The 55,218-nt window shown below is 59.8% G+C and carries 61 protein-coding genes (1 of these 61 cut by a window edge); 12 read left to right on the plus strand and 49 right to left on the minus strand.

Annotation, left to right across the window (positions count from 1 at the left end; translation table 11 throughout):
- Nucleotides 1–855: 855 nt before the first annotated feature.
- Nucleotides 856–1,530, plus strand: coding sequence for a bifunctional 2-polyprenyl-6-hydroxyphenol methylase/3-demethylubiquinol 3-O-methyltransferase UbiG (locus KYT87_RS21755; RefSeq protein ID WP_238874830.1), 675 nt, complete (start codon nt 856–858; stop codon nt 1,528–1,530).
- A gap of 35 nt (nt 1,531–1,565) precedes the next feature.
- Here the strand turns inward: KYT87_RS21755 and KYT87_RS21760 are convergent, their stop codons facing one another.
- Genes KYT87_RS21760 through KYT87_RS21775 form a run of 4 tightly spaced genes read right to left on the minus strand, consistent with a single transcriptional unit; the run spans nt 1,566 to nt 5,116 of the window.
- Nucleotides 1,566–2,759, minus strand: a complete 1,194-nt coding sequence (locus KYT87_RS21760; RefSeq protein WP_238874828.1) for a tyrosine-type recombinase/integrase — start codon at nt 2,757–2,759, stop codon at nt 1,566–1,568.
- Nucleotides 2,756–3,490: a hypothetical protein gene (locus KYT87_RS21765; RefSeq protein ID WP_175154770.1), complete on the minus strand. Its 735-nt coding sequence runs from the start codon at nt 3,488–3,490 to the stop codon at nt 2,756–2,758. Before KYT87_RS21765 ends, KYT87_RS21760 begins: the two co-directional genes overlap by 4 nt.
- Before the next feature lie 4 nt (nt 3,491–3,494).
- Nucleotides 3,495–4,097: a hypothetical protein gene (locus KYT87_RS21770; RefSeq protein ID WP_219990830.1), complete on the minus strand. Its 603-nt coding sequence runs from the start codon at nt 4,095–4,097 to the stop codon at nt 3,495–3,497.
- Between the two features lie 2 nt (nt 4,098–4,099).
- Entirely contained in the window at nt 4,100–5,116 is a 1,017-nt protein-coding gene (locus KYT87_RS21775; protein ID WP_175154772.1) for a ParM/StbA family protein, read from the minus strand.
- 286 nt (nt 5,117–5,402) lie between these two features.
- Between KYT87_RS21775 and KYT87_RS21780 the strand changes: the two genes are divergently transcribed.
- Nucleotides 5,403–6,188, plus strand: coding sequence for a DUF4942 domain-containing protein (locus KYT87_RS21780; RefSeq protein WP_219990831.1), 786 nt, complete (start codon nt 5,403–5,405; stop codon nt 6,186–6,188).
- An 87-nt stretch (nt 6,189–6,275) separates the two neighbouring features.
- On the opposite strand, the gene KYT87_RS21785 is transcribed toward KYT87_RS21780, so the two are convergent.
- The 6 genes from KYT87_RS21785 to traW form a co-directional block, all read right to left on the minus strand.
- Nucleotides 6,276–6,860: a hypothetical protein gene (locus KYT87_RS21785; RefSeq protein WP_063589222.1), complete on the minus strand. Its 585-nt coding sequence runs from the start codon at nt 6,858–6,860 to the stop codon at nt 6,276–6,278.
- A gap of 85 nt (nt 6,861–6,945) precedes the next feature.
- Nucleotides 6,946–8,688 (minus strand): conjugal transfer protein TraN, encoded by a 1,743-nt coding sequence (gene traN, locus KYT87_RS21790; protein WP_175155040.1) that lies wholly within the window; start codon nt 8,686–8,688, stop codon nt 6,946–6,948.
- Between the two features lie 7 nt (nt 8,689–8,695).
- Nucleotides 8,696–9,829, minus strand: a complete 1,134-nt coding sequence (locus KYT87_RS21795; RefSeq protein WP_219990832.1) for a hypothetical protein — start codon at nt 9,827–9,829, stop codon at nt 8,696–8,698.
- Nucleotides 9,830–10,247: 418 nt separating this feature from the next.
- A complete protein-coding gene (trbC, locus tag KYT87_RS21800) occupies nt 10,248–11,000 on the minus strand; it encodes a type-F conjugative transfer system pilin assembly protein TrbC (protein WP_082886934.1) in 753 nt (250 codons plus the stop codon).
- Between the two features lie 152 nt (nt 11,001–11,152).
- Nucleotides 11,153–12,139, minus strand: a complete 987-nt coding sequence (locus tag KYT87_RS21805; RefSeq protein ID WP_238874824.1) for a TraU family protein — start codon at nt 12,137–12,139, stop codon at nt 11,153–11,155.
- A gap of 62 nt (nt 12,140–12,201) precedes the next feature.
- Nucleotides 12,202–12,903: a type-F conjugative transfer system protein TraW gene (traW, locus tag KYT87_RS21810; protein ID WP_238874823.1), complete on the minus strand. Its 702-nt coding sequence runs from the start codon at nt 12,901–12,903 to the stop codon at nt 12,202–12,204.
- Nucleotides 12,904–13,116: 213 nt separating this feature from the next.
- On the opposite strand from traW, the gene KYT87_RS21815 reads away from it, so the two are divergent.
- On the plus strand, nt 13,117–13,638 hold the full coding sequence (locus KYT87_RS21815) for a hypothetical protein (RefSeq protein WP_063589215.1): 522 nt from the start codon (nt 13,117–13,119) through the stop codon (nt 13,636–13,638).
- Nucleotides 13,639–14,886: 1,248 nt separating this feature from the next.
- Here the strand turns inward: KYT87_RS21815 and KYT87_RS21820 are convergent.
- From KYT87_RS21820 to KYT87_RS21845, 6 genes are all read right to left on the minus strand, one after another.
- Nucleotides 14,887–15,384 (minus strand): phage antirepressor KilAC domain-containing protein, encoded by a 498-nt coding sequence (locus KYT87_RS21820; protein WP_172802444.1) that lies wholly within the window; start codon nt 15,382–15,384, stop codon nt 14,887–14,889.
- On the minus strand, nt 15,366–15,899 hold the full coding sequence (locus tag KYT87_RS30075; RefSeq protein WP_156517930.1) for an NERD domain-containing protein: 534 nt from the start codon (nt 15,897–15,899) through the stop codon (nt 15,366–15,368). Before KYT87_RS30075 ends, KYT87_RS21820 begins: the two co-directional genes overlap by 19 nt.
- The gene (locus KYT87_RS30080) at nt 15,892–16,179 is read right to left on the minus strand and encodes a DUF3717 domain-containing protein (protein ID WP_370638725.1); all 288 of its coding nucleotides are present in this window, start codon (nt 16,177–16,179) and stop codon (nt 15,892–15,894) included. The genes KYT87_RS30075 and KYT87_RS30080 overlap by 8 nt, the downstream gene beginning before the upstream one ends.
- On the minus strand, nt 16,143–16,574 hold the full coding sequence (locus KYT87_RS21835) for a hypothetical protein (RefSeq protein ID WP_063589211.1): 432 nt from the start codon (nt 16,572–16,574) through the stop codon (nt 16,143–16,145). The genes KYT87_RS30080 and KYT87_RS21835 overlap by 37 nt, the downstream gene beginning before the upstream one ends.
- A 1,238-nt stretch (nt 16,575–17,812) precedes the next feature.
- Nucleotides 17,813–18,040 (minus strand): hypothetical protein, encoded by a 228-nt coding sequence (locus KYT87_RS21840; RefSeq protein WP_063589064.1) that lies wholly within the window; start codon nt 18,038–18,040, stop codon nt 17,813–17,815.
- 75 nt (nt 18,041–18,115) lie between these two features.
- Complete coding sequence (locus KYT87_RS21845; RefSeq protein WP_063589063.1) at nt 18,116–18,865, minus strand: DsbC family protein; 750 nt, start codon at nt 18,863–18,865, stop codon at nt 18,116–18,118.
- A gap of 161 nt (nt 18,866–19,026) precedes the next feature.
- Here KYT87_RS21845 and KYT87_RS21850 point away from each other — a divergent pair, with 161 nt between their 5' ends.
- On the plus strand, nt 19,027–20,160 hold the full coding sequence (locus tag KYT87_RS21850) for a toprim domain-containing protein (protein ID WP_175154767.1): 1,134 nt from the start codon (nt 19,027–19,029) through the stop codon (nt 20,158–20,160).
- 598 nt (nt 20,161–20,758) lie between these two features.
- On the opposite strand, the gene KYT87_RS21855 is transcribed toward KYT87_RS21850, so the two are convergent.
- Genes KYT87_RS21855 through KYT87_RS21870 form a run of 4 tightly spaced genes read right to left on the minus strand, consistent with a single transcriptional unit; the run spans nt 20,759 to nt 26,022 of the window.
- Entirely contained in the window at nt 20,759–21,247 is a 489-nt protein-coding gene (locus KYT87_RS21855) for a hypothetical protein (RefSeq protein ID WP_063589061.1), read from the minus strand.
- Complete coding sequence (locus KYT87_RS21860) at nt 21,244–23,214, minus strand: DEAD/DEAH box helicase (RefSeq protein WP_063589060.1); 1,971 nt, start codon at nt 23,212–23,214, stop codon at nt 21,244–21,246. Before KYT87_RS21860 ends, KYT87_RS21855 begins: the two co-directional genes overlap by 4 nt.
- Nucleotides 23,211–25,124: a hypothetical protein gene (locus tag KYT87_RS21865; RefSeq protein WP_219990834.1), complete on the minus strand. Its 1,914-nt coding sequence runs from the start codon at nt 25,122–25,124 to the stop codon at nt 23,211–23,213. The genes KYT87_RS21860 and KYT87_RS21865 overlap by 4 nt, the downstream gene beginning before the upstream one ends.
- A gap of 4 nt (nt 25,125–25,128) precedes the next feature.
- Entirely contained in the window at nt 25,129–26,022 is an 894-nt protein-coding gene (locus KYT87_RS21870) for a tetratricopeptide repeat protein (RefSeq protein WP_219990835.1), read from the minus strand.
- Between the two features lie 163 nt (nt 26,023–26,185).
- Between KYT87_RS21870 and KYT87_RS21875 the strand changes: the two genes are divergently transcribed.
- Nucleotides 26,186–27,178: a hypothetical protein gene (locus tag KYT87_RS21875; RefSeq protein ID WP_219990836.1), complete on the plus strand. Its 993-nt coding sequence runs from the start codon at nt 26,186–26,188 to the stop codon at nt 27,176–27,178.
- Here KYT87_RS21875 and KYT87_RS21880 read toward each other — a convergent pair.
- The 5 genes from KYT87_RS21880 to KYT87_RS21900 all read right to left on the minus strand — a co-directional run bounded on the left by KYT87_RS21880 (nt 27,175) and on the right by KYT87_RS21900 (nt 33,126).
- The gene (locus KYT87_RS21880; protein ID WP_175155046.1) at nt 27,175–27,927 is read right to left on the minus strand and encodes a hypothetical protein; all 753 of its coding nucleotides are present in this window, start codon (nt 27,925–27,927) and stop codon (nt 27,175–27,177) included. The genes KYT87_RS21875 and KYT87_RS21880 overlap by 4 nt on opposite strands.
- Before the next feature lie 40 nt (nt 27,928–27,967).
- Nucleotides 27,968–30,139, minus strand: coding sequence for a P-loop NTPase fold protein (locus tag KYT87_RS21885; protein ID WP_219990837.1), 2,172 nt, complete (start codon nt 30,137–30,139; stop codon nt 27,968–27,970).
- Nucleotides 30,140–30,378: 239 nt separating this feature from the next.
- Nucleotides 30,379–30,849, minus strand: a complete 471-nt coding sequence (ssb, locus tag KYT87_RS21890; RefSeq protein ID WP_063589053.1) for a single-stranded DNA-binding protein — start codon at nt 30,847–30,849, stop codon at nt 30,379–30,381.
- A gap of 112 nt (nt 30,850–30,961) precedes the next feature.
- Nucleotides 30,962–32,242, minus strand: a complete 1,281-nt coding sequence (locus KYT87_RS21895) for a hypothetical protein (protein WP_219990838.1) — start codon at nt 32,240–32,242, stop codon at nt 30,962–30,964.
- Nucleotides 32,239–33,126 carry a hypothetical protein gene (locus KYT87_RS21900; RefSeq protein WP_219990839.1) on the minus strand — a complete coding sequence of 296 codons (888 nt, stop codon included), beginning with the start codon at nt 33,124–33,126 and terminating at the stop codon, nt 32,239–32,241. The genes KYT87_RS21895 and KYT87_RS21900 overlap by 4 nt, the downstream gene beginning before the upstream one ends.
- Nucleotides 33,127–33,319: 193 nt before the next feature.
- On the opposite strand from KYT87_RS21900, the gene KYT87_RS21905 reads away from it, so the two are divergent.
- Entirely contained in the window at nt 33,320–33,961 is a 642-nt protein-coding gene (locus tag KYT87_RS21905) for a hypothetical protein (RefSeq protein WP_156517920.1), read from the plus strand.
- A 76-nt stretch (nt 33,962–34,037) separates the two neighbouring features.
- Here KYT87_RS21905 and KYT87_RS21910 read toward each other — a convergent pair whose 3' ends face one another.
- On the minus strand, nt 34,038–35,060 hold the full coding sequence (locus KYT87_RS21910; protein WP_063589050.1) for a hypothetical protein: 1,023 nt from the start codon (nt 35,058–35,060) through the stop codon (nt 34,038–34,040).
- Nucleotides 35,061–35,435: 375 nt separating this feature from the next.
- On the opposite strand from KYT87_RS21910, the gene KYT87_RS21915 reads away from it, so the two are divergent.
- The 3 genes from KYT87_RS21915 to KYT87_RS21925 are packed head-to-tail and all read left to right on the plus strand — an operon-like array spanning nt 35,436 to nt 37,450.
- Entirely contained in the window at nt 35,436–36,251 is an 816-nt protein-coding gene (locus KYT87_RS21915; RefSeq protein ID WP_175155049.1) for a SprT-like domain-containing protein, read from the plus strand.
- A gap of 57 nt (nt 36,252–36,308) precedes the next feature.
- Complete coding sequence (locus KYT87_RS21920) at nt 36,309–36,779, plus strand: hypothetical protein (protein ID WP_175155050.1); 471 nt, start codon at nt 36,309–36,311, stop codon at nt 36,777–36,779.
- Between the two features lie 44 nt (nt 36,780–36,823).
- Nucleotides 36,824–37,450 carry a hypothetical protein gene (locus KYT87_RS21925; protein WP_219990840.1) on the plus strand — a complete coding sequence of 209 codons (627 nt, stop codon included), beginning with the start codon at nt 36,824–36,826 and terminating at the stop codon, nt 37,448–37,450.
- A 135-nt stretch (nt 37,451–37,585) separates the two neighbouring features.
- Here the strand turns inward: KYT87_RS21925 and KYT87_RS29905 are convergent, their stop codons facing one another.
- From KYT87_RS29905 to KYT87_RS21935, 3 genes are all read right to left on the minus strand, one after another.
- Nucleotides 37,586–37,714 (minus strand): hypothetical protein, encoded by a 129-nt coding sequence (locus KYT87_RS29905; RefSeq protein ID WP_255593432.1) that lies wholly within the window; start codon nt 37,712–37,714, stop codon nt 37,586–37,588.
- A 1-nt stretch (nt 37,715) separates the two neighbouring features.
- The gene (locus KYT87_RS21930) at nt 37,716–38,060 is read right to left on the minus strand and encodes a hypothetical protein (RefSeq protein ID WP_054470961.1); all 345 of its coding nucleotides are present in this window, start codon (nt 38,058–38,060) and stop codon (nt 37,716–37,718) included.
- Nucleotides 38,061–38,212: 152 nt separating this feature from the next.
- Nucleotides 38,213–38,650 carry an antirestriction protein gene (locus KYT87_RS21935; protein WP_175155052.1) on the minus strand — a complete coding sequence of 146 codons (438 nt, stop codon included), beginning with the start codon at nt 38,648–38,650 and terminating at the stop codon, nt 38,213–38,215.
- A gap of 166 nt (nt 38,651–38,816) precedes the next feature.
- Here KYT87_RS21935 and KYT87_RS21940 point away from each other — a divergent pair, with 166 nt between their 5' ends.
- Nucleotides 38,817–39,173 (plus strand): hypothetical protein, encoded by a 357-nt coding sequence (locus KYT87_RS21940; RefSeq protein WP_054470960.1) that lies wholly within the window; start codon nt 38,817–38,819, stop codon nt 39,171–39,173.
- A gap of 53 nt (nt 39,174–39,226) precedes the next feature.
- Here KYT87_RS21940 and KYT87_RS21945 read toward each other — a convergent pair whose 3' ends face one another.
- The 19 genes from KYT87_RS21945 to KYT87_RS22035 form a co-directional block, all read right to left on the minus strand.
- Nucleotides 39,227–39,475, minus strand: coding sequence for a helix-turn-helix domain-containing protein (locus KYT87_RS21945; RefSeq protein ID WP_063589044.1), 249 nt, complete (start codon nt 39,473–39,475; stop codon nt 39,227–39,229).
- Between the two features lie 60 nt (nt 39,476–39,535).
- Complete coding sequence (locus tag KYT87_RS21950; RefSeq protein WP_175155053.1) at nt 39,536–40,444, minus strand: recombination-associated protein RdgC; 909 nt, start codon at nt 40,442–40,444, stop codon at nt 39,536–39,538.
- On the minus strand, nt 40,441–40,986 hold the full coding sequence (locus tag KYT87_RS21955; RefSeq protein WP_219990841.1) for a hypothetical protein: 546 nt from the start codon (nt 40,984–40,986) through the stop codon (nt 40,441–40,443). The genes KYT87_RS21950 and KYT87_RS21955 overlap by 4 nt, the downstream gene beginning before the upstream one ends.
- Before the next feature lie 157 nt (nt 40,987–41,143).
- A complete protein-coding gene (locus tag KYT87_RS21960) occupies nt 41,144–42,061 on the minus strand; it encodes a DNA cytosine methyltransferase (protein ID WP_175155055.1) in 918 nt (305 codons plus the stop codon).
- A 10-nt stretch (nt 42,062–42,071) separates the two neighbouring features.
- Nucleotides 42,072–42,476 carry a hypothetical protein gene (locus KYT87_RS21965; RefSeq protein ID WP_063589041.1) on the minus strand — a complete coding sequence of 135 codons (405 nt, stop codon included), beginning with the start codon at nt 42,474–42,476 and terminating at the stop codon, nt 42,072–42,074.
- Nucleotides 42,477–42,633: 157 nt separating this feature from the next.
- Nucleotides 42,634–42,879, minus strand: a complete 246-nt coding sequence (locus KYT87_RS21970) for a hypothetical protein (protein WP_175155056.1) — start codon at nt 42,877–42,879, stop codon at nt 42,634–42,636.
- Nucleotides 42,872–43,519, minus strand: a complete 648-nt coding sequence (locus KYT87_RS21975; protein WP_175154745.1) for a hypothetical protein — start codon at nt 43,517–43,519, stop codon at nt 42,872–42,874. The genes KYT87_RS21970 and KYT87_RS21975 overlap by 8 nt, the downstream gene beginning before the upstream one ends.
- Nucleotides 43,520–43,617: 98 nt before the next feature.
- Complete coding sequence (locus KYT87_RS21980; protein WP_175154742.1) at nt 43,618–44,085, minus strand: hypothetical protein; 468 nt, start codon at nt 44,083–44,085, stop codon at nt 43,618–43,620.
- Between the two features lie 16 nt (nt 44,086–44,101).
- The gene (locus tag KYT87_RS21985; RefSeq protein WP_219990842.1) at nt 44,102–44,368 is read right to left on the minus strand and encodes a hypothetical protein; all 267 of its coding nucleotides are present in this window, start codon (nt 44,366–44,368) and stop codon (nt 44,102–44,104) included.
- Nucleotides 44,369–44,378: 10 nt separating this feature from the next.
- A complete protein-coding gene (locus tag KYT87_RS21990; protein ID WP_175155008.1) occupies nt 44,379–44,609 on the minus strand; it encodes a hypothetical protein in 231 nt (76 codons plus the stop codon).
- A gap of 10 nt (nt 44,610–44,619) precedes the next feature.
- Nucleotides 44,620–45,087, minus strand: coding sequence for a hypothetical protein (locus KYT87_RS21995; RefSeq protein WP_219990843.1), 468 nt, complete (start codon nt 45,085–45,087; stop codon nt 44,620–44,622).
- Between the two features lie 64 nt (nt 45,088–45,151).
- Nucleotides 45,152–45,379 carry a hypothetical protein gene (locus KYT87_RS22000; RefSeq protein WP_175154739.1) on the minus strand — a complete coding sequence of 76 codons (228 nt, stop codon included), beginning with the start codon at nt 45,377–45,379 and terminating at the stop codon, nt 45,152–45,154.
- A 2-nt stretch (nt 45,380–45,381) separates the two neighbouring features.
- Nucleotides 45,382–45,696 carry a hypothetical protein gene (locus KYT87_RS22005; protein ID WP_175155059.1) on the minus strand — a complete coding sequence of 105 codons (315 nt, stop codon included), beginning with the start codon at nt 45,694–45,696 and terminating at the stop codon, nt 45,382–45,384.
- The gene (locus tag KYT87_RS22010; RefSeq protein ID WP_063589032.1) at nt 45,696–46,112 is read right to left on the minus strand and encodes a hypothetical protein; all 417 of its coding nucleotides are present in this window, start codon (nt 46,110–46,112) and stop codon (nt 45,696–45,698) included. The genes KYT87_RS22005 and KYT87_RS22010 overlap by 1 nt, the downstream gene beginning before the upstream one ends.
- A gap of 317 nt (nt 46,113–46,429) precedes the next feature.
- A complete protein-coding gene (locus tag KYT87_RS22015; protein ID WP_175155060.1) occupies nt 46,430–47,473 on the minus strand; it encodes a hypothetical protein in 1,044 nt (347 codons plus the stop codon).
- Nucleotides 47,474–47,633: 160 nt separating this feature from the next.
- Nucleotides 47,634–47,936 (minus strand): hypothetical protein, encoded by a 303-nt coding sequence (locus KYT87_RS22020; protein ID WP_156517918.1) that lies wholly within the window; start codon nt 47,934–47,936, stop codon nt 47,634–47,636.
- Nucleotides 47,911–48,234, minus strand: a complete 324-nt coding sequence (locus tag KYT87_RS22025; RefSeq protein WP_082886916.1) for a hypothetical protein — start codon at nt 48,232–48,234, stop codon at nt 47,911–47,913. The genes KYT87_RS22020 and KYT87_RS22025 overlap by 26 nt, the downstream gene beginning before the upstream one ends.
- A 380-nt stretch (nt 48,235–48,614) precedes the next feature.
- Entirely contained in the window at nt 48,615–50,822 is a 2,208-nt protein-coding gene (locus tag KYT87_RS22030; protein ID WP_219990844.1) for a UvrD-helicase domain-containing protein, read from the minus strand.
- Between the two features lie 1,871 nt (nt 50,823–52,693).
- Nucleotides 52,694–53,209: a hypothetical protein gene (locus KYT87_RS22035; protein WP_063589027.1), complete on the minus strand. Its 516-nt coding sequence runs from the start codon at nt 53,207–53,209 to the stop codon at nt 52,694–52,696.
- Between the two features lie 453 nt (nt 53,210–53,662).
- Between KYT87_RS22035 and KYT87_RS22040 the strand changes: the two genes are divergently transcribed.
- Complete coding sequence (locus KYT87_RS22040) at nt 53,663–54,547, plus strand: hypothetical protein (protein ID WP_219990845.1); 885 nt, start codon at nt 53,663–53,665, stop codon at nt 54,545–54,547.
- 77 nt (nt 54,548–54,624) lie between these two features.
- Here KYT87_RS22040 and KYT87_RS22045 read toward each other — a convergent pair whose 3' ends face one another.
- Nucleotides 54,625–54,921: a hypothetical protein gene (locus KYT87_RS22045; RefSeq protein ID WP_063589026.1), complete on the minus strand. Its 297-nt coding sequence runs from the start codon at nt 54,919–54,921 to the stop codon at nt 54,625–54,627.
- Between the two features lie 151 nt (nt 54,922–55,072).
- Between KYT87_RS22045 and KYT87_RS22050 the strand changes: the two genes are divergently transcribed.
- A protein-coding gene (locus KYT87_RS22050) for a hypothetical protein (protein ID WP_219990846.1) crosses the window boundary here: on the plus strand, nt 55,073–55,218 show its 5' portion. Its footprint extends 451 nt past the window's final position; 146 of the gene's 597 nt are visible here — the first part of the coding sequence; its start codon is at nt 55,073–55,075; its stop codon lies off the right edge, out of view.

Raw genomic sequence — 55,218 nt, forward strand, 5'->3', positions numbered from 1 at the left:
CGATCGTCGATCCTGAGTTGACCTGCGAAGCCAACTTACGACATGACCCGCAGCACGGTGAATTTTCACACAGCCTCGGCCGAAAGCGGCCCGCTGTAAACAATGGTATGTCGAGAGCAATCAACGTTGGGCTGCTGTTTCCGGCATGGATTGCCAATACCGAAACGGACGGACGTGGGGGTACCGACTAGGCGCCTCGCCAGCATCACGCAATAGTTGCGTTCGGAGCATGACGGCGCGTCCCCCTAAATTTGGCACAGAAATCGGACCTCCGAAGGCTAAATCCGGCTGGAGGCTGCAGCAGCACTTGTATATCGAAAAATCTCGATTCCGTAATTCGATAGCGCAAATCCCAAGTCAGATGAGTTTCGACACCTCCCTTGGTGCTGCCGAGTCCGGCGCAAAGCGAGGACAGCGGTACGACTGCGGGAATTTTCTTCGTGGATCAAAGACATAGGCGATCCCCCCCCGCAAGCCGCAGCTACGCCGCCATACCGTACCTACATGAAGGAATGTACGGTACGCGAATTCGAGCGGTACGGCCGTACCTCGCCGCAACGGGGTCCAGCGCGCACGGTGGCGGAAGAAGACCCTCTTCTAGCCGTTCGGCCTGCCTCCAGCGGCTTTGCGCCGCAACGCTTCCGTTTGCGCCATATCCGAGGCGCTACGGACGCAGCAACGGACGCTCCAAGCGGGAATGAGGACGACCTTACAAAATAAGGTGGCGTCCAAAAGGTTTATTTACACCCATCCACAAATGAGTTCGTGCTAGGGTTTCGTCTTCATGGACACAATGTGAGGACGACAACAGTGACAAAGCGCCTTCCCCATACCAAAAGGAAGCCATATCACCCCGTGGTGATCAATATCCTGAAGGAGCAATCGGCACGGGTCGTGCTTGACGCACCGTGCGGCCATGGCTGGCTGGGCAACGAACTACCCCGCGTGGAACCGGCCGCGCTAATCGATGGTCTTGGCCTTTGGGAGTATCCGGACGCTGTGCCTGCCTACAGGTGCGTCCAAGAGCACGATCTGGATGAGCCGCTGCCGACTGCGTTCCAGGGGTATGACGCCGTAGTCTGCGGCGAAGCAATACACCTGCTGAAAAGCCCCGGTACGGCCCTGGCCGGCTTCAGGGCGGCCCTGCGACCCGGCGGTACCCTTGTCGTCACCACGCCCAACACTTGGCACGCCCGATCGCGGGGCCAATTTTTTCTGCGAGGGTTCCACTCTGGCTTTAGCCCCATGTACGGAAAAAGGCGCGGCGAATACATCACCTATTTCCCCTTCTCGTTCCCACAACTGCACTTGATCCTGACTCAAAGCGGCTTCCGCAATGTACAACTGCATGACGTGGACGAGCCAAAGCCGAAACGACCGCTCGAACGGCTGCTAGGATGGCCAGGCGAAGTGTATTGCCGACGAAAGGCGGCGGCTGCCGATACCGCGGAGGAGCGCGATTACTGGACTCAGGCCGGCAGCAAGCAATCGCTCTATGGACGCTGGCTGGTTGTCACCGCGCAAAGATGACAACCGTGGCTGGCCAGCAGCGAGCCCAGCCACCCCTAAGAAGTTGAGCGCTCCGGAACCTCGACTGTTCCCGGCTCCAAGCCGCGGGCCATATCGAAGAAATCGAGCTCTGTGTAAATCATTGTGGATCTGATATCACGCTGGCGGAGCAGCTTCTGTACAAATCTCACGTCTCGGCCCGCCAGCAGTTGCGTCTTACCGAATGTATGGCGTAGCCAATGGGTGGACGCTCGCCGCAACAACTCGGCGTCGGCAGTGTTTCCTAAACCATCAAGATACTCTGCACACTCGGCGAACTCCTTCTTCACGATGTCCCAGAGCGTCGCTCGACGCCGTACCTCGCCCCACTGAAGCGCACCGCGACGCCCTCGGACCGATGGTCGAACACCATTATCCGACCGGCGCGTTCGCCCCGACAACACGAGCGCTGTCGCCTCGCCAGGTTGCGGTGCGGGCGGCAGTCCGAAGGCTTGCCTATACGCTCCAAGCTGCTCGATGAGAGCATAGGGCACCGGCACTCGGTCGACGTATCCTCCTTTGCCATGACGCACAAGAAGCGACCAGTACGTTTTCATGGTTCGAGGATCGGACATGAGCTCGAAGTCACCCATATTCGCCAGCACGACCTCCGAGGCACGCAAGCCGACCCCTTCGATAAGCTGGATCAAAAATCGGTTTCTGGCATAAGTTAGTCGTGCCACGAGGGTTACATAATCCCGCTTATCCATGAGCCCGATGACTGTGTCTATTAGGTCAGGCGGAACCGCGTGGCGTGTCGGGGCTGCACGCTGTGCACCGCCGCCCAATCCAGCCATCGGATTCTGCTTCACATGACCAGTCTGGAACCAGAACACGAAGAGCGCATGCAACACCTTCTGCGCATGCGACACCGACGTCGGCCCTAAAGGCTTTCGAAAGGGCGTCCATGCACTGTCGTGCTGAGGCAAGCGGCGACGGCAGATGTGCTGGGATGCACGAGTCCGAAGGAAATCGAGGTATGCCAGCACATCCTGAAGCGTCCAACGGCTCGGCTCAACCACCCTGAACTTCTCGCAGTACCATTTCAGCCGATCCATCTCGGAACGATAGGAGCTCAACGTACGGGGACTCACTGGCGGGTTGCGCGCTTTCAGAGTCGCGAGCCAGACCTCAGATGCCGCCCAGTCGTCGGTCACCAGACCCAGGACAGAGCGACCATCCGAACCCCCAACAACAATATCTGCGCTCATTCGGCAGCCCTCCCACTGCTGGCCGCACGACGATAGGCTTCAAGCATTTCGCGCTCCTTCACTCTTTTGGCCTGCACTGAATCCAGTGTTTCCTTCAGCAGGCGAGCCTCTCCTCTGGACTGCTCAATTGCGTAGAGCGCGAACAACCTGTTCCCTTCTGAGAATCGCGCGTTCTGGGCCAATGCCGCCCCAAGCTCGCCGTTCCTCATGAGCAGCTGATCGGCAATTTCCCTGACTGCGATCAGCGCTGCCTCGGCTGCGCGTCGCTCCTGGACTGCGATCGCCAACTCTGACCTCAACCGTGCGCAGTCCGTCTCCAGGTGCTGTATACGCGCTCGTTGGTGAGACAGTTGCACCGCGAGCGCGGATATCGCCGGATCTCGTGCATCGCCCGCATCGTGGCGTACAACACGAGCAGCATCAGGCCGCGTATCGGGTTGGCCTTCAGTGGCAACGAGGCCTGAGTATCCACTTGCGATCTCGCTTTCCACCTTCAGCTTGGCTGCGTGTACCGTCGATTGCGAGGGAGAAAACGGGGCACCGAATGCCTTTAGCATTGATCGGTAGGTGCCAGCGCCATGCAGGCGGCCAGTGGCGCTGTAGGCCAATCTTATGAATGCGACCAGGTAGGCTTCATTTCCCTGCACCTGCGCATCGGGCAGTTGCCCGAGGCCCGAGGTAATGGCGCGAACCTGTTCATCTGAAAGCAGCGACTCTCTCCGACCGGACATTTTTCTAGCCAAACATGTTGCCCATTTGCGCCAGCGCCGCACGCTCGGCGTCGGAAAGCACGTCGCCTTCGTTCGGGTCTATGCGCTCGGGCTCGCCAGCGCCTCCTTGTTCCGAGCCCACCGAGTCCTTCGCAGGCACCGCCGCCTCCGGTGCGACGGATACTGGGGGTGCAGCGATGGAGCGAGACTCCGGCACCGCTGGCGTCGGCCTAGCGGGCGGTTGCGTCTCGGCAGCGGAGAAAGAACCTGTCGCCGCCCCCTTCTCCGCCGGTGGGAAAGCGGCACCGACTTCCGTGCCCGACCGAAGCGCCTCGATGTCAAACGCCGGCGTTCCCAGGGCCTGCGGCGGTCGGGGTGCCGGCCGTCGCGTCTCAGCTTGCAGACCGCCAGGCCCGCTTAGGGCAGCCTGCACGGCGGCATCCAGCGTACCTTGTTCGAGATGGTGCAGGAACCATTGATACAACACCCCTCGAATGAGGGGCGTCTCCTGCCGGTAGGGCAACGCCGCCAGGAAGCGCAACATGCCCGGGCATTGCGTTTCCCTCACGATAAGCGGCATGCGCCGCTCAGTCTCGTCCGGATCGTAGATTTTCTGGTGACGCGGCATAGTCAAGCCGCCTTGACAGACGTCCGAGCCGCGCTTTGCTGCTTCAGCTGACCGACAGCAAATCGGCAGAAGCCGTTGGCAACAGCCATGCGAGGCTCCTCCAGCAGGATCGTGTGCGGCCATTTCTCGCTCAGCGTTTCCGCCAGGAATACGGCGCCGCCCCCCGCCAGCAACACCCCGTCCAGCGTGGATACCTCGCGCGACAGGAGCGTATCCGCTTCTGCAAGGATAAGCTGCGCAACAGGACGGACCGCCTCAGCCACATCCTTCGTGACGTCGACCTTCTGTCCGAAGTGTTTCACGGAGCCGGCGATCAACGCGGCATGGCATTCCCGGTCACCAACGCGAATTCCCCGGTCGGCCAGTATTGCCGCCAGCCGCTTGACCGACGATCCCATGCCATCGCAGCTGCCGAAAGCTCCCGCGATATGGCGGCCATTTCGAACGAGCAAAAAGTCCGTCGTGAAATGTCCGATCTCGATGACGGCCCAGGACAGCGGCTGACCGTCGTCGCCCGAGAAGCGCTCCTTCACAGGGACGCCGCTCTGATTGAGGACATGTTGGAAATAGGCGCCGGCGGGCTGGGGGATGACTTTGACGTCGGTGCCAGCGACCGATTTAGTGATCTCGGCCAGCTTGTCCTTCTGATGGTCAAACACGTTGGAGGGGGATCCGATCACGATGTAGGCGTCCTCCAGACCCTTCACGCCTCTGGCCTTCAGCCGGGCCAGGGCGGAGGCTACGAGTGCCTTGTAGCCAGGCTTCTCGATCCAATCGTCGTCCATTCCGATGTTCGTTCCGCGGCCGCCTTGAAGACGGGCAGTCTCGCCAGTGAAGTAGGTCCGTCCTTCGACAGCGACCGTCTCATTCGCGGCTTCGGCGGCCGTAGCCTCGTCGGCGATGTGGAATGCTTCGCACACATCAGACGGGAAGAGGAACCGATCAAACAGGCCGGAGGCGTGAGAAACAACTTTGACGGCGCTGCGGCCGATGTCCAATCCAATGCAAGTACGGTTCATGCGCAAAAATCCCTCAGGTGGCATTGATCAATGGGCAGTACACACTGCACCAATGAGCGAATCCTAGGGATCGAAGCAAGCGGCTACAAGAGCGCGCGCCAAAAAAGCGATTTGAGCGTCGGAATGGATTGCACAATCCAAAACGATGGCCGCCTCGCGAGGGCAGGCGGCGGCTCGCGTCGGTACCAATGACTTTGCGAATTGCGTCCTCCACCGCCTCATGATTACCACCCTTTCTCCACTTGGAAGCCGTCGCATTGCGACAAAACCTACTTTGGAGAGAGTTATGGACTTGGTGAAAAGCGTCAGCATTGGCAATCTATTGAACCAGCGAGAGGCAGTTCTGCAACGTCTGCGCTCAGCTCGCGATCTGATCGAAGAGGCACGCAAGATCGCGAGCGCTGCGCATCTTGGCTGCGTCGAGGACATGTTCTCGCCAGGCCGCTATGGTTTCGCGGGCAATTTCCTGACGGGTGACTTCGGGAATGTTGAACGATGGATCGATAAAGCAGGGTGGGAGTACCTGATGGCGGAAAGCGGAATCCGCACTTTTATGGACTCCGCAACCCGCCAGCGGTGGGCCGAGGCGATGAACAAAGAGGAGATCCCTCCTCTGACCGTGGATGTCATCGCCTCCACCTTCGGGCAGCTGTACGACAATCGGCAACAGATGTTCGAGAATGGCGTGGTCGAGATATTCCGGCGGCTGAGCTGGAACTACAAGACCAACGAGCCATTCAAGTTTGGGCGACGAATCGTCTTAAGCTACATCCTTCAGTCTGATCGGTGGGGTGGCGCATCTCCTCGGAACTGCGATCAACTCGATGACCTGGAACGTGCGCTCTATGTTTTGGACGGCAAGCCAGAGCCCGACCACCGGCAGTCGATCGGCACTATCGTTCGAAGCAAGATCTACGGAAAGGAATGGAGTGCGGAAACCGACTACTTCGCACTTCGCTGGTACAAGAAGGGATCGGCTCATGTCACTTTCAAGCGACCGGACTTGATTGGCAAGCTGAATTCAATTCTTGCGGCGCGCTATCCGAACGCCTTGGCGTCCGACACGCGCTGACACACCAACCCACGGCTTCGCCGTGGGTTTTTTTTGGCAAAAAAAAACCCGAACCGTGTGGTTCGGGCGTTTTATGCTTGCCTCCGGCTATCCCGCGCCGTTAGCCGCGGCCGAGCGCTTTCGTTCCTTCAGCGTGCTGCACGATGGCCGCAGGTCACTGCCACGGTGCAAGTCGGGGTCGGCGTTGTACACCTGGTACGGCGCCTGGCCAAACACTCCCGCCGGCATTTTTGCCACTACAACCTGGTCGCCGACATCGATGCAGTTAATGCGCAGCATCATTTCCAAATACTCTCCCGGGACCGGTACCTCAGCAACCGTCTTGCCAGCATCGGCCACCACAATCACGGGCGGCGCTCCACGTGTGGTTGCGGTGATCAGGTCGGCAATGATGCCTACTGCCCCCAGGGCCAGCGAACCCTGGCCCACTGACATTCCAGCATAGGCGGTCGCAGCTGCTCCAATACCGGCGTCACCGACCACGTCACCCGCAGCTCTCGCAAGGCTGGTGACAGTGCCATCCTTCTCGGTCACGCGAATGTCGACCATGGTTCCCTTGGCAACCACAGGCGCCCCGGCGACATACTCCTTGCCGTCCTTCACCTGCACGCTGGTGTTGGCGCATCCGACGAGTGTCAACCCCAGGAAAAACGAGAAAATAAACCGCTTCATAGCTCCTCCGAAAGTATGTCAAATCGTATCAAACTTTTCAGTACAGCAACCTATTGACATACGGTCGTTTACATTTGATGGTGGCTTAGGGAGCAACACCCAGGGCCTTCTTGCAGTCACCGTCTGGCATTCGGGTCCAATCTCCGCCGACCGCCTCCAGCGCTTTACGGCAACCGGCGGCGACCGCGTCTTCCGTCCACGTCCCGGACTTCGCCTTGTTCAGGTCGAACTGGGCGTATTGCGTTTCCACAGCGGCCATGACGTCCACCAAGAACTCGGACAGGTCGATCTGAGAAAAGTCGATTTTCTCCAGCTCGGCCGGCGTGAACCCATCGCAGGTCGGATCCTTCTCGTCGCCCCAGCCTTTTCCAAGCTGCGCCCGACCCTGTTCATTGATGATCCGAGCAAGTTTGGAGTTGTAGCAGCAATAAGACTGCTTGCGCGTCGCGCAGGCGCCCAGCACCTTTTTGGAGCACCAAGAACCAATTCGGTCAGTACAAAGCCCCGCGTCGCGTTTCAACGCCAGTTCCATTTCCTTCTGATCGCAGCTCATGACTTCCATGACGAACTGCATGGCGATGGCGAATGCAAGCGCATAGGGGTTGAAATACAACGCCGGGAAACCCGTGCCGGCGCCGCCGGCGAGCAGATAGCCCTGAGTGCCCAAGAATGCTCCTGTACCTCCGATGGACACCCCGTACATCCCAAAGCTGGGGCCACTGCCGAGCCAGTTGGCAATGCCCTCAGATGCGGCCTGGCTCGTATTGGTGACCATCGAGCCCATGCCGCTTGAGAGCCAGCCTACCGCGTCCGATGAGCCATACAACATGTCGAAAACATACTTCGAGCCCGATCGAAGCGCAGCGCCACCGGCGGCGGAGAACAATTCAGTGGCGAAAGCGTTGTTCGACTTTGCGCCGCCCTTCTTCGTACAACAATTCTTGAGACCGAACCCTCGCGCTGAGCGACACGACTCGCCCACGCCGCCGAAGATATCAAGGCCGTCGGGGTTATACACACCAATTTGGCGAGCGATTTCCATGTCAGCTACGACTTGAGCGAAATCGCCGTCCGGCTCCCACCCCGACTCGAAGCAGATGCCGCCAATGCAGATCGTGTTATCGCCACAGTATTCATACTCGCGCTGCTGCCCCCGCTTGACCAAGCACCGATACTCCATCTCGTACTCCACGCATCCGATGCCGGGTAAGTCCGTGACGCACTGCCGCGTGTATGCTGTGCATTCAGACCTGTCGCGCAATGGTTGGCACGTATCGGCAATGTTGTCGGTAATGCACGTGTAGTCCCGCTGCCATTTCCAGCATCCACCGACCTCGGCCAACGTCACCTCATAGCTGTTGATCACCTTGCTGGGTGAAGTGTCCACGCACACTCGTCGGTTGAGCTCGCAGCTCTTCACGCCAGTCTGGCCCGCTTCTTTGCTTGGATCGACACAAGCGTCGATCCAACCGTCGGGGCTGCATACCGATACGCCGTCCTTGGTCATGTAGCTGACGCACTGCCGCTCAGGAATGGTGTTACCTGGGCAAGAAGAAATCGGAGGGCTGGCGACCGCCGACGCAGCCATGGCAGTCGCCTTCGCCCGCGAGGCCATCGGATAACACGCCTCCACCATTCCATCGGCGGCACAAACCGTCTGACCCAGCTCGTTGGTCGTCGTTGCTTGACACCGCGACTCCCAGACTTCACCGACCTCGCATCTCAATGGGACCGTCGGGTGATCGAAGGGATGTTTGGCGGCCGTCGGGGCAGCCGGCAACAGCACCATGCATGCCGCGGCAATCCATACGGTCGAAATCAGACGCATAGAAGCCTCACTTCACCGCTGCGGCAAGGGCCGAGCAATTATTGTTCCACTGGACCGACACTCGGCGCTCAGGCACGCAAAAGTTGTACTGAGAGTAATCATGGATGTCGGGGTACCCCGCGCCGCCCCTGATGTGATAGTTGTTGAAGCGGAATGTGCACTGGTCAATGACCTGTGAATACACGACAAACCACTCGCCGCAATTGCCGTTCGCACCGCACCGATACCCCTGAGTCATCGCAGTCTGAGCGCCGTAGATCGAGATCCGCTCCGTCTTCGTTCCGAAATCGGTGACTTCGCACGGATAGTCCATACCGGCATCTCCTCCGCTGTTACACGTCTCCCAGCGCGTCCCAATTGGGACGTGGTACCCGGTCACTTCGGCCCATCCTTGCTTCGGGTTAACGGTGATCGTCCAGTCCGGCGCCTTCGAATTTGCGACCACCCGGACGTACTCTGCATCCGGCAGGACCTGGTCGTAATAGATCTGGACCGTCGGCTCCTCGGTGCATGACTTCTCGGCGATCACGTTGGCCTCGGTGCAGTTCTCTGTCGCGTACTCATCAGGCTCCGTCACCACGCGGGTTTCGCAACCCTTCCCGGTCGAGTCGTCCGAGATGGGAGGCGGCCCGAAGTTGCACACCGGATCCAATGGATCATTGCAGGGCTCGACAGTTACGCGTCCGCGATACTCGCCGGCGAGAAAGTTGATTCCCTCGCACTCTTGGTCAAAGACCTTCACCTGATCGGATACTGCTTTCTGTCGTTGCTCAGCGCTCATTCGGTCCCACTGGCCCGGAGCAAGATATGCCTTGGCACTCTCTACCGGATCGAACCCTTCCCGGTCGCATGTTCCCCCCGAATACGTCTTGCTCTGGGTGATGCGCCCGACGCCAATATTCATCATGTCGCCATATCCCCCCTGGTAGTCGCTCTGCTGCTTGACGTCCTTCTTCGTGAATGGCAGCTGCGAAGCGGTCTCCTCGCTAATCGACGACGTTCCCTCTTGTTGCCGCTGCGCTTTTCCGAACGCAACGCCTGCATCGTGAGCGGCTTGTCCAACCTGAGCATGCGCACCGCAACTGGCTGCGACCAAGCACACACCCAGCACAACTTTTCGCATAACGGCCTTTGCTTCCATCACTTCCCCCCGATCGACGAACTCATGAACGGGCCGCTCTCCATACCCCTGGGTCCATCGAGGGGAGGCTCGCCGTCAGCGCAGATGTTCAGTTGAATACTCGGCAATTGCACATCGACGAGAGTCCCGGCCAAGGTCGGGACGCCACCTTGCCGAATATCTACCTGGAGCCGTGCGCACCCCTCCTGCGCCAAAGGACGGACTACCCGAACTTGCACATTGACGGGCTGCGTTGAACGTGTCGCCGCCTTGATGGCAGCAGCGTGCGGGCCGCCGAGTTCGCCAAGTACCTCACCGCTTGGCGCCTTCAAGGCGGAAAGCAACAGTTCGGTATCGAGGCCCGGCAATACCTGCTGACTCAACACGGGCGCGTGTACAGCGACGAACGCGGACAACACGAAGGCTCGCGCACAAGTCTTCATCGCTGACCTCCCGGCACGGCCGCGGCTTCACGCTGCTTCAGGATCGCGGAGCGCCACGTCCTGGCCGCGTCCGCCACTGCCGGTGATGAGCTACGCCGTTGCATGACGTCGAGCGCTGCGACGATGGACAGATCGCCTTCCACCTTGCCGTACAGGCTCCGAGGTGAGCAGGAGGACGAAGCACCCTCCGGGCAACCCTCCTCCAGAGCGGAGCCTGCCCCAGTGAGCACGACAGTCGGCACGGCAGTCACACTAAACATGGAGAACAGATTGGGATTAATCTCCCATGTGGCACCCGCGCGATTCACGCTGGCCGCCGCCGTCTGCGTCGCGGAGAGTCGGCTTTCCTTCATGCCTCGCAGCACGAGTGTCGCTCCAGCTTCCTTTGCCTGGGCGGCCAGATTCTCCAAAACGCTTTCGGGCATCGAGAACGACACAAAGACAATGAGGGCATTCTCGGGTACAGCACCATGGCCGCCTCCACCTTGTGCCATCCCCATCGCCCTGCCTTGGGCCCGTTCGAAATCTGCGATAGCTTTGTCGAGGCCCTGCACTCGCGCCCGCGCCTCCTCGACATCGGATCGATAACGCTGACGTTCCGCTGCTGACGCAGGAGCATCGAAATTCTTCAAAGATGGCGCGATCTTGGTCCCTTCCTGTCGCAGTGCTTCTTGCGTAGCGCGACGGAAGCTTTCCGTTGTGGCATTCATATCCGCCGCACCCGGCATTTGAAGTTGAATCGCCGGCATGTCCTCTGGCACCGAGCCCAGAACCTGCGCTCCTGCGCCCACGTGCAGCAATAAGGCTATAGCCAGGCCGGCGCTCGGCGCGAATTTGTGTCCAATCACTTTTTCACTCGCTCAAGAGAAATCGAATAGGTATGACGGATCAGCCCTGCGCATCACGGCCAGGCGCCCGAGCAGCAGTCCCGTTTCCGAAAAATTCCATAACCGAAATCGCGATACTTCCCGCTCGGCACTTCGACCCCCTCCTCGGCGAGGAGCGTGGATCTCCCGATGGGGCCGCAGCAAGTGCCATCGATCTTTTTCGTTTGCGGCACAGGCCATAGTCTCTGGAACTTGTATTGGCGCTTATCCATGATTGGCTGCCAGTACCCGGCCTGCGAGCAGGAAGCGTCCTCGCCATAGTGCGCGGCCATGGATTTGAACTCGTGCTGCCACGCCAGCATCCTGGTGCTCAGCAGCCGCGACGTCGCGTCGTTGCTGACGTGCGGATACACCCAGCCGGTATAGGGATATATGCTGCCCCATGCGCCCGCAGTCCAAAAAAGCTCCGGTCTCGGAAAGTCCACCAGCGCGGCGACCGCATCAACTGTGCCAGCGGCTATACCCGCCATATTCGCTACAGCGAAGGAAATCGGATTCATCGTGGTCGAAAGCTCCCAGTCGTCATAGGCTGGGTCCACTTCAGCCGGCCACGCCGGGCTGATGCTTCCTTTGGTGAGGCACCCCGCGTCCAGTAGGACATCGAGGACGTACATCAGCGGGTTCGTGTAGCCATGCACCCAACGGAACGTCGAGCGCGACAACGGGCCGATTCCCGCGGTTTCCTTGTGGCTGGTCATACCAACTTTGTTGTCGTTGATGCCCGCGTTCAGTCTTACTCCTCCGAGCAGAGGAAAACACCAAGGAACGGTCGTGACGTCGGTCATGTAGACCATCTCCCAGAACGACGTGGGCACTCCCACCTGAGGCGGACTCTTGCAGAAGCAGAACGCGTTGTTGAAGCCCGTGTCGAAGTCCTCACCGCCGCGCTTAAGAAGGTCCTGCCCAAAGAGCCGAATCGGATACACGCATGACCAGCAGTAGGCGGTAATCGGATTTGGAAACTCCCCTTCGCAGGTCAGAGAGTCCGCGTTGGCGGACAAGGCGCTACAAGCGAGGGCTGCCGCGAAAACGGCACGCCTGGCCGCCCTTCGGAATTGGCTACTCATTTGCCCACCTCATCGGCCTCGGCAGGCGGCATTCCAATTTCGCGAATCTCCAGCACCTTTCCTTGCTGCGACACCAACGCGGGAACGCGGTCGATTCCAAACCGCGTCGTGACAGCGCCGCCCAGATCGAAATAGACGCGAGTGCCCCACTTGCGCATGAGCTCCATGTACGATCCCCCCACAAGAATCACCTTGTCAGCCGGCGCGGCCTCGCGGTGTATACGCGCTAGCTCCACTTGCCGGTCGTCACGTGCGTCTATAAAGAGAAGCCGCTTGGACCACGTCGCGAAGTCCAGCGGATTGACCGAGACCCCTGCCGGAACCATGATGGCCCCGTTTTCGTCGTAGACAGTTTCGGAGAATGTTTTCGTCGGATCGAACGTGCGCACTCGATCCTCGGCCGCCGTGGAGATACCCGGGATGGGAGCCGGATTCTCGATGCTGTCTATGTACTCGTCCCGGTACTGCTCTTGACGCCGTTTCAACTCACCAGTCCGCTCCATTTCGCGGAGCTTGTCCTTCATCTGCTCGACCCCGTCTTGCTCCTCGATCTCCCATGATCTGCCATAGTTCCCAAGGTCGTCGGCAAATGCACTGGAAGCGATCGATAGAGTGAGAAGAGCCGCAATTGCGTAGAGCGCCGTTGAGCGCCATCGCGGCATACCGATTGCGCATAGTGCTGCGCTTTTGTCATCCATAACGGTCAGCTGCCTGTTAAAGGTTTTGGCGCGCTTCGTCTTGAAGGCGGCCCACAGCTCTGCGTTATACCATTCTGTGTGTTTTTATTGCACCGTACGATGTCGCTTTTTTGCAGGACTCATGTTCGCATGATGACACCGCCGAATGAGTACCACCTGCCACTACTGGGTCGTATCGGGCGTACCTCGCCCACCCAGTACGGGAGAGTCGGCATGTCACAATCGAAATTGATTCACAACGCGGTAAAAGGTCTGTTCACGCAGGCGCTGCCCGGCTTGGTTCAACAGGCCAGCAGCGACCCGCATTTGATGGACGACGCGATAGAGCTCGCTTTAATGCAGCTCGGTTACGCGGACATGGTGTCTGTGTTCACCTACGCGACGGCGTACGTCAGGACGGAGGTCGAACCGTCCGACGTGTATCACCGCATCGCTGCGGAGTACCGAGACGAAGACGCTATGCGCGTCCTTGATCTCCACGTCAATCTGCTCCGGTTCGGAGATGCTCTTTCGTTTCAGGGTCGCCTGGTACACGTGCATGGAGACTGGGAGGCGGTTGAAGGAATTCCGCTTCAACCGCACCTGGGGGTTTGGCTGAACAGGGCCAAGAACCTGCTCCTTTCTTACTCTGAAGGACGCCTCCAGCTTTTGCTTGCCCCACTGTCGCCCTATCTGGACCTGGTGGTGGACACGTACAAGAGCCATCTTGTGGCCCAAGCAGAGACCCTGCAATGAGAGCGATAGATCTATTCCATCGCCCCACCAATCGTCCTCGCGAGGTGATCATCGACGATCGCGGCTTTGTTCTTCCGATCAGCCGCACTCGGCGTCTTGTCGCCCGAGAGCGTCCAGATTGGGTACACGTTATGCACTCCGAGGACGACGCGAATTACATCGACAGCCTCGCAAGGCTCATTCGCGAGAGTGCTTCAATCGCACGAGACTCTGCATCTTCGGGCACCGCTCAGTGCTCCGCGACGCAGTACGAGTTGGATCTCCATTGATCCCGCTAGTTGAGGCCTCTTCATTACGAAGAGGCCTCATTTTTTTTGTCCGGCAGGCGTAGGACTGGAGAGCCCGACAATCATTAACTCGATTGAGACTCCAATGCGGCGTCTCGATCATCGGCGGCCGCACCCTCGAAATCCGCAATGTATCGGACCACGAACTCGGCAGCGGAGGAAACCGTGGACAGCTCTGTCGCGACGACACGTTGCTCCACATCCCGCGGCACTTCCCCCTCCAAGTACCGGCGATCCACAGATACAACGATATAGGCACTGCCTAGCCATCGAATCTCCAGCCTCGACCGCCACTCTAGGACGCCAAGCGAACCGTCCAAGCGAAGCGTGTTCGCTTGCCATCTGGATCCGAACTCACGAGAAGTGAGGATCAGACCTCCGAGCTTTATGCGAGCTAGTCGAAAAGCGGCCAGGACCCATGCGCCGTTTTCGGTCGCGCACGGGCCGGTAATAGCCAGCCCGAGGCTACCACTGTCCCTTACCCTATGCGCATAGAAACCAAATCCTTGCCCTGGTGTCGATATCGGATTTACCGCAACTCTGCACGTGCGCCGCCACTCCGCTATTGCCTGCGTTTGTGCGATCGTCAATTTTGCGAGCGGCGCGTCCCCACTAAATAGCAGTTCACATTCTTCTTTCATCTTGAACTCGGATTCCGTTCGGACCTGTTTTGAATCAGTTAGCGCCTCTCGTCGGCATCACTTCGTCTGGCAGAGACCCATCAGACCATCCCAGCGTGTCTAACGTAGGCCACGCCAACTGGACACACACGCGCAGGTCGGCAATCCGCATGGCCTCATTCCGCGTCACAGGCCGACACAGCTCACCCATGATCTGTGCGTACGCCAGGATCAGCCGCATTGCTTTCTCCGAGTGAATCCTTCGGAGCCGGTTGATGATTTCCTCAGAATGACGCGTACTCTTGATTAGCCACGCCGAGTACAGGAAAACAGCGCGGTCTTCAGACAGTGGGTAGGCCATGCAGCAACTTCTGTCCCAGAGTCAACATCTCACGTCTTCCGACAGCCGTAATCATGGTCTGAAAAACCATTTTCCGTTCGGACTGCAAGTAACGCTCCACGCGCCAGAACCATCCGCGGTGAAAGCCCTCCTCGGTAGGCCTGTTGTGACGGTATGGATCGGCGGATTCCATGAGAAGGCCGTGCGCTCTTAGCGTTGCAAACAACGCAAGTTGCTTCATCTGAAGCTCCGCCGCCACTTCCGCCACGGCAAAGCAATCCCGCTGCTCTTTTGGGGTGCGATCTCGCCGTCGCTTCCATTCTGCGACGGCTGATTCGGTCCAGTAGCGCGTTCCCTTTGCTTGATGCGTCGGCGCCGGAAAAGTTTCGTCCCGAAGTGCGTCTCCAAGCTCTTTGGCTTGGAGACCTGTCGCCTCGCAGACTTCTTGTTTTGAAAGTAGACGCTCCATCTGAATCACCCTCAAGAGAACTGCCACCATGCGCAACCGCCAACCGCGCGCATAAGTTGTCGCGAGGAGCCCTGTACCACGATCACACCACTTCGCGTGATGAATGTGCGTCCTTTCGCGTAAGGCAACCAGAGAACCGGGCGCGCATGGCATGCGTCCGCGACCCCGACAACCTGCGCGATAGGATTTCGCTCAAAGAACCTACCCGACGCGCGACGCACCTCAGGCCTACCCAAAAGGCGTAGCAGCCATGACGTGCGCCGAATGCTCTCGTATGACTTCACTTCCACGACCCACCGTTGGCCATGCGCATCGGTAAGAAGAATATCTGCATCTCCGTGGCCCGGCACGGGGACGTTCTTTGTCAGCGTCCAGCCAAGTGGCAACCTGATGGTGAGCCTGCGCGCGGCTGCTCGTTCGATTCTGCGGCCTCGCCAGCTGTAGTACCTACGTCGCACCGCTCGTGCGATGACGACATAGCAGCAGACCAGAGCGGCAAAAGCCGCGAGAGCAGCCCAGGGGCCCGCCGGCAGGAGCTCAGTCATCGTGTTCCGCCATATTCCGCCGACCTCCAGCCGCTATCGGACCCCGCATTGCTGATCGGACCGAAGCGCTCAACCTGGTGGGGTCGATCACGGTCGCTCCATTGAATATGGCTGCCCCATAGATGTCCGCCAGAGTCCGGACTTCAGCCGACAGCGTAACGCCGTTCGATTCGTCGGCTTCCCGCCACGCATTGATCACCGCTTCCAGTTCACTGATTGCAATTGAGCGCATCATCGCCTCTGCTAGTGGAGCTTGGACCCACTTGAAATTCGTTCCCATGAAGGGGAAAAGATCGTCTTAACCTCCACCTCCTGAAGCTGGTACTTTTCCGCAATGGCGTCGATCGCAGCTTGGTGGCCTGCAAATACCCTTGCGCGCAGCCGAAACAACGCTTCGCGCGAAAGCAGCCCGGCCTTTTCTAGCGCGTCGGTGTAGCCCTCCAACTGATATGTCGAGCAAATCACCCCATGCACGTTCTCCTCCTTTCCCTGCTCCGCCTGAGCTTCGTAGGCGTTCAGCCACGACAAGGCAAGTGAGATCGCAGCTTTGCAGGTCTCCCCCAAGGGTTCCTGCGCGATTGGATAGAAAGCATCCTTGACGCGTCGAATCGCGGTAGCAAGGTCCGCCTCGGATGGTCCCATCACCGCTTCCGCACATATGCCAGTCTTGCTCATTTTTGGGCTTTCCCAGCCCGAATACGACATGCAAGAGAGGGATGAACAAACACTTCACGCGCTCGCTCGGCCGCAAACCTCACCTGCGCGGTAAGTTGCAAAGGCCGCGGCGACGACTCGATGAGCCGCCCAGGGGTCACGACAAGCTGAGCTCCCTCTTTTTGATCAGGCATCCTATTCTCCTTCTGTCCGTCAGCACGACTCGCCAGTTAACGTGAACTTCCACCAGCCAAGGCTTTTCTCTGCGCCGCCCAACCAATCCACGACTAGCCCCTCCCGACCGAGCGCACCTCGGTCCAACCGGCTCGCGGCGGTCTGCAACGGGTAAAGGCCAAGCTGTCGGGAAGCAGTGGCACTGAGATCCTGATCGTCCACATGCCAACAGAAGCCCTCCGCATTGGCGAGCACGATGGCCTGCGCTGCATCATCACTCGAAATGGGAAGCAGCTGTTCACTGCATGCAGGCCAGAGCCTGCGAAGAAGGTCACGGGAGACGATTGGGAGCAGCGAGCCGCTTCGAGCCACGAGTCTCATTGTCCGGAGCCTCCAGTCAGTGCCCGCAAGCGACGAAGCTCCGAACTCAGCACCGCAAGAGCCGCATACTTATCTGGCACCGACTGGGGAACCAAGAAAGTGGTCGCCACCAGTTCATCGGCGGCAAACTCCGCCATCGCGACTTCGCTCCGCGCGAAGGCACCTTTCTGGATGTTCGCAGCCACCGGGGAATTTTCGAGCGCCCGAACCTCCCGGGCTAGTATCGTAAGGGCGCGGTACTTTTCGCCTCCGCCGCCGAGTGCGCCGGTCCCGCCACCGACGGGGGGAAGTTGCTCCGCAAGCTCAAGCGCGCGCTCAACCGACATTCCAAGCAAGTGACAAACGAGGTTGGTCCCTGCTTTCGAAGCCCTCGGGGTGAACACTCGGCGAGGGCTAAGCACTTCCGGGCTCCCCAATCGGAACGCAGAATCCAGCCGCTTCGGCTTGAGCAGCGTGAGCACGCAAAATGGCCACTTCCACCGTCCCCCCCTTCCCGTAGGCGGGATATTGGTTGTTGTCTCCAGCCAGATTGACCGGCCGAACCTCCCACTCTCCGCTCTCTGTAGGCGCAAGAGTGACCCCACCCTGGAACCCGGCAAGAAAGGCGAGTGCCGCCAACACCTCGCAATCGGAAGTCTGCTGCCCTCCCGCCCGCCCGCATGTTGTGCGTTGGCTTTCCATGGTCATATGAGCGCCCTCTACTGCTATTGGCCGGAGTTGGTCACTACCGCGGCGCTGAGGATATGCGCGTCGGCGAACCGCTTGGTGAACGTCAGACGCTCATGCTTGCCTTCTCGGCCCGTTTCCCCATGGAACACTGCGACGGCCTCCCGGCGGAGATGGCAATTGTCCGGTTGGGTGGCTTGAGTTCCGTAACCCACGAACACGGCGCGGCGTCCCGAAGGCAATGTGATCGGCAATTCAGCGTTCATAGCTCTCTCCAGTGCTGACAAAAAAACTGCTTTTCCGGTGCCGCAGCCGCGGGCGACGGCACGAGAAAAGCAGCTTTACTGTGCGGCCTTCACCCGGTTGCTCGCGTTCAGCCACGCATCGAGGTCGGCCGGAGCCAAGGCGCCTGGCTTCGTGGATCCGTCCATTCCGATGAGATACGGGGTGCCCTGGATGTTCAGCTTGCGACCCAGTTCCACGTTGCGCGCCACGGGGTTGTCGCACTGGCCGGCGTTGTCAGGCTGAGCGCCACGAGCCATGTAGGCGTCATAGGCCGCCCCGCGCTGGGACTCTCCTGCACACCAGATCTTCCGGGCCACGAGGTTCGCATTGGGGTGAAGGGAGTCCAGGGGAAACAGGAAGGTGTAGATGGTGACGTTTCCAACCTGGGCGAACGCCTGTTCCAGGCGCTGGCAATACGGGCAATCCGGATCGGTGAAAAGTGCGACCTTTCTCTCGCCGTTCCCGATCACGCGAGCGAACGCATCCTGCATCGGCAGCGTATCCATCGCCACCTTCATCAGCTCAGCCCGACGGGGCGACGTGAGATCTGCACGGCCCACCATGTCATAGAGATTCCCGAAAAGGAAGTAGCGGCCGGTCTGCTCCACGTACACGAGATTCTTGCCCCACACGACCTCGAATATTCCGGGCACGGGCGATTCCGTCACGGTGCCGAGCGGGGAACCCGGGTACTTGGCTTCCAGCGTCGCGCGCACCTGGTCAGCAGCGGGCGACGCAGCTGCGGCGCCCCCGAGTAGAGAAGCAACGAGCGTGATGCTCGCGCGAAGTCCAAATCGTTTTCCCACGTCCTGTTCCTATGGAGTAATAGACATTTAGCAATATTATTGCGATGAGCGTATTTTATCCATACCCCATCATGTCAATTTTTGCACGCCACCGGACGATGTGCGTCACCTCGCCGCAATAGGTCATTACTCGCCACGGCGAGCACATAGGAGTGGGAATCATGAGTGAAACGGTCGATTTCGACGGACTTAAGCGAAAGCTCCCTGTTGCCGCGTTCTTCGAACAGGTGATGGGACTGAAGGCGAAAGCGATGCACTCGGACTCCATTAGGTTCTCCGGGTGCCCCGCTTGCGGTCTAGGACCTCCAGAGTCGGTTAGAACGAGTGTCAAAACAACCGGTGGAAAAACCCGCTGGCATTGCTTTCGCTGTGAAGAGGGCGGTGACGTCATCGACGCTGCGGCTTTCTATTGGCAGCTTGAGGTACCCGAAGCGGCGCGGCGACTCGCGGGTGGACTACCTTCGATGGGTAGCACCATTCGCAAGTGGCACATCCGCGCAACCGAGGCCAAATCCAAGGAGACTCCACGCGATGAGGCCGCTTTGCGCGAGGTATTCGCGCATATTCGGGGGAGCAAGTTGCCTCCGGACGGTCGAGTGATGGAGTACCTTGCCGGCCGCGGCATCACCGCTGATGTAGCCAAGGAAGCGATCAAGCGAGGTGTGCTGGCCACATTGCCGGGTAATCCGGCACGTGCGAAGGAATGGTTGTTCGACGTTGTCGGGCACGAACTCCTGGTCAAGAGCGGAATGTTGAGACCTGACTCCAAGGTCCCAGCTATCTGCTATCGGCCGCTGGCCTGCTTCACCCATAACGCGCGCTCCGCTGAGTTCCGATTGATTCGGAAGCCCCAGAGCGCAGAGGAGGTGAAGCTGCTTTTCTACGGTCCCATGTTTCCCTATTTTTGGGCGAACGAAGGCTCGAACGACTACACCATCGTTGAGGGTCCAATCGACTTGCTGTCGTCGATTGTTTTGGGCACGAAGAAGAACGTCATTGGCGTTCCGGGCGCGGGCCGTTGGCGTCCTGAGTGGTTCAAGAACCTTTCGGGGAAGTCAGTCCTTCTGGCTGTAGACGGTGATGAAGCTGGCCAGCGAGCTGTGCATAAGGCCAACGGCCTTCTGAAGGTCATGACTGACGTCGGGGCCAATGTGAGCGTGCTCACTTATCCCGAGCCGTTCACGTCGGTCACACCGGAAGAAGACTGGGATGTAAATGGCTTTCTCCAATGGAAGTTGTCTCAGCTGCAACAGCAGCAAAGGAACTCATCATGCGGCGAACCCAGTACCCGATAGTGAGCAACATGCCAGCCGACTATGCCAAATTCCGATTTGACGTTAGGGTTGGCTATGCGGTCTACGTGCGGAGAGACCATCAGGCCGCAATCGCCTTCTCAGGGCGAAAGAGAAAGCCTGACTTTCACCGCGCGTACCAAAGCGCCGAAGCAATGCGTCTTGACGTCGACGCCTATGTCGAGGAAATGGAACGCAAGGCAAAGGCTGTCGCCGCAAAGCTGGAGCATGCGACTTCGAACCAAGTCGGCGACATCTACCAGGCTGTTTGGGGAAGATCGACGACAGACGTGGATTACTACCAGGTAGTGTCCATCTCAGGAAAGTCGCTTTTGTGGCTTCGACCGCTGATCAAACGCCCAGGCAAACGAGGCACACACCCTTGGGTGCCTGTTCCTGGCATGTACACTGCGCCCCCGGTACGGAGGCGTGTGAGTACTGACGGGAGGGTAAAGATCGACGACGTGACCATTGCGCACAAGCTTTGGCCGGCAGATAAGCCCCGATCCTCCGTAGTTCCGAGACCGGTGCTGTATCGCGTATAAGCCAGCAAACCCTATTCCATTTGGAATAGGGTTTTTTTTTACCCGGGCCGGCCCACTCACCGCGCGTGAAGATCAGATGAGGCGATACCTCGTCCTTTTAGCGGTGCCAACGCATCCGCCAGCTTCCGGTCGAACCGTTCGGCGACAAGGCGGAGCTCGCAGAGGACCTCTTCCAGTAGCAGGTCAAACTCGTCGACGTCTGGATGAGGCCCCTCCCAAGGCTCTTCATAGTCGCCGCGATCGATATCACCGCAACCCAAAGGGCAGCAGTCCGGGTCAATTCCGTGTGTGCAATAGCCACACTCAGCCAGTTCAATCTGAACCTGTGCCAACTCCCCTGCCGTAAGGTAGCCGAAGGGCACGGCGATAGAAATCGCGAGCGACTTCATTTCGCCAGGAAGCCCAACGATGTCCTCTTCGACGGCTGCACTGAATCGTTGCTGGTACAGGTCATAGCTCAGTCCGCACCCGGCGTGGGCCATCGCCTGGAGTGATGCACAACGCGCCTCCCATGTCGCGACATCGAAGTTGACAATGTCCGTCATTGCTCCCCCTGAACGGCAATTCGACTCTCCGCCTCGAAGGCAAGGGCCCGTAGAGCGGCATGCTCCAGATCTGCGTACGTAAGCTCTATCCCCATGAAGAGCGATCGAGTCGCACCGCTCTGCGCCCCCAGGTCATGGAACACATCCCCTGGCCCGCGCATCGCAGCATCGCGAACCGCTAGGCTGAACCCGTCGGCGCACTCTTCAAGCAGACGGAGCCTGTCAAGGCTCGCCTGTTTAAGCTCGCCGTCCAGAAGCATGAAAAAGTAGCCTTTTCCGCCAGTGCGAGCGAGACGCCCCCGCAACTGGTGCAACTGTGTGACGCCGAATCGTTCGGGATGAACCACGACCATACAAACCAGCGACGGCAGCGTCACCCCGACTTCAATAAGCGTTGTACTGACGAGCAGATCGATCTCTTTCTCTCTCATCCGTTTGAGAACCTCATCCTTCTCCTCGTCCTTCATTCTCCCGTGCACGAATCCAACGCGGTCGCTGAAATGTGCGGGAAACCTACGGAACGCCGAGGTGCCGCTTGCCTGGTCGTCGTCTCCGTCCACCAATGGGTAGATCAACGCAGCCTGGCCGCCCTTAGCAATCAAGTCCTTTACAAACGCTGATAGCTGTTGGGCCTTTTCCCTCTCCACCAGTCGCGTTCGGACAAGCTTGGTGACAGGAACCTCTCGCAACTCCGACACGTCCATCCCCGCCAACCCTACCAGCGCCACGGTGCGAGGAATTGCCGTCGCAGTGACTTCCAGTAGATTTGTGGACGGACCGACCAAGGCGGCACGCTGAGCCGTCGAGAACTTCTGCTGTTCGTCAACAATCACGAGGTCGAACGCTCTGTCGCCCTTCTTTGCCCATGAGATGATCGCAGTCGTCCCGATCACCAACGCGTCATCCACGTCCTTGGGCTTGGCGCCAGCGATCATGCACACCGCCTTAATGTGCGGAAAGAATGCAACGCACTCGGAGTGGACCTGGGCGGCCAAGGGGCGACTCGGACACACGATTGCCACGCGGGCGCCAACCTCGCTGGCAGCTGCGGCGATAACCAGATACACCGCAGTCTTGCCTGTCCCCACATCGCCCGACAGCAGCCGCGCCATAGCCAAGTTCGAACTCAAATCGTCCATGATGTGCTTTACCGCCCTCCGCTGGTCCTTCGTCATTGGATAGGGCACCATCTTTATCAACTCGGCCAGTCTTTCCACAGTCAAGACAATTCGAGATTTCGGCTGATTGGTGCGTTCACGGTTCGCGCCAACCTTCCAGGCAATCGCTGCGAGGGATAAGGCGCGTGCTGCGGCCAACGATTGGGTGGCGTCGGCGAGGGAATCGGGCCAGTGTAGTTGCCTGATCAGGCTCTCCGCAGGCATGTCAATCGTCGCCCGTATGGCGTCGGCATCCATGCCTGTTCGCTGCGACAGGAGGGCGACCGCCCCCGGGATTCCGTCTGGGCCAACGCTATGCACCGCCGCCCGAATCTTGTCACCTCCTAACACCCCCTGTTTTCCTCGATAGAACGGCCGTACGCCCCCTCTTGCGTCCGCAGCGATAAATGAGGGATTGACCATGGAAGCGCGCCCATGCGACGACCTCAGTACACCTGCAACGAAGATATCGTCGCCCGGCATCACTGTCCGCCAATTCGCCATATCACCGTAGCAGTGGAAATCTGCCTCGCTACCGGCCGAGTCCGAAGCCCTTACGAACACTCGCGCCGCTTCCATGCTTTCCCGGTCGACAGGCCGCCCGCCCTGGGTCATGAAGACAATGGAGATGCAGGCCACCAAGACATATGACTCGCTGCCTTGGTTTGCCACAGGCAAGATGGTGGATGGCTGCCTGTAGTCGTGATATCCGGCCGGCGCGATGAGCAATGCTGCTTCTCGGGAATCGACCCCCGCTTTGGCCAAAGACTTCCAGAGAGCGTCAATGTGATTAACCGCAGTCGCGTTCATTCGGCCTCCTGTGTGGTTGGGCGTTGGCCCGTTTCGACGGCCGCCTTCTTGCGACGCTGCTGGGCTTCCAGGGCATGCATGACGACTCGGCTCATGTCCGCCGACGCTGTCGGATCAAGCGCAGCTAGGCCAAGCGGACGACGCCCAGGCTTGGATGTGCCAGCCTTCTTGGACTTCCCTGACGCCTCTTCTTCGGCGACAAACTGGAGCAACGCCTCTTCCTCCGCCTCCTCCTCGATGTCGGCCATGGCATCGGCGAGCGCTCGCTGCGCATCGAGATCACTTGGCCGCGCGGCCCCGGATTCGGACTCTTGCGGCGGTGTCAATTTGTCAGTTGCGCCATCCTCTGTTGGGCAGTCAGCGCTCGGACCAGCCGGTGCCCCGAACGCAGCGGCGTTCTTCTCATGGATCCAGGATTCTGATGGCGGCACAGGCAGGTGGTAGAACGACGCGGCCTTTATCACAGCTGTGGCGACGTGGTCGGCTAAGTAGGTCAGTCGTCCCAGCTCGGCCATCGTCGGTGGCGGCGAATGCATGACAATGGCTGGCGCGAAATCTGTAATGTGCTTTGTTGTCTTCCCGTGGTAGAGCCCAACGCTATACATTGGGAGGTGCGGCGAGAAAGACACGCTCCGATGCTCGGCATACAAAAGGCCTCGGTCATAGAGGGCGGCCAGGATCGCGCAAGTGATTTTGTACCGGTCAGGCCCGCTAGAGATGGTCTCACCAAGCTTTTTGAGAACCAGATTCCGCAAGTCATGTTCGCGGATGTAGATCTTTCCCTCGTGTTTCTGGCCAATCCGTATGGATGCATCTTTCTCCGGGTCTCCCGTGCCGTTGATTCGACCTGGCTCGCAAAGAACCGAGACTAGCGCCTCCCATACTTGGTCCGCGTCATAATCGTCGACCTCCTGATCTTGGCTTGCGCTAACGCCGGTCTCTTCGGCGCCCACGGCCCGATCAGCAGCTACCAGAATTCCCATTAGCGCGGCAGCACGGTCATCGACCGGAAGGCCGTACTTGTCGATAGGGAAGTCACTCGGATGATGGTAATGAGCCAGCGCAACGCTCAGCGCTTCGCGATCGTGGTCTGGTAGTTCCCAGTACTCCGGCATCCTGGACAGTAACCGCGGTGCAAGCACGTCATGCACCACGCCTTTGTCATCATCATGGCTGGTGTTTCCAGCTTCCTCCGCGTTGGCGACGATATCGCCCTGCGCGGAGACTCGATACACGAGAAGCTTGCCGATGTCATGCGCCATTCCTATAACAGCAATGAGCGGGTCTTGCGGCAAGAGCTTGTAGGCGGGGTCTTTCTTATCCAAGACCTTGAACGTCTTTCGACGACGCGCTTTTACATACACGCCGGAATACTCGAAGCCTGGCGCGAGTTCCAACGCCTTGACGGCTACTGCCGCGCAATGCTCGTGTAGCCGCCGGGATGCATGTCCGCCACGTCGATGCGACGCTGGGTAGTGCTTGTGCGCGCAGTATGTGTCCCATACCGCCAAAAGGAGGTTATGGTGTGCCGGCCAGGTGGCTTTCGCCTGCGCAATCCACATATCCAGCGCCGGAGGCAGCGCTAACCGTTCTTTTCGCGGGTCTCGGATTCTCGGTAGAGCATTGAAAGAGGTTGGGACTTCGCCGATCGAGCACTCAATTCCCAATAGTGCCGTGGGCTGGATACGAGACCGGGCCAGCTCCCGCCGGACGAAAATTGCGGCCGCGACAGTCGCCGACGACGCGAGGACGACGAGCAGCGAAGTCCGCCAGTCAAATTCCTCTGTGGCGAGGTAGGAAAGCACTCCTAGGGGGTTGTCTCCGAATTCGGCGATGGTGAGCATGACCCACCAGAACAGCGTTACGCGCGCAACGCGTAAAGGAAGTTTGTTATTTGCGCCAAGGGCCATAGCCTCAACTCCCCTTTTTGCTTAGGTCCCCGGGCTCCAAGGTGCGGGAGAAGTCAAACGGCGTGTACTTCGCCCTGCCCAGTAGCCATCTGCGCGCGAATCTGACCGCCTTAAAATGCTCATGGTCTGGCAGGCCAAATTGCTTCGCCAACTCGCTCGCCTGGTCCTCATTGGCGATGCCTTTACCGACTTGTCCAATGATCCAGTACCCGGCCGCCATAGCGTTATCGGGCTTCGTACCAACGCCTCTCTGGTACAGATACACAAGCGCATCAATCGCATCCGGATAGTTCATGGAGGCAGCCTTGCGCATCGTAATGAAACCCTGTTTCTCACGGCCGGTGTCCAGAAGCAGACGGGCATGCAGGTATGTCCCGTACGAGCTCTTCCATTTCGCCGCGCGCTCCGACCATTCCAGTGCCTCGGCCGTGCGCCCCTGGGAAAACAACAGACTCGCAGCCATCGCGGCCGCGGGGCCGATCCCATCAGCTTGTTGATAGGCCGTCAGCGCTTCGCGCGGATCCGCCTGCACGCCGCGCCCTTCCTTGAGCAGGACACCGAGGTTGTAGGCCGCAAGCGGCACCTTCTTCTTGGCTTCCGAGAAATAGGAGGCCGCACGTGCGCTGTCGCGGGGCACGCCAATACCGTTGTCGAAGGCGTATCCAAGGATTGCCTTTGCCTCCGGATTGCCACGCCGAGCCATAAGGCCAAGGCGCTCCAGCGCCTGCCGGTCGCCCGACATGTGTGCGGACCAAAGCTTGGCCGCGTCTCCCCTCGCCCCAAGTCCGTCATTGCCAATGCGAAACGCGCCTTTCACGCCGTCCGTCAGCGCCTCCATCACCCCGCTGGAGGCATGAACTGACGCCGGTGCCGATAAGCAGACCGTCACCAGGGCCATTGCAGCGAATTTCTCTTTTCGGCACGACATTCAGGCTCTCACGCAGACGATTTTGACCCTGACGATGTTAACATTTAGAGGTGTCAACTATCTGATTTATATAAATCTTATGATAAAAAATCGATCAGATCTCAACCCGATTGGTCGCGGGGAAGGCCTCCGGATGCTCTGCCGCCAGTACGTCCAACATCGAGGAACCGAGCAAGAAAAGCAGCTTTCTGACCAAATCGCACGGCTCGTTCTGACCAACCCAGACATCCGAGCGATCGCCTGGAGCGCCCTGCGGCGCTACGGGCACCTGGGAGGCGACCGACTGGAAGAGCTGTTGAGTGAACTCGCGGCGGTCGTCGTAATCCGGCTTCTACCGCGAATGCGGGATCCCGATGCCATATGGGGCGCGCTCAAGGGCTGCGCACGCAATCTCGTTCTTGACTACACGCGCAATCCCTACGATTCCGAGCTACCTTTCACGGCGGACCTGGACGACCCCAAGGTTGGGGCCGCGCTTGTCCCTGTAGAATCAGATACTCTCCGCCTCGACACGACCATGATGGCCAAGAAAGCCCACGCACAACTCGCCGCAGCGCTGGCCGCGCCCCCAGCTCGCGAAGATTGGATCCCGGTGCCGATTCCACCGCTGGACGGACAACTGCCAGGGGCGCCCGTCCCCCTGGCCGAGCTGTCCGCGCTGCCGGCAAAGCCGACACGCGCCCCCCGGACCGCGAAAATCGCATCCGCAGGGCAGCTTGAGCTGCGCGAAATTAAGACCAAGCTCCAAATGACGATTCCCGAGCTGGCGACAGCGCTGAGCAGCAATCCCAATACCCTCAGCGCGTACATGAAGGGCATCGCCCCTCTGCCGGATGAAGTGCTGGAGCGTGCACGACTGGTGTTCCGCGCGAAATTCGATCAGGTCAAGGAGCAGAACGACCGTTGGAAACAGATCGCGGGCAAGAGCGGCAGCATGGCGAAGATGATCACCGAATGGAAGGAGCGCGCAGGCGTCCGGACGAACCGTGAGCTCGCCCAGATACTCGACGTGTCCGAAACCACCATCACGCGTTGGAGCCAGGACCTCAACATCCCTCCGCCGCACCGTATGCGCAAGTACGAGGGGCTTGTCGACGCCGTCGGCGGCAACGCTGCGAAGGCCTAGGGGTGCGCCCCGCCCCTAGACAGGCCGCTACGCTCCAACACCCCCTCCATCTCGACCAACCGACCCAACTCTTGAAGCTTGGATGTCGGGGCAAACACAACGCTGTTGCCGTCCCCGATTGCCCCGCCGGTTGCTGAGATCGAGAGGAGCCCGGTTCGAAGCAAAGCGCCCCTGACCGCTTCAAAGTCGCCCCACCGAGCCGTGTCTGCCCCATAAATGTCGTGGTACACCGCCGCCCCCAACTGGACTAGGCGTGCCGTGCGCAAATCGGCGGGCATGTGCCGCAAGTACCCCGCTAGGACGACAATCTCCTCCGTCGTCAATCCGGCTAGCGTATCGGCCCAACGGTAGAACTCATCCGCATAAACGGCCTCGTGAGCAAGCTGGCCGGCGAGCACGGCCGCCAGCATGCGGAGATTGATTCGACCGACACCCTCGCGCACTGCCCGCGCGTACCGCAATGCGATGTCTGAGGACTCCTCCAGTTCAACGGCGTGCGGCGTCGCTTGTCCCGCTCGCAGTTCGTCAAGCAGGATGTCGCGAGCTTCCTCCGCTCGCCTGGCTTGTCGGGCCTGTAGCGCTGCTTTTGCCGCGGCTCCGAGCACCGACGCCCCCGGCACACAAAGCATAGAAAACGCGTCAGATATCACTGCACCGAGATAGTCGGCGACATTGCTGTCGCCAGCTGCGCGCGCGGGCGCAGCCTCGATCGTGGGCACGCCTGTCCGGTGCTTTTTGGGTGTCGTCACAACTCGCTCCTCGGGCTCCGATCGCGGTCGTTACGCCGCTCTATGCGCCTTCGCCCCCGTTAGGCTGGGCCGCTTGCTCAAGTACAGCCTTATGAATGGCAGCGAACTGGTGCGCAACCTTTCGCGCCGAACTTCCGTCGGAGTGGTACTCGGGCGAGTCCAACTCCGCACCGTAACGCTCCCGGAGGTTATCCATAACATAGTCAGGTGAGATACAGGACGCGATGGAATCATAGCTATTTCGCTGCAAGAATGAGCGGACTGGCATCCCGCTTGCCACTTCCCAACCTTCCCCGACGTAGGTGTCGAGGAACGCATCCATACTAGCTGGGTCCTGCTCGAATATCCCTCGCAGGTGCTCTTCGACCTCTGCCTTACCGCGCCCCTTCTGCCAATCCCAATAGAGCCCTGGTGCGTCCATTGCCGCCGCTAGGAAGAGCGGACCCTCCTCGCTTGCGGCACGAACCCTGCCGGCGAATAGCTCGTAGACAGCGTCGTTTGCATCGTCTGGCAAGACACGATGCGCCTCGGGCTTGTCCGGATAGTGAGTGAGCCATCTAACGCACTCGCTGCCCAAAGCCAACGGCTGCGCAGCCTCGATCACGGCCTTCACCGCATCGAGCCGGTGCCCCATCTCGATCTGCCTCATTAGTTGAGATACGAGGATGGCCGCTTGCAGGAAGGTTCCTCCCATGACATAGGGTCCACGCTCTCGCGGGAGCATATCGCCGTTCCGAACTATTGCGAGCGCCAAAGGCAGCGCCGCGATTTCGTCAACGTCCTCGGCACGGTCCCGAAGCCTCTCAATCAATCGCGGCATCGCCCGGTCGGCGTATTTGTTCAAGGTCGCGCGCTGCGCCTCCGGATCACCCGTCGCTAACGAAGCGATTAGATCGTCAATTCCGCTATCCGCAATGTCGCCTTCCGGTACCCCGTAAACAAAGTAGCGCTTGAAATAGCGGCTCGAACACAAGCGTTGCTCTGCCGTCCACTGCTTATCCCATTCCGGGCCGTACCTCATTGTGTCGACACGTGGGAAAAGCGGTACCAACAGCCGTCGTCTAACAATGTCACGCTCCTTTGCCGTAGAGAGTGGCATAGCGGCTGCCAGGACCTCATCTAAGGGCGACGGCTGGGCTTGCAGTGGGTTGCGCACAATGTCGCGAGGCTCTCCATGTAGGAACATATCTGGCTCGTCCCGTATTGCAATGTATAGCCGGGGATACAGTAGGCGTAGTCCTTCAATCAACATGAACTCGGCAATGTTCACCTCCCCCTTTACCAAGGGCAGCGAAAACAGGAGAGCGTTGATGTACTGCTTTGCGAGCCGCGGCGTTTGTAGCTTCGGCTCAAGGCCGTCGACGAACGGGCGCATAAACTTGTCAACTTGCGACTGATCGATTGATATGTTCGCTTGCTGTAAAGCGCGGTTAAGTCCTTCGAAAGTAATCTCCCGAAGACTTAGGCGGTCGGCGGGCGGCAAGTGGAGCGGCACCTGAATGATTTTTTCCAGGAATGCCCGGCCAGCTTCCGCCCCTCCCGCCCCATATCGTTCACCGAGCGCGGCAGAAACCACATCGTCATCAAACGCCAACACGTAACACGTGTACTTGAAGCTGGCCGACAACTTGACCAGCTTGAAAATCGCATGGGTCTCGTTCCTGTCCAGGCGATCGATGTCGTCGATGAGGATGACGAGCCTCTTACCGCTTTCGAGGAGCAGGGCGTCGATCTCGTCCTTCAGTTCATCAAGGCCGACCTTCGATAAGGCCTCTCCGAGATTCTTGGCAGCTTCACCCGGGTTGATCTCTACGCCTGGCAGCGCTACGGAAACAGCCGACAGGAGTCCGCCGTACTTCCCCAAAAGCTCGGCCGCTCGACCTTTGAACCCCGGTTCTTTGCCCAAAGTCTCGGCCAGCGTTGCGAAGAAACCGCGCAGAAGCGCTTCTTCGGACGGGAAGTGCCATGGGTTGAAACGTATCGCTATGGCGTTCTGGTGGGGGCCAAGCGATTCTTCCATCATTTTTAAAACGGACGTCTTTCCGTCGCCCCAGGGCCCGAAGAGGCCGATGACAATGCTCGACGGGTCCGCTCGCTTCGCTATCGTCTCAGCGATCCTGGCCGCGAATGGCGCACGCCCAAAACGGTCCTGCGTCTTCGACGCTATAGGATCATCTGAAAGATACGGACTCTCGGGTTGTTCTTTGGCCATTTCCTGCGTCGATGCGTCAGTCGTGCACGTGGTCGACGCGCGTTTCCGTCCAAAGAGGCTTCTAATCCATCTCATGGGATCCTCCAGTTCCGGAATGTTACCCAACTTGTTACCAGTTCGTCAGGCGTGTGATCGCGCTCCGCGCCCCCCGGCGGAGTGAGATCGGATCCCTAAAGAGAAACGCCCACCCTTCCGAAGAAAGGCGGGCGTGAACCGGCAAAAAGATGGCTTAGTAGGAACTAGAACGGAATATCATCGTCCATGTCAGCCAGCGAGGCGCCGGTAGATTGAGGCTGCTGTGCCGCCGGGCGGGGATTGCGTTGCTGCGCGGGCGCGGAACTAGGTTGGTCGTCGCCCCCGCCTTCGCCGCCCCCTCGTCCGCCCAACATCTGCATTTGATCGCCGACGACTTCAGTGCTGTACCTGTCCGCCCCCGTGTCCTTGTCCTGCCATTTCCGCGTCTTGAGTCGGCCCTCAATGTAGACCTGGCGGCCTTTCTTGAGATACTCGCCTGCGACCTCCGCGAGGCGGTTGTACAGAACGACTCGATGCCACTCCGTCTCCTCGCGCCGTTCCCCGGAGGACTTGTCTTTCCACTGCGACGTCGTCGCGATAGACAGATTGCAGATTGCGGCGCCGTCCGGCGAGTAGCGCACCTCGGGATCTCGCCCCAGGTTCCCAACCAAAATCACTTTGTTGACCGATGCCATTTTGATTTCTCCTTCGGAAAATGACAGATTTCGCTAGATCGGCAGGGCGGAAGTCCCTTGGCTTATCCGATCAACGGTAGGTAGACGACATCCACCGGTGGCTGGTAGCGGACTAAGTGGCAAGGTGGCGAATATGCGAATGCCGCCCCAGCACGGCAGGAATAATGGTCAACAGGCGGGCCGACTTCGGTTCAATGATGGCAACGTTGTTGTCATTGCCGCTGACCGCCAGCAACGCGCCTCCCCCAAGGAATGCGCATCCCCGGGGATCCGGCACGCCGAAGCGAAGGGATGACCGAACCTCGGGCCTGTCCCACCCATCCCACTTCATCCACAAGGTCTGCGATGCGGCGAACGTCGCGACCGAAAGGCCGAGCGAATCGCTCCTCGCAAAGCTTTGGCCACGTCGCTGCATCGTTGCCGAGGTGTCGAACTTGGTCACTACCCCCTTCAAGCGATCGACGCGGTACACGGGCAACGGCAACTCGAAGAGTCCGCTTTCGATCTCTACCGGCAGGAGCAACGCACTGTCACGGATCTGCGCCAGCGCGGGCGTAACTTGGTCAGCCTGAAAGCACGAGAGCCGCTGAGCTTGCATCTGCATGACCAGCACCGCCCCCTCTCCATCGGGGCAAAGGTGCGTGGCTACGCCGTCCGTAGGAAGCGCCCAGTTGCTTTCGACCGCCAACGTGTGTTTGTTGAGGAACGCCACGCTCGGCGCCGCCACATCGAACAGGAGATTGCATGCGCTACTCGCCGAACCGGCATTCGCCCCCAGCGGTCGATTTCCATAGTGGGCGACGGCGATCCATTCGCCGCAATCGACCACGTCATGCGGGCGTATGCCGCCCGTGGCAACGCGTGTGATTTCCTTCCCAGTGGCGTCCAGGTACAACAACCATCCCCCCTCGACCGGGGACGTCGAGGATTCAGCGGCGATAAGCGCTCCCGCGCCGTAGGCCAATCCATGGCCGCGGAACGTCACCCCAGCATATCGTCGTGACTCCCGGCTCTTGAAGTCGTTCGAGAAGATCTCGATCAACTCCCGGGCCTCATGGCCGATCGCGAGAATGTTCCCCTCGGGATTGCTCGCCGGCACAACCAGGTCATGAAGGTTCGGGGAGTCGGACGGAACATAAACGGGCGCTTCGCCGTTCACACCGAGGACAGCAATCGCGCCGCTCGCGCCGCCGCCGACGGCGGGCGGAAGCGGCGCGGTACTGTAGGAAAGGACACAAATTCGACCGTCCGGCAGTCCATCCGCGACGCGGGGCGCAATCTGCGCCGCATTGCCTCTGCTCAACGCAGGAAGACCTGCGACTAATGAAGCGCCGAGCATCTTGCCCATGGCGCGTCGACGGCCGACGAGAGCGGGCCCCTGGCGGCCGCTCATGCTTGTTGCTCGGGCGCTTCAGGCGTCGTCGACACGAGTTCCTTCGGCAGGTATTCCGTGAGCCAGGGATACAGCCCGGGCTCACCGATCAGTCCCGAATCGAAGTCAAGGCGCTCGATGTCCCCGATCGCCTTGATGATGGGCACGCGACGCACGTCGGGCTCTGCGTCTGCGTCCGGCGACGGTGTGGTCTTCACCTTCACGTACAGCTCACCCATGGCGTGAATGGCCAAGGGCCCGTTGCGCTTGGCTTTACGAATGGCCGTGTAGAACGGCCCCGCTTGGCGACCATAGATGCGTATCGGAATGCACTTGTCGGCATTTTCGAATTGCCGCAGCAGCAGCACGAGCTTGTCGCCGGTGGGCTCCTGCGTTTCTGGATGGGGCTCGCCTCGTTCGAACTCCATCGCGTGCACGAAGCCAGCCAGCCGGATAACGTTCGATCGCTTACGTTGGGCGCGGTCGATTTTGTACGTGAAGGCATCCTGTCGCCCGGGCTCTGCACCGGCCGCGTTGAGGATGGCGCCGTTCATGCGCTTCGCATAGTCGCGCAAGTCATCCCCACGCAGGTCGCGAACGCTCGGTGCCTGGAAGTGCAGCGCCTTCAAGGTGAGGTTGTATTCGCCATCAATGAGGTGGGAGCGTACCAGCGCTGTGACGGCGATCACGTCGCCCCGCTTGAAGTATTTCGGCAGACCCACGCCCTTGGTCACGTCGAACTCGAACGAGACTCGATAGTGCGGGCTCTTGTTGGAGATAAGGATCTCGCATCGGCCTGCCTCCCGGTCGGCGGAGAAAAGCTCTCCGACCAACCAGACGGCGTTCATCATCCCGTTCGTATACGCGAACGAGCGCGGAGATACTGCGGCTTCGGCAGAAAGCATGTGGGCTCCTTTCTTTGCTCGGTTCCAAGGTAAACATTGCGCGGTGCCACAATACGCGCTGTTTTTATTTCATACAATGAGGAACGAACAAAAACGACTTTTAGGGCCCAAAAATTTGGTTTAGACGCTTGACTGATGCACAATGCGTGTCAATTAGCCTGATGATATTTATTTCATCGATCGGAGACTGCGCATGGCACGCAAGGACCAAAATGCCCAATATGAACTATCCGCCTCGTCTGGCACGAAAAGGCCCCAGCGCGGGCGCCCCCGGCGCTCTTCCGCCGACGATCCTCCCCGGTCCACGGGACCGGACCATTGGCCAGGGGTACCTCTCGTACAGCGGATCCGCGAAAAGCTTGCGGATCCTCGTTGCGAACTCAATCTCACCACTCTCGCGAGTCGACTGGGCCTCACGCAAGGCGCTCTGACTGCGATTCTCACCGGCCAGCGCGCGACCCTTTCTCTCGTTCGCGATAAGGAACGGGGTGCCTGGCTGGCGGCGTGGCTTGGCATCCCACAGTTCTGGCTGCGCGTGCTCGCCGGCGACATCGACCATTCAGAACTGCGGTGTCAGATCGGGCTGGATGAGCAGCTGTGGCTCACCGCCCAGAAACTACAAGCCGACCCGAAGTGGGTGGGATACGCGCCCCCGTCCAAGCAATATTGGGATTCGCTCCCGCTCGCTCAACGTCTCTTGGTGGTGGAGCTATACGAGTGGGGATGCACGATGGAGCGCAAACTCCTGATGGCGGAGGCAGGCGTCGCGCCTGTCCACCCCGCAAAGACAAAGCAAGGCAAGTCCGACCGCGAGCCCGTTGTCCAGGAGCTTTGAGACCCGCGTGAACCGCTGTAGGAGGAGCAGTCGGGGCCGCCCGGCTCCCCTCTTGCGGCGACCATTGCCAATACGGTCATGCTAGCGATTGTTGCTCTCCTTGAGCGCCCACGTCGCCGGCGTCTTCCGCCCCCGCCGTCGGCTGTTTGCGCGAACGCTTCTCCATGGCTTCCGTGACTTGCAAGTGCGTCTCGCGGAATGCTTCGAGCGCCGATTTGCTGATTTTCACCGTGATCAAGTCGGCCTCATCTTCCAGACCCGGAATTTCGGCGGTCTCGCCCGGCAGGAACCCTTGAAGATACGGCGCGACCTTCGTCATTGCGTCGTAGAGGTTCGGCACGTATCGCGGAGGGACCTTGGGCCCAGTCGAAAGAACCTTGCGGGTCACCCTCGTTTGACCCATGGAATCCGCGATCTTGAGCCCCTCTAGGAGGCGCTCCTCCGCTTTGTCGCCGTGTGACTTGAGGAACTGGACCGCCACGGCGGCCGACACCTTGTCCTCGATCACCATCTGTCGGATTCGGCTCGGGGCGCCCATCAGCGAGAGCAAATCGTTTACGTACTGCTCGCTGTAGCCAAAACGACGGGCAATTTCGGATACCGACACCTGGTATCCGATCATCCGCTTCATCAAAATGCCCAGCTCATAGGGTGCGAGCGGCGTGCCCTCTTGGGCATTAGCCTGAGCCACAGTGAGGTCAACCATGGTCGTGCCCTTGGGCAGCACGATCATGGGAATACGCTCGATCTTCGCCCCGTGCTCCCGCGCCCATCCGGTCGCATGATATCGGGTATGCCCCTCGGTCAGGTAGAGCACATCCAGGCCGCCTTCGCGCGCGACATAGCCCTGGACGGGCTTATCCGGCGCATACCCGTTGGCGAGGATCAGGCCACCGATGTACGCGACCCGCTTCCGCCATTTTTCGTTGTTGATGCGGGGCTGCCATCCAGGAATCAGGCGGATCTGCTCATACGGCACGTTCCAGAGGTCCGAGCTCTTCGCGCCCGCGGCGTCCATGCTCGCTTTCACATTGCCTCGCACGAGCTCGCGCTCGACGGTCGTCGGCGGAAGTAGATCATCGAGCACTTGGTCATTCATGGCGTTCTCCTTGGCCTACGTGAGGCGCTGATGCAGACAGCTTCCATAACTGATGGGCCCGCTGCGGATGGGCTGGCGATGCGCACTCAAGGCGAGCAAAGCTACTTTTGAGCGATTATAAATTGCTGCTTTATTTGGCGTAAAGTATCAATTAATATTGCCGGTACCAAAAGATGTATCCACGCTCCCCGGTTGAAGCGGTGTGCCAATAAAAAACGCCCCGAACCATGGGGTGGCCGGGGCGTCAGTCTCGTCGAGTGAAGCGACTTGGAGAGAGTCGTTGACGATGCACAACGAGCGATGCATCGAGTGGAATTAAAGCATAGCTAAATCTGCTCCGTAAGGGGCGAGAACGCCAAATTTTGCGACACGACCATGCCAACCGAATTCTTCGAGCCGTCCGCGGATGGCCCAACCGCTGAGGCGTACGGCGAACTGTACGTAGCGTTCGAGCACTTCAACCGGGCCATGTTCGACGCGCAGCTCCCGCCGTGCCTGATTACGCTGCAACGGCGCAAAGGCACCTATGGCTACTTCTCCAAAGGCCGATTCGTACGGCGCGGCACGGGCGACATGGTCGATGAAATCGCATTGAACCCAGCGTACTTCGCAAGTCAGACCATCAAGAACACCCTCTCCACCCTGGTCCACGAACAAGTCCACCAGTGGCAGCGCCATTTCGGCAGCTTCAGCCGCCGCGGATACCACAACAAAGAATGGGCAGACAAGATGGAATCCATCGGACTGATCCCCTCGGATACGGGCAAGCCCGGCGGCCGCAAAACGGGACAGCAGATGGATCACTACATCGAGCCTGGCGGCGTTTTCGACTTGGCATGCGACTCGCTGCTCACCCGCGAATTCACGCTTTCCTGGCTCGATCGGTTTCCTGCCGAGCGGCTACCTGTCGGTCCTACGCCGGTTGCTACGGCCGCTCCGCCGGCCAATCCCGATGCCCTGACGACCGAACCCGCAATCACCTCGACCGCGTACCTAGGACTGGGCCGGGCCGAATCCGTTCTTGCGCTCCCCTCAGGCGACCCGGTCAATCGGTCCAACCGCGTGAAATACCGATGCGCGACCTGCCTGGCGCAAGTGTGGGGAAAACCGAATCTCAAGCTCCGATGCGGGGTCTCCATGTGCCGCAATGCCCCCTTCGAGGAATGCGATGCCACTGTGCAATGCCAATAGCACATAACGCGGTTCCCATGGCCCACAGCGCCTTTTTTGCCCCAACCTCATACGACTATGACCGCAAACAAATCCAGCACTCAATCCCTTAACGCAACCGCGCGACGTGCAGCTGCGCTTGTGATCGTATTCGCCGCTGCCCTCATATCGCTCGGTGCACTCATAGGCTGGGGCATCTCCAATCTTGATTTACTGATAGAACTTGCGACGTTTGGGCGGAGCTTCTGGGCGACCGCGTGCTTAGGTCTTCTCGGTCTGGCGCTATGTGGATGGGCAACCACAGTCGTGGAGATCGCGGAGGCCTCGGATTTCCATGGAGACAAGATCAATGCGCGGAGGAAACTTGTCATCGCCATCGCCACTGGGTGGCTCGTGGCAGTCATGTCGTGCTTGCTGCTCGGCACGACTGCTTCGACCTGGGCAGAGCTCGACATCTACCAGCAATTGGCGGCAGGCGCACTGGTAGTACTCACGACCCTTTTCGCCGTATGGCACATCCTTAATTACGTACTGCGGACCGCGCCGTAGTTCGTCGACCTCGTATTCACGCCAAGTTTCCGGAGAACTGCACCATGAGCACCACGACCGCCCCTCCCAGACAACTCACCGTCCGCGAACTCCAAGCCATCCTCAACGATTGCGATCCAGACGCGACGGTGGATTTGACCCTGCCGGGCTTCATCGACGCGAGCGATAAGCAAATAGTTGAAGATCCTGATCTGGCAAGCGATGCGTACGGCTGCGTGCCGCAGGTCGAGGTGTTCTACAAAACGGGCAAAGACATGCCCTATGAGCACTTTTTCGGCGACGACGGCGCCCCCCGACCGGGCGTAAAGCCTAATGCAGTGTCCATCGCCATCTCCCGGGACGAAATCGAAAAACTGTACCGAGACCGCAAGCGTGCCATCGAGCTGGACGCTCTCAGGTTGGAGCCGGAGCCAGCCACCGCCGACGCCGACACCGTTATCGTGGACGTGCGACTCTCGCGAGAGCTTCACACCAACATCCGTCAATTGTTGGGCCAGCTCAATGGCTCGCGCCAAGTCAAGATCGAGCAAGCCTGCACGCATGGCCTACTAACCGTTGCAGGTGCGCTGGCAATGCTTGCGGAAGACCTCGGCATGGTCCGGAGCCGGCCCGGTTCCTGGGAAGGCTCAAACATGGCCCAGGTGCTCGCTTCACACGGCTACGACAATTGAGCGGCGTCCTAACCGGCTCGCCCGCGCATTCACGCCTGCCCCGCTGGCCTGCCTTCGTGGAGTACTGGCCGCGCCCCTATCGGTCGAGGGCAAAAAAAAACCCTCGAACGAATCGAGGGTTTTCCGGGCGACGTGTCACGCTGGATGGTGACCCGACTCGCGCTGTTTCTCACGGTCAGTCTTCACGACGTTGTTGGCGACGAACAGGCCGAAACCAACAACGACGGCGAGGACGCCAAGCATTACAGCGGTTCCGAGGTCCATATCAGTCTCCTTGCTTCGTGCCGTAGAACAAACTGGCCAGAGCCAATGATAGCACCATCCCAAGGGACAGCCCAACCAACTTCACGTACAACACCCACGTTGCCGCACCCCAGTTTGTTTCAAACGCCACAGTAGCGGCACCGACACAACTGGCGATCGCAACACCCACAAAGAACTGGCCGAAGGCCTCTCTTTGCTTGCCTACGGGGTAGGTCAACGAGCGCCAAAGAGGACCAAACAGGTTCCTTTTCAGGTTGCCGAACATCTCCCGCGTGGGCGGGTGGTAGAACTCCGCCACTAGCCACATTAGGGCCAGGGGGCTGAGAATCAAAAACGCAATAAGCATCACCCCTCCTAGATACAGATAGTAACAGCCGGTGCTAGCACGAGGGTCGTGCGGTGCCGGAATCTCTCTCAGTAGCCCCAGGTCGTCTTCATGCCCCGGTGGCTTGCGCTCGGCAATAAAAAACCCGGTTCCAGAGTGGAACCGGGTTGGGGTTAGTCAATCGCCTGGAGGATCTCGCGTGCCTCAGCATGTCCGCACGCGAAGTCTCGCAAGGCCATGTACAGGTCGAGGTGGTTTTCCTGCTGGCTTTGGCACGCAAGCGCGTAGAAGCCAAAAAGGCACGCAATGATGCCCGCCGCCTCCACCGATACCTCGCCGCTATAGCCGTTCATCGCCTGCACGACGCGAACGCGCTCCTTCTGCATGGAGGGCACCATGAAGAAGCCCCCATTCGACAGCTCGAAAAACTCCCAATAGCCGCCGCGGTACTCGCTGCACAGCATTTCCATGTGGTTGTACACCTGCGCCTCGCCGATCATGAGGTACCGGAGGCCAGGCCCAAAGTACTTGGGTAGGATCGATAGTCGACGTTCCCCAGACACCTTGGTCGCCTGGATGACGTCCGTACCCTCTTCAACTGCTGCATTCATGCTCTCTCTCCAAAAGGTCCGGCGGGATGCCGGTTTGCCGAATGAAGGGATGTGGTCTGCATTCAAGGGTGGAGCCGCCGCCCATAGCTAATCCGCCCCCTAATAAACGTCTCGACGCGAGCGTCGCGGATGTACTGTATATTTATACAGTATTGGAGATCATAGTATGCCCCCCGACAAATACCCGCCCCCTCTGACGTTCGCCCAGCTCCGGGCCTTCTTCGATAGCGCTCCGACAGAAGCCGCACGGGCGTATTGTTGGGAGATTGCGCGGCTTCACGCCCAGCTCCTGGAGGCCTTCCGGGTCTATGAGTACTGCCAGGAGAAGTGGCAAGAGGCCGTGCGCAACGGCGATCAGATGGAAGTGATGCCGGGCTCGCTGCTGCTGATGGAGCACAAGTCAGCGTTACTGCGGGAACCGTGCGTACAGGCCCGACTTGATGAGCAGTGGAAAGACCGGGATAAGCCGTTCACGAGGTACTACCCGGTCAGAGATTTGGACCAGCGGCCGGACCGCGCCTGACACCTATCCAGCGGTGCGGGGTTGCAGGCACATCGAGCTCTTCCGGCCCGCGATTAGGATTGTGATTTTCGGCCAGCCGCTGCGAGCGCTTCGAGTCCAAATTGCACCAGATAGGGTGCCGGCTTTCCGTCGTCCTCGGCCAAGTAGTAGCGCATCATCCGCACAGACACCCCGAGCCGTCGCGCTGCCTCCTGTTGGCTCAGGCCCGCCTCGTCCAACAATTGCCGCAAATAGTTGGGATCCGGATTGTGCCGCTCCACGTTCGGCGGTGACACCAGCACGGCATCGTTATCTTGCTTCATACACTTTTCCTCGCAATATCACAGACCGGGATGGGCAATTGCTTGCCGCCCGCCCTACCTTCAGTCTTTTATGTCGCAGCCGCCCAAGCAATCTATCAATGCGGCGAGCAATCCGGCCAACTCGCCCGCCATTAGAGCAAAGCTCGTGTCGAACGTCTCCGCCTCATCCCGCACATCACCGGGCAGGTCCTTTTGAAGTACGTCCAAGAACCGCAGGCGGCGCAGGGTCAGATCCTCGGTCAACGTGAACGAGATTTTATCGGCCCACGTAAGCGCGAGCCGGGTGCATTGCTTGCCCTGCTCGATGTGTCGTCTAGCGTCGACGGTCTCAATCGAATGCCGCACCCAGCGAATGGCGCCATGGCCACGTCCCCGCGATCGCAGCTCTGCGTCCTGGTCAATCGAGAATCCCTCGGATGCCTCGCCTTCAAGAACCCACTGCGTCATTACCCGGCCGGGCGCGGTCTGCACTTGCAGCGGCTCGACCGCAAACGGGTCGACAGTCTTGCTGAGAAGCGACAACACTTCATCCGCGCGCTTCGATGAAGCGGTATCGACGACTACCCAGCCATTGGCACGATCAATCCACACATCGGTATCCCGCATCTGAAGGAACGCCTTCGGCAGGAGCTCCTCCAGCACACGGTCCTTGAGGTCTTTCAACTGTCTCCGGCCTGGCTTGTAGCCCTGGCGGTGCTCGATCAATGCCGCGACCTCCTTTACACGCTGCCTCACTACGGCAGCAGGCAGGAGACGCCTGGCCGTCCTCATACGAATAAGCCAATGGAGGCCCACCTCACGCACACATGTGTTGCCCACACCGGCGGGAAGCCAACCCCGCCCTTCCCGCCCGCTTTCCGGCATCGCGAAAGCCAAGCGACCGAGCTGCTCCTCCAACGCTTCGGACGAGATGGCAATGTCTTCCTGCGCTCGGTAGAGATGGGCATTTTTGAAGAACGTGCGGCTCATCGAACGCGTCCGGGCTGCGATGCATGCTGAGTCGATCTCGTATCGCGCCAAACTGCGCTGACATACCAGAAGAGCGATTGCCCGCGCCCCCATACCCGGCCGGAGGCCCGGCTGGGCTGCCGCGAGTTAGCCGCACAGATTCCGACGTCATGGAGGTCCGCCACCCTCCCCATCCATCTAAGCATGCGCCCAGGCCTGTCGTGCTCCCGGTATGCCACGTACATTGACTCCACTCCCGAGCGCTTCCACTCCATCAACAGCTCCGACAAATAGTCGTAGGTCGATCGCGCAACAAAGCGGAAACGACGCGCTTCAACCTCGCGCATGCAATGGTCGAGCGACACGTGAAGCGCCCCTCGAAGCCGTCCGATCGATGCCGCATCGCAATCGGCGTATATCAACCGCAAACTCCACATCAGAGCGAAGCCCTCGATGCGGGACAAGCGCTTTGTCGACGTCAGAACCTGCGATTGGCCTACGCCAATCAACTCCACCGCATGAATGAAATCGAAGGAGGTCCAACTTGCTTTGGTGAGTTTCACGTTTTTTCCTCCACGCACATAGAACAGCAGGTTTCGCCGGGGATGGCACTCGCGGCCCCTCAAACAGGCGAGACCCAGCAAAGAAAGGGTTGTTCCGGCCACTGAAGCGGCCCAGACTTGGGAGGCCAGCCTTCGACCAGCGCCCCCGTGTATTTGCTCAGGCAGCCCTCCGCAGCGCGGATATCGCTTCGAACGCCATCGGCGGCGGGTTCGCATTTCCCAGCATGTGCAATGCCACGGCTTGATTCGCTGGAAGGATGTAGTCCTTCCTGAAGCCCATAGCCGCTCTGTTCTCGGCAATCGTGAGCATGCGCATCCTGTCGCCGTCCACGACCGCCCAACGTGCGCGGGTGGTAACGGTGCCCAAGGGGCGATCAAGCGCGCGCCCGGTCAATCCCGACCCGGATCCGTAGTAAGGCATCACGAATCGCTCGCCAAAAGCGCGTCTCGCGTTACGAACTCGGTCGAGGGTCTTTTCCGACCGGCCAGGACGCTGCACAAGCGACCAGTTACCCGCCTCGAAGTCGATCACTTCACCGATCGCACGATGCTCGCGTTTCGGCGACTCCAGTTGGATGGGATGCCGACTGCGCGTCCCCACGATCAAAAGGCGCTTTCGATGCTGCGGCACACCGCAGTCCGCGGCGTCCCATATCATCGGTGACAACGTATAACCCAGTGCGGCCATGGCGGCGCACCATGCGGGATACAGAGCCCACTGTGCGAAGGCCGGCACGTTCTCCACCAGAACGAAAGGCGGTCGATGGCATTCGACGGCCGACACTACTGCCCATGCCGTGGCTCGCGCCGCGTCGTGATGCGGCTTGTCCTTACCCCGTGCAGGTGTGTGCCCCGTGCACGCGGGCGAGGCCATGAAAAGGTCGTGCGCCGGGGCTTTGGTCCAGTCGGCCTGGTGAACGTCCTGGCAGATATGCGCTGCGTCCGGGTGATTGGCTGCGTGTGTATCCACAGCGGAGCGCCAGTGGTTGGCGCACCAAGTGACCTTGATGCCAGCCATGCGCGCCCCCTCCGTGTTTCCGCCCATTCCTGCGAAGCAATCGATCGCGGTCTCCATGACCGTCACCTCAAACAGCGACACGCACGGAACGCACGGCATAGCCCGCAGCCTGGACCTCTGCGCGAGCGCGTTCAGCATCATCAGCGGCCGCGTCGACCCAAATGCGATGACCGACCTCAACCCGGAAGACCGCCTTGGAATCCGGTTGGCCGATTCGCGCCGCACAACCAGCGAACTCGGTCACCTTCTCGAACGGGAACAGCTGGAAAAAAGGATCTGCCAAGGCGGTGTCGCGATAGGCCATGACGGACTTAACTTGGTCCGTGTTCAAGCCCACCTCAGCCTGCAAGAACTGCGACATTTCCTCGTCACTCGAAACGTCGTTATTGCAAAGTTGATCGTTCACCCATTGGCGCTGCACATTCAACAGGGAATCCAGGCACGCGGGGGTGGTCGTCGCTGATTCGAGCATTACTTTCTCCAGGGTCGTGGCACAAACTTTACATTCTTCGTGCCATTATTTAAATCACCCTAGAATTATATAGGCAATCATTGCCTATTAAGACCATAGCCTGTAACGGACACTGCGCGGCAATAGCGCCATTGCGTGGAATGTGTACCGAACTCGCCTACGCGTATGCGGCCCAATCAGCACACCGGAAGATGCGCAAGGTGCCATGCACAATCCCAGCCGCCTCGCAGGCCCCGATATACATCTCCTGAGCCTGTTCGCGACAATCGGCCCTGAAGACCACTTCGCGGCTCAGGGAATCGCCCGAAGCAAGGTCGACGACCTTGAACCGGCACGTGCGGCGCAACCAGCCATTGGTGAGCGCCCCCGGTAAGTGCGCCGGCCCCGCCTTGCGGTCATCCATGCCGCACTCCATCACCTTCCCCAGCTTTGACGTACTCCAGGGCAGTTGTCGGCGGCGCATCGATGATGTCCTCCAGCCAGAGGTTCTGTTCGACGTACTCCAGCGCTCCGCGTAGAGAAGCGAAATCCAGAACGCTGTCATCAGCTCCATACACGAGACGGGCAAGCCGCGCCCGCCCGCTCTTCGGGGCATAACGCAGTTCCCACGCGCACGCCTCGGGCTGCGGATGGCTCACCGAGAATCGCACCCACCCTCCCTTTATCCGCTTCATGGCAGGCGCGAAGTAATTGATGGCCTTTTCCACGCGCTCGACCGCGCCTCGCTCTGCGCGGTTCAGCCCGAAGCTCAAGACGAGTTGCTTTGTGTCACTCCACGTCCCAAAGACATGAAATCCCCATGACTCGGCGATGGTGCTGAGCGCTTTGTAGAAGACCATGTTGCCCGTGCCGTCCGACCTCATCAGCGCGGCCAGATCCGGCGTACTGCCCCATTGACGCAGCTGTACCCACGCGATTTCTTCCTGCAACGCACGAACCGCCTCGCTCGCTCGATCCTCCTTTCGCTGAGCTTGTGCCGCTTCCTTCTTTGCTATGGCCAGCTTTAGTTCAGCCTGCGCCAGACGCCGCCGAAGCGAGGACATTGAACTATCCAAACTCGTTTGCAAATCGCTCTCCCAAGGTGTTGATTCGGAAGGGCGCTGAAGCGCCCTCAGTGCTCCCAGATCCCGGCGTTACACGGCTAGTCGTGCGCCCGCTGCCATTGGATATCTGAGATCGGATCGTCTCCGCGCAGTAGAGCCCGCGCGTCCCGCAGCTTTGCAAGGATCGCCCCAGTGTTGTCGTTCTCATCACGCACAAAGGCAACGCTATTGAGCAACTCGATGGCTTCGCTTATGGCGTTGTCCAGCGTTACATCATCCGAGCTTCTACGGACGTCCGAATACGCGTGAGGTGCACCGCTCATAATCTCGGCCACAGCCCTTCCTGCACCGTTGTCCTTCGGCCCATAGCCTTGTTCGCGTGCAATTCGCAGGGCGGCAGGCGCAGCCAGGACGCGCGCTGCGAGCTCGCAGCTGCTGTCGGCATGTCGCAGGTCACTAGCGAGCAGCAGGAGTGCTCGTTCGTCGGTGAGGTTGAACCCGTCCGCAACCCATTCGGGGGCCACGTCAAAACGGACGATCCAGGTATATGGTTTGATCTTGTTCATGTATGAAGCTCCTGAGCTAAGCGGAAGGCTTGGAAGCGCGATAGTCGGTCCAATCCTGATACTCGCCGGTGGGCAACTCATCGGTGACGTCGCGATCAGCCCACGCCTCGAACGCCGCGCGGCTGACGATGGGGTACCGACTGCCGCACCTCACGGCAGGCCCGTCGTACTGCACTTGCCCAACGGATCCGATCCACTGAACCGTGCGATCGTTTACCAGTCCGTCACTTTCGGCGGGCCGCTTTGCGCGGTAGGTGCGCCCAACTTTTACGTCCATGGTCATTCCTTCTCTATCACGCCTGGTTGTCCGGGCCGGGAGCCCGCTGCATGGCCACCTTGCGGTCGTAATGTCCGGCCAACTCGCCACAACGGCCGTGCCAGGAAGACTCGCCTTCGCTGGCAGCATTGCGCAGATGATGAGCCGCCTCCTTCCATTCACCGGCCGCGACGGCCTTCCATACCAACTTCATTCGCGTGATCTGGTCGTCGGGGCAGGACATCAAAAGCTCGTATGCGGTAGACATGGCCATTCCTTTAAAGCTGAGCTTGACGACGAGGCGACGGGACGGGCACGAGCGAGCCGAAGTCATCCATGATCCCAGGCAGACAATCGCCTTGAGTTTCCCGGGACACGGTCGCCCATGCCAGCCAATACCGACGGTCACGATTGAGCCGGTCGCCGAACATTCCGCCGGGCACGTCCTCGCGGTAGGTGCCGCCTATACGGTCCTCGGTCTCGATCCTGCTTCCTCCATCGCTCCTCTGCTCACCTTCGTCCTCTACCAACAACGACCAGCCGTCCATGTCAAACGAAAGCTCCACGCGTTCGCCATGCTGATTCTGGACGCCCACGAAGGTGTGCATTTTGATGAGCGCCTCTACATCCTCGTCCGGGATGTTCGCGCTTTGGTACATCAGACCGTCTGGATAACGCGTGGTCTGTACCACTACCGGCTCGCCATCGACGAACCAACGACCGTTACTGCCTTTTTCGATCACCATGATTTTTCCTTTCTGCCAATGCCGCTAGAAGCGGTCACAAACGCCTTGGCGCCCGAAGGGCATGCTATTTGTCGTAGACGCTATTCAGGTGGCCCGCGTACTCGCGCATGCTCTGCGCGAGCAGACGACGGCCGTCGTCGTCTCCCCGGGGGGAAGACGCATCGGCGCACATCGCGCACGCCAGCGCGAAAGCGCTGACCGCATCCGCCGCTGCATCGAGCTTCTTGGCAGCGACTAAGGCCGCCTTCTTGCGCGCCGCGACGGCGCGGCCGTCGGCTTTATCTGAGTTCATAGTCAGCCCTGTGGAATTCGGATGTCGCTGCGAATGGAGTCGTAGACCCCGACGACGAGCTCTGCGCGGAAGGCCTTGGCGCGATCGCTCTGGCCGTCGCGCAGCTCCTCTAGAAGCGCGCTGGTGTGATCTCGCCACGCGACCACGCCAGCGCGTATGTACTCCTCTTGTTCCGCAGCGCTCATCACGTCGGGGATCTTTCCGCTTTCCGTATGGCGGACGTGATTTGCGCAGAGGAACGCCACAAGGTGATGCAGGGCGTTCGCATCGAGGCCAAACTGCGACGCCATCTTCTGGACTTCTGCGTTCCGGTCCATCAGGCTTGCTCTCGTTCGTCGTAGGCTGCGCGCAGCGCGTCATAGCAAACAGCAAAGCGAGACGCGGCACGACCGCATGCGTCCGGAAACTCTTCCCCGGTGGCCACACGCTCGATCAACTCGGCCAGCGCGGCGTCCAAACCGCCGCCCATGGCGGTTCCCGGGAGCGGCAAGCCGCAGCTTGCAGCGTATTCATGAGCCGGCACGCGCGCGACCACCGGAAACTCAGCCGCGCCCCACTGGCGCGGGTCGTTATCCGCAGCGAACTTGTCGGCTTGGCTCTTCGTAGCGAAACCATCGCTGACCTTTGCAACTTCGACCGGCGGGAGGCTGCCGACCTGGCGGGTATGCGCCGGGACGGTCACCACAAACACGGGCTTGTTTCGCATCTTGCGAAGTGTCGAGATAAGGATCATGGCGGATACTCCTATGGGCGGGATTCCAGCGGGCGGCACACAGGCAACCCGGCGAAAATTAACATTTGTCGATGGTTTATTTAAACCACTCAGACATTATATAGGCACCCATTGCCTACCATGACCGCAAAGTGTTACTTACCCCCGCACGCGGTTGGGACTGGCCGCCGCCTTTCCTTTTGCGCGGTGCCGTACCCGTGACGACAATGGGGCGAATTTGCTCGTGGGCACGTCAAGCCGCACACGTACCCACCGGGCAAGAGGAAAAGGGGTCGACGGCGGCAGGCTCTGTCGGGGGCACCTCCGCCCCCGCGCCATCACATCAAGCAGAGCAAGAGATCAGAGTTTTGCTCTTCTTCCTTGCGCGGCGCTGCGCAATCCTCGCGCGTGGCATCCTCCACTTGGCGCGGAGAATCCTCTTCCTCCTCGTCGAAGTCGCCCTCTTCATCGTCGTCCGGATAGTCCTCGCCGTCGTCCTCGTCGGATGCGCTCTCGGCGATTGCACGCGAAAGGCTGTAGGAGCCGGTGTCGTCAAAGAAGACCAAAGCTCCGTCGAGAACGCATTTGACGCCCCTTACGCTGACGACAAGGCCGCGCCGATCGCCCCTCTCCAGCGCCCCCGAATCCCAGGCACGGCATTGCTCCTCATAGGTGAAGGTCTCGCCTTGCCATTGCGACAGCGGCACGAATGACCATCCCTCGCATTCGCTGTATTCCCCGCAATGGAACATCCCGTCGTTGACGTACCCTCGCCCGCCGTAGTTGAAAGTCGCCACGCCCGCCGGCCCCTTCGGGCTGTAGGCGATTTTGTCCGCGCTATACGCGGGGGCCCATATCTGCATGGGCACTTTGTGGCGTTGAAGGTGGTCGCGGTAGCTATCAAGGAAGACCAAAGCGCGTCCCATGTGGAACACCAGTTCATGGCGAGTCTCGCCCCAGCGGGTTAGCACAAGGCTGCCAAATCCATCGCAATGCAGCGCCGTGGTGCTGTAGTGCCCTGCAAAGCGGCTTTTCGCGCACTGGCGGGGGTGCGCCCCCGGCTGCGCCATCACCGCGCGACAATGCTCTTCGAAGGCGGCTATCGCATCTTCTGTCGCGTCCAGGGGGATTGCTGGCGAGCGATCACGGCACAGGAGGCCGAACACAGCGTCTTCGCAGCGAAGCTCCCTTAGCAGGCAATCCACCCCTTCTGCGCACATCGCGCGGACCGCCAGCGGCATGTGATCGAACCCCCGCGCGACGACCTGCTCCAGCCGCACAATCGCATCTTCCCGGGGCAGCACTTCCCCCAACCATGTTCCGGGAGCGGCCGCGCGAAAGACTTCCTCGGCGGCTCCAAGATCAAAACCCAATTGCGACATATGACCTCCAGGTGAGTTGCATCTGTTCGGCGTAGCTCGCCGGTACAGTGAAATGATATAGGCAACTATTGCCTACCTGGATACTCGTTTGTTACCCGGCGTTCGGTCAATGTGCATAGCGCAAAGCGCATTGCTGTTTGCGCTATGAGTAGGTCCGCCGCTATGCACTGAGCCGGGATAGGAACGCATCCAGCGCTTGCACTGCGTTGACGGCCATGCCGCGATGGACTCGTCCGTCGTTCATACGAGCCGCGATCGCCTTCGCCATATCCCGCGCGAACCGGGTGGCATAGGGAGGCAACACTTCACGCGGTCGGCAGACGCATTCATCGGTCACGTCGAACGCATACGAGCGACCGGCGCATTGCACGATGTAGGCCAGCTGGGTGCCCGTACTGAGAATGTGGCGGCGCACGCGCAACGCCTCCACCCGCGCGTCATCGAGAGAACATGCCTTTGCCATGATTCTTCCCACCGCATGAGCACTCGCAGCGCATGACCTTTCCTCGCGCGGTCATGCACCGCGCATCGCATTCATGGCGCGACGGGAAAGCCTTGTATTCGATCATGCGGGTTACCGGCAGCGGATCACCGCCCCCGGCGACGGGATATGCAACCCGCATCGAGAAGCCGTCATAACGGATCCCCTTGACGCCCGGAAACTTGGCTGCGAACTCGGCATTGGGCATGCCGAACATTCCGCGTCCTTGCAACGCGACAGTATCCGCGCCCTGGTCGCAGAAGTACCTGATATTGGCCATGAAAACACCCTCACTATATATAGGCAACCATTGCCTATTATGAGGATCCTCACGGCCATTGTCCGCCAGCGCTTGTAACTATCCGCCTCGCACGGGGAGACGCGTGAGCATGAGGGCATATACCCTCTGCTGGACCATCCTGGACACCGAAGCGCCCCCCGGCGCGAATCGACCAGACTCTTCTTTTGCCCAGGCCTTGATCTTCGCTCTCGCCGCGGCCTCGGTACCGACTAAGCGGACAAGAACGTCAAAAAGCAGTTTGTCCATGGACACAAAGCTCGGCCTGGTGCCAGCGCTGCCGCCCCCTGCGGCCACCGCAGCCGTGCGCTGGTACTTGATGCGCACGAAGCCCTCCTTCTCCTGTGCTGTCGTCGCGCTCATTAATGCCCTCCATTTCCAGCATTGACGCCCGCTCGTTCGAGGTGGGCGCGAGCCTGCGCCAGGCTCGCACTCGCTTGGTCGAGCGTTTGCCCGGGGTTTGAAGCAGAGGATTTGATCGGGGCTTTGGGGCGGGCTTGAAGGAGCCCGTCAAGCTCCTCAAACAGGCTGCCCTGGCGCGGATTAGCGACCGCCCAGTTCACCGTGTGCATGGCACGCGTGATCGCAACGTAGACCAGCCTGCGCGCTTCGTCTCGCTGCGATTGGTCGTAGTCGCCCAATCCCGCCAGCTTATACAACTGGGTGCGAATGGGATGTGGAGCAGGAGCGGAAACGTCGCCCAGTATCGCGGCATGCTCGGCCTCCAGGCCCTTCGCACCATGAATGGTGAGGTACTGGCAACGTGGGGTCCGGGGCTTGACTTTATCGAGGACCGTGTTCGTTCTCGCCATCACCATACCGTCCGCCCCCAGCCCAGCGAGAGCGCGATAATCCGCAGCGTCGTCGACTTTTGTCAGGCTGACGGGTATGCCGAAGTCTTTGGCCGGGCCTTTGGCGACCGCCGGCGGCTTGCTCAGTTTGTAAGCGACGCGATCAAGCATCATCTCGGCAGTCTGAACGATTTCCGAGGATGAACGATAGTTCGCCAACAACACAAGCTGGCTCGGCTCGAACCCTGGCGAGAAGTACTTTGCGAAGTCGATGAAGAAGTTGGGCGACGCTCCACGCCATCCATAAATCGATTGGTAATCGTCGCCCACGACCATGAACGAGCTGGGCAGCTTCGGATTCGAACTCCGGTCGGCCGCCAGCTGTCGATCGCGGAGAGCGCGGATCCACTTCACGAAATTCAAGGAGATGTCCTGAAACTCGTCGATCAAAAGATGACGGGAGTTACGCAAGGCGTCGGCTGGCAGCCGTGCCATGCCTGCGGCGCCCCCAAGCTGCGCAAACACCTCGCCGGTCGTCGTCATGCCGTTCGCGTGAACTTCCTCCATAAATGCGGGCCAGAAACGGGCCAGCCCCTCCACGAACAGCCTGTCCACGCCTTTGAGCGCGGGCGCGATTTTGACGCAGGCCTTTGCGACATCGAGTCCGAGGCATTGAATGAACTGAGCCTCTGCCCAGAATGCCTCCAACACCCAGCGGGGCAGGAATTCGCCTTCAAGCTGCACCTGGAACTGTGGAAAGCCGTGGAACGCCCCTAGGGAGTATCGGACTTGCTCGGCGAGGTGCGCCAGCTGAGAGGGTTCTGAGATCCAGATAATCGGCATCGTCGCCGGGATGTCTTGCAGATACCCGACCTTAAAGGCGGACGTCACAGCCATGATCATCGTGTCGCCCCCCGTTGAGAACCGTCGGGGCGGCTCAAGCTCGGCCACTTCCCGGGGTATACCGAGGATTACGCGCGGTGCCGGCTGGCCCGGGGCCGCCAGGCTCGGGACAGTAGCGTTGGAATACCACGGACCGGCGGCCGGATTTGCTCGGGCATATGCTGGGTTGCTACCCAAGTAAAACGGTTCGACCTTGAACGCAATTCCGCTTGCTTCGAGCTCGGAGCGGTATTTCTCGCACCATAGTTCGTAAATTTCTTGCGTCCTGGCCTCATCGCGCGCTTGATTGAGCTTGACACGCGGCACCCGCTTTTCAGCCTCTCCGGCCCTGGGCTGTGCGAACAGAAAGGCCCTTTCAAGCCCGATGACCGCCTGTTTGAAGGCCGGGTCGGCACCCAGCAACTTGCCGCCCACCTCACGCAAAATCTCGGGCAAAACCGGCAGTTCGTCGAGCTTGGCGATTTGTGCGAACGGCGTGTCTGGCGAGTCCTCGTCATCATCTTCAGTTGGCGCCCCCGGTTCGCCGGCGTCGTCCAGCGTGTGCGGGTCTTTGGCAGGGGATTTTTTCGGAATCCGGTCCGCGGTGTTGACGTTCAGGCCTGCCGCCCGCGCCTGGCGGAACGCGAGCGAGTGAAAGGTGCGTACCCTCGCTTTGATCAGCCGCTTGCTGATGGTTGGCTCAAAAAGCTGGGCATTAGAAAGCAGCTTTTTGATGAAATCGTCTCGTGACTTGTTCGTGAATGTGACGACCGTAATCTCGTCCCAGGCCGCCCCCAGGTAATAGCGAAGCACGATGACGCGTAGCGCAAGTGTCGTCGACTTCCCAGAGCCAGCACCGGCCGCCACGCGCACGCACGTCGACGGCGTAAGGATCATCTTCCATTGCTCATCCGAGGGGAGGGCTCGGCCTGCTTGTTCGAGTCGGTGACTGAGTTCAGCCCGTATTTCGCGCTGCCTCTCGGCTGCCAACAAGCTCGGGGGTGGCGGCGGCGGAGGAGGAGGCACCACAGGAGCGACGATCGGCTTAGGCGCCCGTCCGCCCCGCTCCCCTCCCAAACTCCCGGCCAAAGGTTGCGCTCGCGGCGCAGTTCGCTTTTCGACCCGCTTAGGAGCTTTCCTGGCACGCCCCTTCCAAAGGTATGCGCCCCCGGCGCCAATAGCCGCAAGGGCAAGCGCAGCAGCGCTGAGTTCCAACCAAATCAACATTGCCTCCCGAAAACCCAGCGGGTTATTGCTGGGTTGTTTTGATGTCCAAATGGGCCGCCTCGCCCACGTCCGATCCTTCAGGCGCTACGCGCGCCCCCTCGTAAAAAACCCGGCGGGTTTTGTTTGGGTTTCGCCTGGGTATCCGTCTGGATACCTACTCCAAACCCGCAGGAACACCGGCTTCCCGCGTTCCAATCATTACCTCCTCCGGCCTTGCGTAAAAAACCCAGTGGGTTTCGAAAACTATCCCAGCGGCTTTCACGATTGCGCCAGAGGCCAATCAAGCGCCCTCCTCCATGCCTCTTCCCGCTTCAAATACCCCACCAAAAACCCAGCAAAAACCCAGCCGGTTTGTCCTGGGATAGCGGCAGGTTGAATCCGGGTTTTTGCTGGAATCCGAGATCGAACCCGAGGCAAAGCTCCCAATCCCATTACCAATCCCAATCCCATCCCTTGACTGGCTACGCCAGTGTCAACGTCGCTTCGCGCCGTCGACATGCCCGTGATGCTGATGGACCGCCAAACCCCGACCAAACCCCCGCTCAAACGGCCCGCCAAAGCGGATAACGCAGGCCTGGCGGGGCGTTCCGCGCACAGCCAAGGGGTTGCATACCCCCTTCCCCGACGACGCCTTAAATCGATTTCGATGCACAAACAATTGTCGCCAACCCGCGTAAGTGCAAAACAGGGAGCACCGGGCAAAAAAAGCAGGTCCAGAGCCGAGAGAAATCTTTTCCCCTTGCCGGGCAAGGGAAACCCGACCACAGGACGCCCAAAAGCACATTTGCGCAATGAAGCCGGTTGACCCGGGGTAGGTATAACCTATTATCCCTATGGGGCCAAGACGAGCGGGCGCGACTAAGCGTTTGGACTGTGCAATCCAAAACGGGAATTTCTTGGGAAGACAGGAGAGGAGCAAGGGGCGGAAGGTATCGCCACTGCCGAGGCACGATCCAATCCGGCAACGCCGGATCCCACTAGCGGCGGGACCCACGCCCAGGGATGCCACTGTGACGCCTAGCCGCTTGAAGGCCGTTAACAGACGACAATGGTCAATGGTGGATAGCCAGATGACTGCTGGCACAGCATAACGTATAGGGCCGCCAAGCTGAAGGGAAAGCCAAAACCCCTGGCCAGGCCAGTAGAGCCGTGACAGTAGGCTGTAGGCATGTAGCTGTGTCCGGCTGCACGCTCCTAACCCCGTCAAGGAGCTTCGCCACTGAGTGGTGCCTTTGTGTGGGGATATGGGTAGCTCTAGCGTTCGGCACATGGGTAGAGAATGCCTGCGCTGTGTGTATGGACGTCGCGTAGTTGGGAGTCAGCGTAGCCAAGCATCCGTACGAGCGCATGCGCTACGCGGCAGAGAACACTGAAGGATCGACCATCAGAGCCAAGGCCCTTTGACCGCCTCGCAGAGGCGGGTATTTGCCAGGGAATTTGCTAGGGGATTTGAAGTGGTGAAATCTGGAGAGAACTCTGGCGCCGTTGACCAGCACGACGAGGACAGGCCGGCTAGCTACTGATGCACCGTTGGCATCACCTCAGACCTCGCCTTTTGACTGGGGATTTGCTGCGGGACGCTGGATCTTATCCAGCATGGACTCCATTTCGTCGAGCCAATGCAATGTGGCTGGCAACAACCCGCCAACTCCAGAGGAGAAGCGTTGCAGCAATGTTCCAATCCTCGCTCGCTTGTCGAGTAATCGATCGATCTCCTGACATACCTTGGACACCGCTTCTGAATTGGCCTCGAAGTCCTTGGACCGGCGCCGGCTTCGGGAAGCAGTCCCTTTCCGCAAAGCGACCGACCACCAAACGCTCTCGTTGTTCTTGCGCAGCCATTTAACAACCTGGGGAGTCAACGTCCTTCTATCCTCGCCCTCCCCCCTGACACCCACGAGTCGCCATTCGACGCGTAGCTTCCCGGGCAACGCCGGCTGCAAGGCGTCCAGCAGTTGGTCCAGCCTGCGCAGGGCATCATCTATGCGGACGATCACTTGTCTCATGTCTTCGACCCGCTGCGCAGCGTTGTCGGCGGCTGTTCGGTACGTATTCATCTGGCGGACCCTCGGGTCCCTACTAGGTTAAGCAAACTGTGACCCCCTCGTTCCCGTACTAGGACCTTCCCAAGCAATATTTAGCCATCCTCACCGGGGTGTTGGGAACCCCCGGATCCGAAAATTCCGGCCGCAAATTTGCCGCAGGAAATTCCCATTGCAGTATGACAAATGACCATTGGCCAATGTGATCGTCACCTCATGACTCGGCCTCAGCAGAACCCGACGGTCAACACCGCCAAAGGGGTGCCCCCCCCTCCTGCTTCACCGGCAGGACGGGGTCCCCCCCAGGGTTAACGACTCCATGATTACGCCCGAAACTCCCGCGCACGTGCCACTGCGCTTGGCGCCACGAGAGCGGCGTTCTAAGGCACTCAAATGCTCCACCGCGAGATGTCTTCGACTTGGTTGGGATCGGATTCCATCCCCACCCACTTTGTCGAGGTATCACTCATGTTCAATACGTCCGTTTGCTCTTATCCGGACAGAGGAAGCTACGGCAATAGCCGTTATCGCGGAAACTGCTCAGGACACGTCATCAAGGATTTCGTTGAAACTTACCTTCCAAGGCTGGACGGACTGTTTGCCGATCCGAGCATCGGCAGCGGCACGAGCGCGCACGTGGCTGCCGAGTTGCGCGTGCGCTTCAAGGGCACCGACCTGCATCAAGGCTTTGATCTGCTCCGGGACGACTTCCGCGCCTTTCTGGGCGAAGATGCGGCAGCCGTGTGGTGGCATCCCCCGTACTGGGACATGATCCACTACAGCGGCTCGCAGTGGGGGAATGTGCCACACCCTGGCGATATGAGCCGAATGACTTTGCCGGATTTCACCGAAGCCCTGGCGGTATCGTTGATGAATATCCACGACGCATGCGCTCCAAATGGACACTACGGCGTGCTGATGGGAAATCTAAGGCGAGAGGGACGCTACTACAACCTGTCCTCGCTCGTTGAACGTATCGCACCAGGCCGGCTCGTGGACGAGATCATTAAGCTTCAGCACCAATGCAGCAGCGACCGAAAACACTACGCGAATTCCTTCGTGCGGATCGGCCACGAAAAACTGTTGGTGTTTAGGAAAGCCGGCGGCCGCGCGTTCAGTATGCTCGTCCGCATTCAACGACGGGTCGACAACATCGTTGCCGCGACGTGGCGATCCGCGGTCCGGCGAGCGCTCCACGGTCGCTCGCCCGTCCCACTGGATCAAATCTACGCGGCCATGGAGCCCTATGCGATGTCCCGCGAGAATGTCCATTGGAAGGCGAAGGTGCGCCAAGTTCTCCAGGACGAACGGTTTTTCGTCCGCGTCTCCCTCGGCGTATATCAGCTCGCCTAAATGGCAAATGCCTACTGACACTTGTCAGTAGGCATTTTTTTTGTCCGTACCGGACCAGAAAGGAACTACGACCGAACTTACCTGAGAATATCGGCAACGATAAGGTCGTCAACGAGCTTGTCACCCGTCATGTGACGCAAGTCAGGTGGAAGAAGCCCCTCCGCTCGGTCGGACTCAGGCGCACGGGCTGCGGCATCCCCAGCACCAATGATGAGGTAGCCTACTTCGCCAGTTTCCAGGTCACTGTTCGGAAGGGGGACGACCGATACAGTCGCGTGCCGGCTTTCAAGGTCAGCCACCAATCGGTGCACCTCGCGCGCTACACCCTCCGACGTCGCGCCGTTCCGGACGACGTATTTCAGCACGGTAGCCACATGGGCCTCCTAACAGAATTTTCACCGATTGTAGACCTTGCTGGCCGGTGGGCACACCAGCAACTGTAACCCCGCTGCCACCTTCAGATGCCGATCACATAGGACCACTAGGATATCGCCGATGTAACATTCGACAATACAGGAGAGCCCAATGAGCGCGACAAAGGACGTGAGCATAGAGCGAGAGATCGATCCCCAGCGGGAGTTTGCCTTGGACGGATCCTTCGCTTCGTCCGAAGCCGAGGGATTCCATCACGGTTCAGTGACTGAAGTGGGCGCGGAGTCTGCGTTTGGCGG

Origin of the sequence: Achromobacter sp. ES-001 (genome assembly GCF_019448355.1) — a bacterium.
Lineage (GTDB): Bacteria > Pseudomonadota > Gammaproteobacteria > Burkholderiales > Burkholderiaceae_B > Achromobacter > Achromobacter spanius_B.

Bases quoted from the DNA above. Each gene is read 5' to 3' on its own strand.
- KYT87_RS21875 (WP_219990836.1), top strand. From the start codon at position 26,186: ATGCTCTGCCGCCAGTACGTCCAACATCGAGGAACCGAGCAAGAAAAG.
- KYT87_RS21920 (WP_175155050.1), top strand. From the start codon at position 36,309: ATGACCGCAAACAAATCCAGCACTCAATCCCTTAACGCAACCGCGCGA.
- KYT87_RS22005 (WP_175155059.1), bottom strand. From the start codon at position 45,696: ATGGACCGGAACGCAGAAGTCCAGAAGATGGCGTCGCAGTTTGGCCTC.
- KYT87_RS21895 (WP_219990838.1), bottom strand. From the start codon at position 32,242: ATGAGCGGCCGCCAGGGGCCCGCTCTCGTCGGCCGTCGACGCGCCATG.
- KYT87_RS21900 (WP_219990839.1), bottom strand. From the start codon at position 33,126: ATGCTTTCTGCCGAAGCCGCAGTATCTCCGCGCTCGTTCGCGTATACG.
- traW (WP_238874823.1), bottom strand. From the start codon at position 12,903: ATGGATGACAAAAGCGCAGCACTATGCGCAATCGGTATGCCGCGATGG.
- KYT87_RS21905 (WP_156517920.1), top strand. From the start codon at position 33,320: ATGGCACGCAAGGACCAAAATGCCCAATATGAACTATCCGCCTCGTCT.
- KYT87_RS21980 (WP_175154742.1), bottom strand. From the start codon at position 44,085: ATGAACAAGATCAAACCATATACCTGGATCGTCCGTTTTGACGTGGCC.
- KYT87_RS21840 (WP_063589064.1), bottom strand. From the start codon at position 18,040: ATGAACGCTGAATTGCCGATCACATTGCCTTCGGGACGCCGCGCCGTG.
- KYT87_RS21820 (WP_172802444.1), bottom strand. From the start codon at position 15,384: ATGGTGGCAGTTCTCTTGAGGGTGATTCAGATGGAGCGTCTACTTTCA.
- KYT87_RS22020 (WP_156517918.1), bottom strand. From the start codon at position 47,936: ATGGCAAAGGCATGTTCTCTCGATGACGCGCGGGTGGAGGCGTTGCGC.
- KYT87_RS21775 (WP_175154772.1), bottom strand. From the start codon at position 5,116: ATGAACCGTACTTGCATTGGATTGGACATCGGCCGCAGCGCCGTCAAA.
- KYT87_RS21885 (WP_219990837.1), bottom strand. From the start codon at position 30,139: ATGGCCAAAGAACAACCCGAGAGTCCGTATCTTTCAGATGATCCTATA.
- KYT87_RS21925 (WP_219990840.1), top strand. From the start codon at position 36,824: ATGAGCACCACGACCGCCCCTCCCAGACAACTCACCGTCCGCGAACTC.
- KYT87_RS29905 (WP_255593432.1), bottom strand. From the start codon at position 37,714: ATGGACCTCGGAACCGCTGTAATGCTTGGCGTCCTCGCCGTCGTTGTT.
- KYT87_RS21975 (WP_175154745.1), bottom strand. From the start codon at position 43,519: ATGTCCTCGCTTCGGCGGCGTCTGGCGCAGGCTGAACTAAAGCTGGCC.
- KYT87_RS21965 (WP_063589041.1), bottom strand. From the start codon at position 42,476: ATGCTCGAATCAGCGACGACCACCCCCGCGTGCCTGGATTCCCTGTTG.
- KYT87_RS22015 (WP_175155060.1), bottom strand. From the start codon at position 47,473: ATGTCGCAATTGGGTTTTGATCTTGGAGCCGCCGAGGAAGTCTTTCGC.
- ssb (WP_063589053.1), bottom strand. From the start codon at position 30,849: ATGGCATCGGTCAACAAAGTGATTTTGGTTGGGAACCTGGGGCGAGAT.
- KYT87_RS21835 (WP_063589211.1), bottom strand. From the start codon at position 16,574: ATGAGCAAGACTGGCATATGTGCGGAAGCGGTGATGGGACCATCCGAG.
- KYT87_RS22000 (WP_175154739.1), bottom strand. From the start codon at position 45,379: ATGAACTCAGATAAAGCCGACGGCCGCGCCGTCGCGGCGCGCAAGAAG.
- KYT87_RS21915 (WP_175155049.1), top strand. From the start codon at position 35,436: ATGCCAACCGAATTCTTCGAGCCGTCCGCGGATGGCCCAACCGCTGAG.
- KYT87_RS22035 (WP_063589027.1), bottom strand. From the start codon at position 53,209: ATGAATACGTACCGAACAGCCGCCGACAACGCTGCGCAGCGGGTCGAA.
- KYT87_RS21865 (WP_219990834.1), bottom strand. From the start codon at position 25,124: ATGGCCCTTGGCGCAAATAACAAACTTCCTTTACGCGTTGCGCGCGTA.
- KYT87_RS21960 (WP_175155055.1), bottom strand. From the start codon at position 42,061: ATGGAGACCGCGATCGATTGCTTCGCAGGAATGGGCGGAAACACGGAG.
- KYT87_RS21850 (WP_175154767.1), top strand. From the start codon at position 19,027: ATGAGTGAAACGGTCGATTTCGACGGACTTAAGCGAAAGCTCCCTGTT.
- KYT87_RS22040 (WP_219990845.1), top strand. From the start codon at position 53,663: ATGTTCAATACGTCCGTTTGCTCTTATCCGGACAGAGGAAGCTACGGC.
- KYT87_RS21795 (WP_219990832.1), bottom strand. From the start codon at position 9,829: ATGGAAGCAAAGGCCGTTATGCGAAAAGTTGTGCTGGGTGTGTGCTTG.
- KYT87_RS21995 (WP_219990843.1), bottom strand. From the start codon at position 45,087: ATGGTGATCGAAAAAGGCAGTAACGGTCGTTGGTTCGTCGATGGCGAG.
- KYT87_RS22025 (WP_082886916.1), bottom strand. From the start codon at position 48,234: ATGGCCAATATCAGGTACTTCTGCGACCAGGGCGCGGATACTGTCGCG.
- KYT87_RS21935 (WP_175155052.1), bottom strand. From the start codon at position 38,650: ATGAATGCAGCAGTTGAAGAGGGTACGGACGTCATCCAGGCGACCAAG.
- KYT87_RS21760 (WP_238874828.1), bottom strand. From the start codon at position 2,759: ATGAGCGCAGATATTGTTGTTGGGGGTTCGGATGGTCGCTCTGTCCTG.
- KYT87_RS21770 (WP_219990830.1), bottom strand. From the start codon at position 4,097: ATGCCGCGTCACCAGAAAATCTACGATCCGGACGAGACTGAGCGGCGC.
- KYT87_RS22010 (WP_063589032.1), bottom strand. From the start codon at position 46,112: ATGATCCTTATCTCGACACTTCGCAAGATGCGAAACAAGCCCGTGTTT.
- KYT87_RS21910 (WP_063589050.1), bottom strand. From the start codon at position 35,060: ATGAATGACCAAGTGCTCGATGATCTACTTCCGCCGACGACCGTCGAG.
- trbC (WP_082886934.1), bottom strand. From the start codon at position 11,000: ATGCCGGCGATTCAACTTCAAATGCCGGGTGCGGCGGATATGAATGCC.
- KYT87_RS21990 (WP_175155008.1), bottom strand. From the start codon at position 44,609: ATGTCTACCGCATACGAGCTTTTGATGTCCTGCCCCGACGACCAGATC.
- KYT87_RS21785 (WP_063589222.1), bottom strand. From the start codon at position 6,860: ATGAAGCGGTTTATTTTCTCGTTTTTCCTGGGGTTGACACTCGTCGGA.
- KYT87_RS22030 (WP_219990844.1), bottom strand. From the start codon at position 50,822: ATGATCCTTACGCCGTCGACGTGCGTGCGCGTGGCGGCCGGTGCTGGC.
- KYT87_RS30080 (WP_370638725.1), bottom strand. From the start codon at position 16,179: ATGGGAACGAATTTCAAGTGGGTCCAAGCTCCACTAGCAGAGGCGATG.
- KYT87_RS21860 (WP_063589060.1), bottom strand. From the start codon at position 23,214: ATGAACGCGACTGCGGTTAATCACATTGACGCTCTCTGGAAGTCTTTG.
- KYT87_RS21930 (WP_054470961.1), bottom strand. From the start codon at position 38,060: ATGCTTATTGCGTTTTTGATTCTCAGCCCCCTGGCCCTAATGTGGCTA.
- KYT87_RS21970 (WP_175155056.1), bottom strand. From the start codon at position 42,879: ATGGATGACCGCAAGGCGGGGCCGGCGCACTTACCGGGGGCGCTCACC.
- KYT87_RS21940 (WP_054470960.1), top strand. From the start codon at position 38,817: ATGCCCCCCGACAAATACCCGCCCCCTCTGACGTTCGCCCAGCTCCGG.
- KYT87_RS21765 (WP_175154770.1), bottom strand. From the start codon at position 3,490: ATGTCCGGTCGGAGAGAGTCGCTGCTTTCAGATGAACAGGTTCGCGCC.
- KYT87_RS21985 (WP_219990842.1), bottom strand. From the start codon at position 44,368: ATGACCATGGACGTAAAAGTTGGGCGCACCTACCGCGCAAAGCGGCCC.
- KYT87_RS21870 (WP_219990835.1), bottom strand. From the start codon at position 26,022: ATGGCCCTGGTGACGGTCTGCTTATCGGCACCGGCGTCAGTTCATGCC.
- KYT87_RS30075 (WP_156517930.1), bottom strand. From the start codon at position 15,899: ATGACTGAGCTCCTGCCGGCGGGCCCCTGGGCTGCTCTCGCGGCTTTT.
- KYT87_RS21950 (WP_175155053.1), bottom strand. From the start codon at position 40,444: ATGAGCCGCACGTTCTTCAAAAATGCCCATCTCTACCGAGCGCAGGAA.
- KYT87_RS21815 (WP_063589215.1), top strand. From the start codon at position 13,117: ATGTCACAATCGAAATTGATTCACAACGCGGTAAAAGGTCTGTTCACG.
- KYT87_RS21855 (WP_063589061.1), bottom strand. From the start codon at position 21,247: ATGACGGACATTGTCAACTTCGATGTCGCGACATGGGAGGCGCGTTGT.
- traN (WP_175155040.1), bottom strand. From the start codon at position 8,688: ATGCGTCTGATTTCGACCGTATGGATTGCCGCGGCATGCATGGTGCTG.
- KYT87_RS21945 (WP_063589044.1), bottom strand. From the start codon at position 39,475: ATGAAGCAAGATAACGATGCCGTGCTGGTGTCACCGCCGAACGTGGAG.
- KYT87_RS21780 (WP_219990831.1), top strand. From the start codon at position 5,403: ATGGACTTGGTGAAAAGCGTCAGCATTGGCAATCTATTGAACCAGCGA.